Here is a 55619-nt window from a genome sequence, read left to right as displayed (position 1 = left end):
GAGGCAACAACCGAGCGACAGGCGCAGATCGATCAACTCCTGGCCGGCCGGATCGTCCTCCCCAAGACTTCCCTGCAAGATCCGGACAGCATCCGGCTGCTGCGGCGATATCCCGGGCCAGGGTCCTGACCTTCGACAGCCATGCCATGCTGAGGGCTTTCAGCCCTGCCGCATCAAGCCTGCACAACCCGGCCCCCATGCATTCCTGACGACGGACAGCGACTTTCTTGCAAGCGAATAGAATAGCTCATCACAGGTGGGATGCCAGGGTGCTGCATTGGACAGGCGCGCGGATCATGCAGGAAAAGCGTGTATGGCCACATACCTTCTCTGCCGATCGGATCGCGAAGTCCTGGAGCTCGGGGCAGTCCATATCCTGGGAACGATGCCTGGACTAAACAACCACTGCGATACAGTCGCCCGTGGCGGTCTTGTTTACGCCACGGATCTTCTGCATCAGCCCGCCGCAACCGCGGTGATCCAGGCATCGCAGTTGTGCAGCTTGTCCCGATCGCCCGTCTCGTTCATCGCACCGTTCACGATGAAGGCCAACACCTGCTGGTCAAGCCCACCATGGAAGCGGAGCGTGAGGTCGTGTTCTTCCTCGGCAGTGCCGAGGGCTTTCCCGGCAGTGCTGGCCACCACCAGATCGCCGATGCAGTCGGCGGGAAGGTCGAAGGCGGCGTGGGTCAGCACGCGGTCCATGCCCTCGATGCTTCGGAGGATTGAAAATCGCCACAACATCATGTATATGTTGATGCATATACATGAGAGGTGGGGAGGTGATCATGCCGCAACCGCAATCATATTCGAAGCCTCGTGAAGCCAAGCTCTTTCGCAACAACAAGAGTCAGGCCGTCCGCATCCCGACTGACTTCGAGATGCCGGGTGATCGGGTGAACATCTATCGTGATGGGGACCGGCTTATCATCGAGCCGGTGCGCCGCAAGAACCTGCTTGAAGTGTTGGCCGGACTAGACCCGCTCGGGCCAGAGGATCAGTTTCCTGACGTGGACGAGACGCTTCTCCCGGCCAAGGAAATCGACCTTTGACCATCTACATGCTTGACACCAATGTCGTCTCCGATCTGCTTCGGAATCCCGGCGGCAGCGCAGCAAAGCGCATTGCCGAGGTTGGCCCGGATGCGATCTGCGTGAGCATCATCACAGCTGCAGAGCTGCGATATGGGTGCGCCAGGAAAGGATCCGCGAAACTCTTGGCCCATGTCGAAGCGATACTGCAAAGTGTGCAAATTCTGGCGTTGGATACGCCTGCTGACAGAGAATATGGCGGCATACGCACTGAGCTCGAGGCCGCTGGGGAGCCCATTGGCCCGAACGATCTGTTGATCGCGGCTCATGCTTGCGCCGCCGGTGCAGTCCTCGTGACCGACAACACCGGCAAATTTTGCCGCGTTCGCGGCCTGAAGATCGAAAACTGGATCAGATAGTCCACAGGAGGCAACCATAGCCAATGGCAGCGCGATGTTCAGCGATCCTTCGCGACTTTTTCGAGGAAGTCTGCCATCACCCTTCTGATCACCTCGGGCCGGGTCGGCAGATCGTCGAGGGTCCTGCGATAATCGTCGATGGCGCGGATCATGTCGCGCTCCATTCTGATCATAACGGGCTCGGTGTCGGCGACCGGTCGGCCCATCTTTTTTTTCTCGGCCATGGAATATCCTCTGCAATACTGCTTGACTTGTTGATTACAGCATTACATAATTAACGGGCGGACGCAAGAGATCCTACCCTCTCGCGCCGCCCTGACCACAACGATCTCGTCTGAGGAGACCGACCATGGCTAATGCCAGTCCTACCACGCCCTTCGGGGCGCAGAAAGCCGTCTGCGCTTTCACCCACACCAGTGTTTCACGCCGCTTTTCCGAGCTTCTGGGCACGCTGGCGCATGCCATCGAAGCGGAGCGCGACATCCAGCACGGCTGGTCGCGCGACGCAGCGTTCGCGCACTGGCTGCGCGAGTCGGAGCTGCTGTGGCAGCGCGCTGCGGCCGAGGCCCGCGCCCTGGCCGACAGCCCGGCGCTGCGCGCCGCCGACCGGGTGCTGATCCGGGCCGCACGGATCCTGCACTTCGCCCTCGGCTGCGAGCATCCGGCGGAATATGACGCCGCGGTGGCGGATCTGGCCGGCTGCGGCGACAGCCCGACCTTGCGGGGCGATCATGCCGTCGCCTGGCGCCTGCGCGAGATGCTGCGCAGCGCGGAGGCGCGGCTGGCCGAGATCGGCAGCCTGGAGATGATCCCCAGCGCAGGCGATCCGGACGGGCTCAACGACTGGCCCGGCCTCGGCGGCTGATCCGGCGCGGATCTGCACCCCATCCTGCTCACATAGCCGCTGATCATGGCGCGTCCTGGCGCGCGCCATGCGGCTGCGGCTACGCCGCGTCAGAACGCCCACTCTCTTTCTATTCCCAGACCCCCATCACCCGGGAGGATACCTCATGCATAAAGCCCACCGCAAAAACACCAGGCTGAACCTGTCGCAACAGGACCTGCCCGCCGTCGACCTACCGATCCCCGAGGCCTGGCATGAGATCGCGCGCCAGAAAGGCATGGCCATCATCGCTCGGGTGCAGGATCGCTATCACCTGGCCCTGGCCTGCGGCACCTGCGGCCGGCCCAGCAAGCACAAGATCTACAGTCTGAAGGCGTGTCAGCCGCGCTGCCCGCATTGCCTCGAGACGCAATGGCGCGCCGCTGCCGAACAGGCCGGGCTGGAATACCTGCGCCGCGATCCCGAGGAGAATATGTATGCCTGGTATCGCGCGCCGTGCGGCCACGAGGTCCGGCGCCAGCCCGACCGCATGCGCCAGATCGGCGCCGGGCGGAACAGCTTCCGGTGCGAGACCTGCCATGCCGCGCGCGAAGCCGCCGAGGCAGAAGCTTGCGGCTGGACGCTGATCGGGTCCGATCCGGAAGGCGACGCCAACTACCGGCTGTATCAGCACGACTGCGGCCATCGGCAGCGCATCGCGCGTGGGAATCTGCAGACCGGCAGATTTTCCTGCGGCTGCTGCGGCGAATGCTGGTCGGCGGCGCCGAGCTGGCTCTACCTGCTGCGCTTGCACCTGCCGGGCCACGGCCCCGTGGTCAAGCTGGGATACAGTCGCAATCCACAGTCGCGCATGCGTCATCAGCTCGGCATGTCACCGGATCTCGGTTGCAGGATTCTGGATCAAATCCCAATGGCGACCGGCCATGACGCGATCTGCACCGAGAAGCGGCTGCACGGATTCTTGCGCCATCAACATCCGCAAACCGTAATCCCGGCAGAGCGGATCGCGCCGCATCTGAACGTCAAGAGCGAGATCTACGACGCCGCCCTGGAGCCGACCATCCGGACCGAACTGGAACGGATCGCCAGAACGCCGGCCTCATAGCCCGGGCCGGGGCTTCGCCCCAACCCGTCCTGCGCGCGATTACCAGCGCCCCGCATCCAATGCCCGCCGCCCCTGAACCGCAGACCTGGACTGCCACGCGCCCGAGCCGCCATGGAGCGCGCGCAAGGCGGAGCCCAATCCACCGATGACCAGCCATGCCCAGACCGAAGCAGGCCCGCCTCGTCCGGGACAGATGCCCCTTTTCCTGCAAGGAACCTCCCCATGCTTCAAAGTCTTTCTCTCCCCTCACAGAACTGTCCTTCCTGGATCCGCTACGCCCGGGATCTGCTCGCCCGCCAAAACGCGGTCCTGGTCGAGGAGGCCGCCTTCGCCTCGACCCTCCCGGCGCAGCAGGCGGCCCGGGTCGTGGATCCCGACTGGCCGGCGGACAGCAAGACGGGCGGCAAGGAGGATGACAATATCCCCGGCACCACGTCCGTCGCCGTCGCCCGCCGGCCGCTGCCGGCTGCGCAGCTGCTGCTGCTCATGCGCCTGGCGCGCACCTTCGGATCGGCCCCCGCCTTCGAGGCGCAGCTGACCGATCACCGGCTGACGCTGCTGCGCGGCTTCGCCATCCCGGACCTGCCGCATGTCGCCAGGACCATCGGCAAGCTCATGCTGCCGGAGGGCTGGGAGTATCTCTACCGCAGCGATATCGTGAGCTTTATGCCGCCGGCGGCCGTCGTGCTCCGGCCCGATGTCCACATGGACAAGATCGATGCCATCAGCATCGCCACATATGCCGAGCGCATCGCCGAGGCGATGGAGGCGGGTCTGCCGCTGGTCTTGCCGGTGCCGGATGAAGTGATCCTGCCCGAAGAGCTGCGCCCCGCCCTGCCCGAACCGATCCTGCTGGCGCCGCTGTCGCGCGAGATCCTGCGCGCGGCACTCGACGCATGGCATCCGGATGTCGGCGTCATGGCCGACGCATCGCTGGCGAATCGGCTGCCCGATGACGCGGCCATCGCCGGGCTGACCCCGCTGGCGCTGCGCCTCGCATTCGCGGCCCCGGGTGTCGAGGAGGCCCTCGCACGGCTGGCGCAACCGGCGCCCCAACCGGTCGCATCCGGTCCGCATCTCGACCGGATCGCCGGGGACAACCCGGCCCTGCCCGCCGCGCGCCGCATCGTCGCCGATCTCGAGGACTGGCAATCAGGCAAGATCGCATGGTCGGACCTGACCCGCTCGCTCTTGCTCTACGGCCCACCCGGCACCGGCAAGACCTGGCTCGCGCAGGCCATGGCCACCAGCGCCGGCATCACCCATGTCAGCGGCAGCTTTGCGCAGTGGCAAGCCGCCGGCCATCTCGGCAATATGCTCGATGCCATGCGCCGATGCTTCGCCCAGGCGTTCGCACAAGCCCCCGCGATCCTGACCATCGACGAGATCGACGCTGTCGGCGCGCGCGACGGCAGCGACAGCCACGCCCGCAGCTATCGCACCCAGGTCATCAACGCGTTCCTCGAGCAGATGGACATGATCAGCCGCAAGGAAGGCGTCATTGTCGTCGCCACCTGCAACCATCCCGGACGCATCGATCCGGCGATCCTGCGCGCCGGTCGTTTCGATCTCCATATCGAGCTTGGTCCGCCGGGTCCCGCGGCGCTGGCGCAGATCCTGGCCGGCAAGCTCGGCGCCGGCTTCGATCCCGAGGCCATCGCCGCACTGGCCCGCAGAGCCTCGGGCTGCACCCCGGCGCAGATCGACGCCGCCGTCCGCATGGCGCGCTCGATCTCTCGGGCCGAACGCCGGGATCTGCGGCTCGACGACGTCCGCGATGCCCTTGCCCTGCCGCCGCAGCAGGATGCGCTCGACTGGCGCATCGCTGTCCACGAAGCCGGCCACGCCGTGGTCTGTGCCGCACTCGACCTGGGCGAGATCACGCGCGTCACGCTGACGCCACGCGGCGGCGAGATCGCGCGCAACCTGCCGCATCACCAGATGCTGCTCGCGGATTACGAGGCCGAGATCGCCCACGCGCTGGCGGGGCGCTGCGCGGAACGCCTGATGCTGGGCCATGTCTCGGCCGGCGCCGGCGGCGGCGAAGAGTCTGATCTCGCCCTCGCCACGCGCATCGCCGTCGCCATCGAGACCGCCTATGGTCTCGGATCTGACGGCCCTCTCTGGACCGGAGAGACCGCCATCGGCCGCCTCGCCCCCGCGCTGCAACAGCGGGTCCGGGCACGGCTGCAGCATGCCGAGACACGGGCCACACGGATCCTCGGCGCACAGCGGGACCAGCTGGACGCCATCGCCCGCGATCTGCAACGCCGCCGGCATCTGAGCGGGGAAGACCTGCACCGGCACCTGTCCGGCCTGTATCCCGGCGCGCCCTGAACCTGGGTAACCCGCGCAGTGGGATGATCCGGGCCAGGGTGTTTTGTCTTTTCCAAGGCGCGGCTCGGGTGCCGCGCGTCTTCTTTTCTCTCGTGCAGGTTTCTGATTTTTTCTTTTTCCACCCGCTTCATATGCAACAGGGATTTTTTCTCTTTTTTCTTCCTTGCAGGGGCGATTTTCTGCTCTCCGGATATTTTTAATCCAGACAGATCTGATACGGTTATATTTTATCCTTCAGTCTTTTCCATTTAGGCGCCTTTGCCTTATTTTTTTAATTACTTTCAATGTGTTGATCTGGTTATCCACATATTCTGTCATTCATGCGGCCATAAACGCCTTCGGAGTTTCTATCGATGCCCTATAATACCCTCATGACCCGGATGGATACCGGATTGATGGATGAGATGACCCGCGGGAGCCTGGCTCTGCGCGGCATGGGAGAGATTTGCGTTTGGCACAGGCAGGGCAACAGGACGCAAGGCGCAAGGGACAGGCGGGGGCAGCAGCCCCGGCCCGGCCTGTGCCGGCATCCTGCCCTGACCCTGCCGACCGTGCCGCCTATCTCGATTTCATCCGCGCCCTTGCGCGCGCCGCGGCCCGCGCCGATCATGCCCGTGACCGGGAGGGCCGCCCGCACTGAGCGTCGCCACGAGGAGACCATGCCATGACCCAAGCCCTGCGCGCCGCGATCTATGCGCGGTTCTCCTCGGACCTGCAGCGCGATGCTTCGATCGAAGACCAGATCCGCGCCTGCCGCGACTATGCCGCCCGCCAGGGGCTGGAGGTCGTCGAGGTCTATTCCGACCGCGCCGTCTCCGGTGCCAGCATGATGCGCTCGGGCCTGCAAAAGCTGCTGCGCGACGCCCAGGCCGGACAATTCGACCTGGTGATCGCCGAGGCGCTGGACCGGCTCAGCCGCAGCCAGGCCGACATTGCCACCCTCTACCAGCGCATCACCTTCAACGGCCAACTGATCGAGACCATCAGCGAGGGCCAGGTCTCGGAATTGCATATCGGCCTCACCGGCACGATGAACGCGCTGTTCCTGAAGGAGCTCGGCAAGAAGACCCATCGCGGCCTCAAGGGCCGAGCCCTGGAGGGCAAATCCGCCGGCGGCCTGACCTATGGCTACAAACCCGTGGTGAAGTTCGCCGCGAACGGCGAGCCGATCCGCGGCGACCGCGAGATCGACCCGGCCCAGGCCAAGGTCGTGCGACGCATCTTTGCCGATTACGCCAAAGGCATCTCGCCGAAGAAGATCGCCGAGCAGCTGAACCTGGAGAAGATCCCCGGGCCGCAGGGCGGCGCCTGGGGCACCTCGACCATCCACGGCAACCGCGAGCGCGGCACCGGGATTCTCAACAACGAGCTTTATGTCGGCCGCCAGGTCTGGAATCGGCTCAAATACGTCAAGGATCCGTCGACCGGCAAGCGCGTCTCGCGGCTGAACCCGGAGGCGGATTGGGTGATCACCGAGGTCCCGGGGCTGCGGATTCTGGACGACACCCTCTGGCAAGCGGCCCGCCATCGCCAGGGTGCGATGAAGTCGAAGAACACGGATGTCCCGGTCTGGGACCGGCGCCGGCCGCGGTTCCTGTTCTCCGGGTTGATGAAGTGTGGCTGCTGCGGCTCGGGCTTCTCCAAGGTGTCGAAGGATGCCTTTGGCTGCTCGGCCGCGCGGCAGAAGGGTCCGGCGGTCTGCACCAGCATGACCGTCATCCGGCGCGAGGACCTGGAGGGCGCGGTGCTGAATGCGCTCGAACATCACCTGATGGATCCGGAGGTGGTGCAGATCTTCTGCCAGGAATATGCGGCGGAGCGCAACCGGCTGCAAGCCGAGGCCGGCGCCGGTCGCACGGCGCTCGAGAAGGAGCTGCGCCAGGTCACGGGCGATCACAAGAAGCTGGTCGATGCCATCATCGCCGGCGTCCCGGCCGAGCAGGTCAAGGACCGGATGATCGAGCTGGATGCCCGCCGCAAGGAGTTGGAGCGGCAGCTCTCGACCGCCCCCGCTGCGGATCCGCTGCGGTTTCATCCATCGATGGCGAAGACCTATCGGACCCGCGTCGGCCAGCTGATCCACGGCCTCTCCGATGCCGAGGGACAGGAAGAGGCCAAGGAAGCGCTGCGGGCCTTGGTGGAGAAGATCGTCCTGGTGCCGGTCGAGACCGAAGAGGGCGGCACGCGCCTGGCGATCGACCTGCATGGCGCCCTGGCGAGCCTACTGCGCCTGGCAACAGGGCAGCCGGTGCATGAGGTCATCGGAGCGGCAGCCCAAATGCAAAAAGCCCCGCGGGAAGCGGGGCTGGCAAACTCTATCAATGCGCAATCCGCCGCAGCGGATTCTCAAGCCATTGATATCATTGGAGAAACAGTGTTGGTTGCGGGGGCAGGCAACCAACGATACTTGCGATTGGTCGAACGTCAGATCCCCAAGCATGCAGCATAGTGTAACATACTGTTTTGTCAGCAACAACTGAACCCATTATCACCTGCACTGCCACATCCCCACGCAAACTGTCTTGCTACCCTGTCGGCTGATGCGCACCGCTGGCCTTCTCTCGGATGCCCGTCACCCAACCGTCGCACGACTTGCATCAGATCGTCCATGTCGATACAATCTACAAATGTCGACACATATTCCCGACATGTCGATGTCTTCGACTTGTCAAACCGTCATGTCGATCAGGAACCAGGTGATCGACATGACCTTCCGCCCGGACCGCCCGTTCAACGACCTCCCTGCCCTGCCGCCGGCACAGGATATCGAGACCAAAGCCGTGCTGAAAGCCTGCATCGAGGCACGGGCCGCTCTGGCGGCGTTGCGGGTTTCTGGCCAGATTATCCCCAACCAGGCGGTGCTGATCAACTCCATCCCGCTGCTCGAAGCCCAGGCGAGTTCCGAGATCGAGAACATCGTCACCACCACCGACCGGCTGTTCCGCTTTGCCAATGACACCGGCGGTCAGGCCGACCCGGCGACCAAGGAAGCATTGCGCTATCGCACCGCCCTGAACCGGGGCTTCGGGATGCTGCGGCAACGCCCGCTGTCAACCGCCATCGCGGTCGAGGTCTGCCGCACTATCAAGGGTGTCGAGCTCGACATCCGCAGCACGCCCGGTACCGCCTTGATGAACGATGCCACCGGGGCCGTGATCTATACCCCGCCGGAGGAAGAGGATCTGCTGCGCGCCAAGCTTGCCAACTGGGAACGCTATATCCACGAGGCCGAGGACATCGATCCGCTGATCCGCCTCGCGGTGATGCATTACCAGTTCGAGGCGATCCATCCCTTCGTCGATGGCAATGGCCGCACCGGGCGGGTGCTGAATTTGCTCTATCTGGTGGACAAGGGGCTGCTGGATATCCCCGTGCTCTATCTCAGCCGACACATCATCCAGAACAAGGCGCTCTATTACCGCTATCTGCTGGAGGTCACCACGCAGGACGCTTGGGAACAATGGCTGCTGTTCATGATGGAGGCGGTCAGGGCGACGGCGCACTGGACCACGGCAAGGATCCACGCGATCCGCGACCTGCTGGAGCAGACCGCCGCGCGAATGCGCCAGAACCTGCCCAAGGTCTATTCCCGCGAACTGGCCGAGCTGATCTTCGTGAACCCCTATTGCCGGATCGGTGATCTGGTCGAGGCCGGCGTCGCCAAACGCCAGACTGCGGCGGTCTATCTCAAGGCGCTGGTTGCCGAAGGGCTGCTGGAGGAGGTGAAGGTCGGGCGCGAGAATCTCTATATCAACCCTGCCCTTCTGGGGCTGTTGTCGGAACGAGGTCAGAATGCCTGACAACGTGAACCTGTCCTCTCCAAGTGGTTCGCACCCATCTGCCCGATGAGCGCGTGTATCTGATTGCCTTCATTCGAAATCTCCTCGCGCATCAAGCCGAGAAAATTCTGCTTTTCAGCCCCTTACTTTCGGGGGATTACGCATTGTCATTGTGGCACCTTGTCGGTGTAAAGAATTTGTCAGGTCTCTCAGGTTTTCTTCCGGATTGATTGTGTTTCCGGATCGTATTCAATCTGGTGAAGGGTGCCGTCCTTGATTGCCTGGACCGCCCTGCTCACGTGCTCCGGCAAAACGTAGAACCATTCCCGCGGATAGACCTTTCGGCCGAAACGGTCCGTGATCCACAGGTCTCGCGGACGGGCAGCATCAAAGAATCGGTGCAGGAGTCCCTCCACTTTTCGCCAGGACAGATTGACGAGATCATAGGTGGCGACGACCTCGACCGGAGCCAGCAAGAAGGTCGGATCATTGCGCGCATCGGCAATCCGGCGGCGCACCTCTTGTGTCGTCACTCCAATTTTCAGGAGTATATTCCGCACTTCAACGATTTGTGGTTCGTTCGACTTGCTCCGAAGCACGTAAACGGTCCCAGTCAGATCGATCCGGTCTGCCTCCCAATCGGGATCCAACGCCCCCATGCCGTGCCTGTGGATTGCGCGGGAGGTAGGATCGTCTGCGAGCGCCTTTCGGAAGGACGACAAGAGCGGATCGCTCTCCGTGCCGTTTGAGAAGATGATGCGGAGCCTGTGATCGCGTTTTCCTGCGCGAGCGGTCATTTCCGCCTTCTCGGCGACATAGGTCAGCAAGCCCTTTCGAATGAAGAGGGAACCTTCGTCGACTCTGACCTCCTCATTCGGATTGATCGGGCGCACCTCACGGTCGCCGGCCTCCAGCGCGGCCTGGGTTCCCTCGAACATCGCGCGGAAGCGGTCAAAATCGTGACAGGGGTAGAACTCGGCCCGGTGATCCGGAACCAGCCGTTCCTCCGCCGGGGTCACGTTTCGGATCACGGTCAATGCCTCTGAAACGTCGAGTTCCTCGTCGTCAAAGATGTCATCAAGAGAAGCAGGCACTTCGTCGTTATCCACATCGTCGCGCCAGTTGTGTTCCGCCGCTAACGGTTCGGGTATCAGCTCAAATTGTCCGCCAGACAAAAGGCCATTGCGATCGACATCCAGCAGATCGGGTGCATCCCCTTTGGCAACCAGCCGGCTCCAGATCATGCCAAGACGCATCTCGTCATGATCTGCCGCCGCCGCATCCGGGACACGGCCATGCCGTTCAAAGAATGCGTTCACCTCCGTGACCAACTGGGCATCCCGCTCCCGCTCAGGTGATCGGGTAGCGCGGGGCCGCAGGGTTACGTTCAGAAGGCCCAGTTCGTCCTCTTCCTCAAGGACTTCGTCGATCGACCTGTATCGGGGCACCCGTCACGACCCCCCTTGAGCAGCGCGCATCCGCTCCGCCTTTTTCGTGCGGATGTAGGCATGGGCCTCTGCAAGGCGACGTTCCAGATCGTCCGGCGAGTTGGGGTTTGGGGGGCGCCCTTCCTGGGCAGTGAACCGCTTGATCCGGGGCCAGAGGACCAGCGCCTCCTCTTCGGTCATCTGGACGCGCTGAGCGACCATGGCGCTCTGAATTTGCTGGAGCAGCGGGGTGTCCAACGCCTTGGATGCGATATCGAACCCTTCCCGGAACGGGTTAATGGAGTCGATAAGGTCGATGTCCAGTTCGCGCACGTTGATGAACTTCTTCACCATCCGGATCAGGTTCAGCGCGTCCGGCGACCGCTCTTCGTCCGCGCCGCTATCCTCGACGGGCTGCTGCTCGCCACTTTCCATCTCTTCCTGAGCCAGTCGGCGCGCGATTGCGGCGATGTTCATGCGGGCGGCCAGGTCTTGCCGGATGGCTTCGGTTTCATCGGGGGTAAGGTCTTCATACGTCTTCTCGATGATATTGGTCAGCACCAATTGGGTCGCGACCTCCGGGGCCACGTCATCCGCGACCGTGCGCCGGTCCATCTGCTGGCATGCCTGCGCCACCAGTTCGTGCATGTCATTCTCGACGATCGCCCGCGCGCGGTCCGTCGGCGGGGCCATCAAGCCACCGATCCCGATATGAACCCGGCCCTCGCCGTCCACCTCGACCGGAGGTCGGGTATCGCCATCTTCGCGCCTGTAGAACCGGAAGTTCGGTTGCAGGACCTGCTCCATCAGGAGCGCCCCCGAGATCGCCTTCAGCATGTCATTGACCGCGTCCGTGACCACCCCGGTCTCGACACCGGGTTCCGCCACCAGATTGGTGAACTGGGCATGGCGCTTGCCGGGGGCGTCGCGGGTCGCACGGCCGATGATCTGGATGATCTCTGTCAGCGAGGAACGATAGCCGATGGTCAGCGCATGCTCGCACCAGACCCAATCGAACCCCTCTTTCGCCATCCCGAGGGCGATGATCAGGTCCACCTTGGCCCGGTCCGTATCATCGTCGCGCTTGCCGTCCGGCCCGACAATCTCGCGCGTCAGCGAGGCCTTCACCAGATCGCGCTCCGGCCCGTCGTCCACCAGGTCCGCCACCTTCAGAACGCGCCCATCGGGGAGCCGGACCAGATCGAATCCGGTCTGCTCTTCCCGGCCGATCACCTCGCCGATGCAACTCAGGATCGCCCCCACCTCGGACTGCTTGACATCATAGGCCTCGGCCGAGCCGCGATGCGGGATATGGATGATGGTCTTCAGGTCCGGGTTCAGCACCTCGGGGATCGCGCTGATATACTGGTCCCGGTAGAAACTGTAGGAAATTCCAAGGCTTTTCAGGAACCGGTACCCGTCCAGCTGCTCGTAATAGCTGTAGGTGATCGACCGGAACCGCGCTTCATCCTCGGGCCGCAGGACCGGGATGCTGTCGCCCCGGAAATAGGATCCGGTCATCGCCATCACATGCGCCTGACCCCGGTTCAGGATGCGGCGCAGGATTTCACCCAGCCGGTTGTCATCCCCGGCGCTGACATGGTGGAATTCGTCGATGGCGACCAGGCAATCGTCGAAGGCCGCCGTCCCCTCGTCCTCGGCGATCTCATCGAAGGCGAAACGGAAGGTGGCATGGGTGCAGACCAGCACCCGGTCCCCGGATGCCATGAAGTCGCGCACCGCGCGCACCTTGCCGCTGGTCGCGCCTTCCTCGGCACCGCTCAGGCAGAGGTTCCAGCGCGGGTCCACCTGCCAGTCCGCAAAGAACCCGTGCGACGTGAGGTCGGTTGACCGGAACGAGGCGCCGATCGAGGTTTCCGGGACGCAGACGATGACCTTGCCCACCCCCTGGTTTTCCAGCTTGTCCAGTGCCACAAACATCAGCGCGCGGGATTTCCCGGCGGCGGGCGGCGCCTTCAGCAGGATGAACTGGGCCGCGCGGGCGTCATAGACCCGGGCCTGCATGGGGCGCATGCCCATCGGGTTCGGCTCCTGCGTCTTGCCGGTCTGGCCATAGGTGACGCGAACGAAATCGGACATCAGGCGGTCCCCTTCTTCAGCTTCTTCGCCCGCGCGGCATAGAGCTTGAACAGGTGCTCCAGCCGCTCGGTGTCATTGCGGAACGGGCGGCCGATATACATGCTTTCCAGCAGGTCATCGTTCGCCTTGTGGGCGGCGCGCAGATCGTCGGGCATCTTGTCGGGATCATAAAGCTGGGCAATGGTCGCCGGGTAATGGCCATAGCGACAGCGCAGGATGGCCATGGCCGAGGCGGTCAGGGCGGCCAGTTGATCGCCGGTGAATTTCGGGACCGGGAAGGTGTTCCAGCCGAGGGTGTTGGAATAGTTAGGACGCTTCTGCAGCTTGCCGCAGACTGTAAGAACCCAGAGCCGGTGAAGGGTCGAGGAAAGGATCAACAGGCACCACTCGGGCGCGTCGTAAAGGACGAAGTTGCGATTGGTGCAGGCATCGCTGGTGCCAACGATGATAGGTGTCAGATAGAGCCTATTTTCGGAAGATACCGCAGGCAGGTAAATCGCAGAAATCTTCTGCGCGCGGTGCTCTCGAAATTGATGCGCTCGTTGCGCTGCCTTTCGGGCACCGGCATCCGTGCTCTTCTGTCGTGTCCCGCGCACATTTTCGATACGGCGGGAGATTTCGGGAACACTTAGGGCCAAGGGCAAATCAGCGTCATCAATATGAAGACAATACCGCATGCGGTCATAAATAAGTTCATCCGAACCGTAGACCCGCTTGATCAAGTGCCCGATTTCGGGATGGGAGCTTCGAAGGTCACTCGCCTCTTCGGGTGACAGAATCAGTTGGCCTCCATCAATCGGCTTGCTTCCGTACTCCATGCTCGGAAGCCCAAAGAGCGACGTACTCGATTTTTCGACGATAACGTCAATGTTCGGGATGAGATAGGGTGAGATCACCGAGCATTTTTCTTCGAACCCGTCATGGAAAAAGCGTTTGGGTGCATCGGTTTTCCGCGAAAATCCGAGAATTACGGCATCAACTGTGGCATTTCCGGACGCATTGTTTGACCACTGAAAGGTTGAATGCGCGAAGCAAAGCTCAACACCTTGTTCGAGCAAGGTGGGCCAAAGGAAAGGTACTGATTGTCCTTGTGTGATAGAATTCGTCGTCACCAGTGCGCAATTTGCTCCGTTTTCGGCTACGTAATCGACTGCCTTCATCAACCAACCCGACACATAGTCGAGAGTACCGAATGTGCTCATCCGCGCGGCAAAGATATCCCGCATTTCTGATTTCTGGACCTCCGATTGCTCGTTGGACCAGATCCAGGGCGGATTCCCCGCGATGAACACCTCGCCGCCATCCTCCGGCGGCGGGCAGACCGTTTCCCAGTCAACCCGCAGCGCGTTGTCGCAGATGATGTTCGCTGCGTCCCTCAGCGGCAGGTCGGCGGGCTTGCGGCCAAACGCCTCCTTGAACAGGGCGTTGGCCTGATACTCGGCGATGAACAGCGCCAACTTGGCCGTTTCCACGGCAAAATCGGTCAGTTCAATGCCATAGAAGTTCCGGATCGGCACCACCGACCACATTTCGGTCTGGGCACCGCCGGTCAGTTCGGCAAGCCGCGTCAGAATCCTGATCTCGCGCTCGCGCAGGGACCGATAGGCGACGACAAGAAAATTCCCCGAGCCACAGGCCGGGTCGAACACCCGGATTTTCCCGATCCGCTCCAGCACCTGCCGCAAGGCCCGCTCGCGCCCCCAAGCCTTTTCGATTTCGGCATCAAGATCATCAAGGAACAGCGGCCCCAGCACCTTCATGATGTTCGGGACACTGGTATAGTGCATCCCCAGTTCCGACCGCAATTTGGCGTTCGCCACCGACTGGATCATCGAGCCGAAGATGTCCGGGTTGATCCCGGTCCAGGTCTCGCCACAGACATCCTTGAGATACCGGGTGGCGGTCACGTCGAACACCGGCGCGTCGATGCGGCCGGCAAAGAGGCCGCCGTTGACGTATTCGAACTCGCGCGTCCAGGCGGGCAGCCCGCCTCTGTCCGGCTTGGGCGTGTTCATCGCGGTGAAAGCGTTGATCAACACCTCACGCATCCCTTCACCCCGGTCGCCGGCATGGGTGAAGATCAGGCGGCTGAACTGATTTTCGGGGAAGATACCGACATCTTCGGCAAACATGCAGAAGATCAGCCGGGTCATCAGCTGGTTCATGTCATGCTGACGCGCCTTTTCTGCCCAGTCCGGGTTCTTGCGGATCAGCGCGTCGTAAAGCTTGGCCAGCTTGCCCGCGACCTTGACGTCAACCGGGTTCTCCTCGGCCGCGCGGTAGCGTTCCTTCCCGGCGGCGGGCAGGAAAAAGCCGAAGCGGTCGCCAAGTTCCGAAAAGGCGCAATAAAGGGTGTCGCCGGACTTTGGATGCTCGGCGGCGATTTCTTGTCCGTCTGTGGCGATCAGAATAGCGGGCCGGTGCTTCGCGTTTCGCTTGCTGGCCCGCAAGGCATCCAGACACGCCGCGCTCATGCCGGGCAGTGCCGGGGAAAAATGGAACTTCTGGTTCAGAAGCACCCCATCGGGAATGTCGGACTTGTTGTAGGTGCCGCCCTTGAGCTTCGCGATCGTCGCGGGTGCGTTGTCGGTCGCCAAGGCGAACTCGAAGGGAAATTCCGCAGCATCGAAGGGCTTGCTCGCAAGATTGGCCAAGGCCTCGTAAATTTCAGTGGGGTTCATGCGTAGACCTTTGGCAGGGAATTCTGGCTGATCAGTACAATTTGCTGGTCCTGCGGCCGCCGCGCCGCCGGGTCCGTGTCGAGGCCGAGACGCTTGAGCGCATAGAACAGCAGCGCCTTGCGCACAGGAATCTGCGCGCGCTCGTTCTCCATCCCATAATCCATCTCGATCGCACGACGTTGCGTTGGAGAAAGATCAGGATGCGGCCCGATTTCCAGGATGACCTCCGTGTGCCAATCGACATCACTCTGAGGATCGGCCGTGACCGGCCCGTGCTTGCCTGTTTCGACAATCCGGGAGAGCAGGAAATCCTTGAACACCTGGTCATTCTGACAGAACGCACGGGCGTGCCAGCGAAACCCGTCGAAGGCCAGTGAGTGCGGCTCGATCCAGCGCGCGCTTGGCTCGGGGCGCGACATCGACTGGTAGGTTACCTCAAGAGCCGATGGCTCATGAATGGCGGTCAACACCTCGCGCAGGGTTTCGGACGCAATCCCCCGCGCGGGTGTCGGCGTGGTTCCATAGCCTGGAAACAGACAGATCCAGCTCTGCTCGCGCGAGACCAGGCCCTGATCGAGGGCACGCAGCTGAGCGAGATAGTCCTCGGCGGAAGGCTTTATGAAATGCGGCTTGAAGCTCCGACCCCGGACATAGGCACGCTGGCTCTTGTCATAGACGAGGTTTCGCTTCCACCGCTCTGCATAGCCCGTCAGGTCGAGGGATGCCTGCTGGAGTGAGATGCCGAAAGTTTCCATCAGGTCCGAGCGATTGATCCGGCCATGCCAGAACACCCGGAATTCGATGAACTCGTTACGCCGCTCCGCACCCCAGTTCAGCTGTTTGATCTGTCTGCGGGGCACACCGAGCCTTTCCTTCACCTGTTGCGAGTATAGAACCATAAATTAGTCCCTCGCAATAAAATGATTCTGGTAGCTGAACAGCCTCTGATCGTTAGCTTTCCGGCAGACCAAACCGTTGCAGGAATATCTCGATCTCGGCGACAAGTCCCAGATCGAGCCCTTCATCGGCCCGCATCTCGTCCAGAGCAGCGTGTGCGCGAACCGTGGTCATCCATTCAGTCTCCCGGTCCTCCGGTGCAGACCAGCGCCCCCGCAACCATGCCTCGTATTGCCCGCGCTCTTCGGTCGAGAGCAGATCGGGCGCGTGAAACGCGACGAGGCGGCGGCCGAGCTGGCGCAGGCGGGGGTCTGCAAGACTGGACACGATCTCCTGCCGTCGACGCCAGTCCGCAGGCTGGAACTTGGCAAGGAGAGTCTTGTCCGCATGGCCGTAGAAGCCGTCATAGATCTGCTTTTCTACCGGAGGCAGCGGTGCCGCAGGATCTTTGGGGAAGCGGGCGGCCAGCGCCTGCGCGACCCGCGCCCGGAAGTCAGGAGCAGTAGCGATCACATGTGCCCGCTGCACCTGGATAGCGCTGGGCGTCGAGACCGAAAGTAAAGCGGGTGACTTATTGATCGAGAAGGCCCGGATGACCTTGGGTATGGCATCGACGGCAGCAAAGAGCGTTGCGTCATCGACCGCAAGGAGATCTGCCGGATCAGTGGCATCAAGATCGAAGAAGGCCGCCTGATTGGCGTTGCTGGCCGACATCCCACAGAAGCAGCCGACGGTCGCGTGCGGCGGGCCGCCGCCAAAACGCTCCACCAGCGCCATGGGCTGGTAGGTTTCAAGGCTGGCTTGAACATGCGCCTTGTCCCGGTTGGCCAGCAATTCTGCCCAGAGCGCCGGGGCACGGTCGGCGATGCGGCGGGCGATGTGTATGGTCGCCTCGACATCGCCGAGCGCATCATGCGCATCGTGTGCAGCAAAGCCGTTCAGCGGCGCTATGCGGTCCAAATTGAAGCGTAACCTGCCGTCCACCTCGACCGGCCACTCAAACAGGTCAGGCTGACGATACCAGAAGGCATAGAGCGCGGTCAGCACATCGAAGCGCGTGTTGCCGTTGAACTGGGTGGCGAAGATGTCGGGCTGCAGGTTCTGATAAAAGGCCTGGCGCAGCATTTCCTCATCGAAGCGGACGCTGTTGAAACCGGTCCAGATCGCGGGAGACCAGCGCTTGATCAGCGCGCCGATTTGCTGCGCAAGCTCGAAGAACGTCGGCAAAGCCGGGTCTAGGAGCTGCGCCGGGCGCACCCCGGTAACTGCAAGCGCCCAAGGCGACGGAATGACATGCGGCGCGATGCGGCAACGCAAATTGACGCGCTCGATCTCCGCGAGCGCATCATCCGTCAAAATGGCAGCGAATTGCAGGGGCTGATCGAATGCAGGGGAAGTGCCGGTCGTCTCCAGGTTGTGTCGCGAATGTGGTGGAAATTGCCGAGCAGCGGGCTCCGGGCATGTAACGATGGCTCCAGTCAGGCCGCGAGGTCAAGGGACATCGGCTCGAGCGGCTGAGAAAGAGTTTCCCAGCCGTCAACCTTCCGCATCTGGATCTGCCCTGACGCCAAGAGCGCCCAGAGCAGCATCGGCACGGTCTCGGCGCAGGGCAGCACGGTCTGGGTCTTGATGCGGCGGCGGAACTCCTCGTTCAGACGCTCAATGGCGTTGGTGGTCCGTGCGGATTTCCATTGCGACGGATCGAGGCGGGTGAAGCTGAAGAGGCGATCGCCGGCCTCCTCGAGGCTATCGGCAACGGCCCGGCACTTGAGCTTCCACTTGCGGAGGAAGGCCTTGCGGCGCGTCTCGATCTCGGCGGCGCTGTCGGCGTAGATCATGTCGCGGTAGTCTTCGCTCAGCTCGTCATGCAGGCGCTTTGGGGCGTGGCCGAGCAGGTTGCGGTGCTTGTGAACCGTGCAGCGCTGGATGGGCAGGTCCCCGCCCCAGAGTGCCACAAGCGCGGCTTCAAGGCCGGGGGCGCCGTCAACGATCACGAACTCGGGCCGCCTCAGGCCCCGCGCGTCCAGATCGGCGAGGAATTGGCTCCAGGCAGCCGTGCTTTCGCCGCCCATGTTCCTGATTGAGAGGAGCACCTTTTGTCCGTCGCGCCGCACGCCGATCGCCGCCAGCACCGAGATGTTGGTGGCCTTGCGGTCCAGCCGGGTCTTTATGACGGTGCCGTCGAGGATGAGCCGCACGATATCCTCCTCGGCCAGGTCGCGGGTGGACCACGCGTCCCAATCGACCTTCACCTTGCGCCAGGCCCGGCTGACCACGTCCTTGCTCACCGCCCCCTCGAACAGTCCGAACAGCGCCCGCTTGACCCGGCGCGTGTTGGTGCCGGCCAGGTAGACCGCCGCGATCAGGGCCTCGGCCTTCTTTGTCAGCCGCCTGTAGCGGGGCAGTGCCTTCGAGCGCCATTCGGTGATCTTGCCGGCTTCGTTCTCGATCCGGGAACGAGGAACCCGCACCGTCTCAGTGCCGAATGTGCCGGTCAGCTGCCGATCGCGATGCCCGTGGCGGTAGCCCTTGGCCCGCTCGTTGCCGCGGCCGTAACGAAGCCGTCCAAGAAAGTCGGCCAGTTCCTCTTCGAACATGGCCTCAATGGTGGCCCGGACATTCGCCCGCAGGCGGTCCTCGATCGGATCATACCCGCCTGCGTCGGGCAGTAGCGAAAAGGACGAGCTGTCGGTATTCTGCTTCATGGCGTGATCTCCCTGGCGGTTGCAGCCGCCGGCTGGGTGGGTGTCAGTTCACCCGGAGATTACGCCGCCATCCAATTTCTACCACTTCCGAGACACGACCCGTCTCCAGATCGTAGAAGGCAAAGGTCATGGGGCACCATAACTTGTGGTCACCGTCGCGTCAGCATCGATGTTCCGGTCTGGACCTGTGGCCAACGACGACGGGTCGGACCTGTTCTGGGCCAATAAGTGCCGCTCTCAGTGCTCGCGTCGGTGACAATCCCACGGCCGGCGAATAGGCTGCGAAAAATATAAGGGCGCGATTCAGAAAGTGGGGATACGTGTCGGAAGGACCGATCGAGACAGCATTGGCGGAACTGTCGCGGCTGCAGGACGATGATAGTGCGCGCGGCGAGGTTCTCGACCGCGCAAGTTTTTCGATGCTGCATCGGCCAGCATTGGGTGGCCGTCTGGTCGCGAAGCTCTGCGCCACGAAGGAGAGTGCCCCGGAGCTGGAGCCACTCACCGAATTGCTGGCATCGGCACTGGATGCCGCACGTATCGCTAGGGAGAACCGAAAGAAGCGAGGTGATACCTTTCTAGAGGCCGTGGCAGATGCGGTCGAACTGGCTTCTGGCCAGGGGCGCCTGAGCCCCTTCCACCGCCTGCTCCTTGCAAGCGCATGGACCACGAACGGACTGCCCGCACCCACATCTCTGGAGGTTTCTGCCGCCGATATGATGCTCGCAGCGCCTAGTCCTGCCCCGCAGGATCGTGTCGCGGCGGAGGCGGCGCTGGAAGATCTGTTCCGCAGTCTGATCGAGCAGACCGAAGGCGATGCGCTCGCGCTGCATGCAGCGCTGACCGAGACGTTCCCAGCAATGCCGTCGGCAATGCGTCAGCATGTCATTGCATGGTCGGTTGGACGATCGGAGCCGATCCACGCGAAGCTGGCATGTTTCTGGCTGCTCGATCCGTCAGCGCAGATCCGCGCTGCGGCGGCGCACGCCTTGGGCGAACGCGCCGCGACAGGCACGCTCTCGCAGGAGATAGCGGGCAAGATGGTGATCCTGCGCAGCTGGATGCCTCAGGACGAGGCCCGCGCCTCGGTGGACAAGGCATTGAAACTCGCCATGCGGTCGGGTCTGGCGACCGGCGCGTCAGCCAAGCCGTGGACTATCCATTCGGTCATGGCCACACTGCCCGATGGCGGCGGCGCGCAAAGCCTCATGATCGCGCTGCAGTCGGGCGGCAGCCGCAAGACCGCGATGCTGCTCTTCAAGCAGGGCCACGGGGTCAAGGACGCCTACACCGTGCCCTGCAAATCGGCGAACGAACAGAAGGCGCTGTTAAGCCGCATCAGCCAGGAGACCGGCGCGGTCAAGGTGCCCCTCTCCTGGCTCGAAGGCAGCCTCGCCATGGCGCTGGCCGATGGCCTTGCAGCAGGGTTGCCCCCGGCCGCGGGCCTCATCGAGGTGGCGGAACTTTGCGGCCTCGATAAGCTGCGGCCGGAAGCGGTCACGACCGAGGCCCTGATCGCGGCGCTGCCCGTCGCGGAACGCATACGCGGTCTCTCGGCTCCGGCGCAAGGCAAGCTGATCAATGCCAGCGAGGGCTGGTGGGATCGCCATGAGATCGTCCAGAGTTGGTTCGAGGAAAGTGATCATGCGCATGAGGTGCTCGAGGGCCGCCACAACCCGCGCGCGCTGGACGCGGCGCTCTGGCGATGGCTCGAGACCCGGCGCGACTTCTGGGCGCGGCTTGTCGCGCGGGCGGCAGATGTGCTGGCCGCAAGCGACCACCCGGACGCCGCCAGCTTCACGGCCACGGCAATGGCGCTCCTCGAAGGACGCGATCTGAAGAAGATCCCGGTCATGGCCGATGTCCACGACCAGACAATCGAGGCGTGGGTGTTCGACGATCCGGACGTGGATCAGGACGCCACGCTTGAGGAATGGGTGGAAGAGGCGGAGGCAGATGCGCCAAAGCCGGAGCGGAAGGGCGAACTGGCGCGCCTCGTGAAAGGCTCGGCGATCACGGCGGACTGGATCGACGGGTTCCTGATGTCGGCCACCATCGCGCCGAAGGTGATCGCGCCGAACAGGTGGCTACCCGAGATCCTCGGCAGCGCCATTGGCAACCTCACGTCGGATAGTATCCAGCGCTTCGCCGATCTGATCCTGATGCGCGCGAACGCCTGCTTGGACCAAGCGAAAGAGGCTGCGGAGTTTTCAGCGGCGATGTCCGCGCGAAGCCAGATGGCCATGCGGGACTGGGCGGCCGGGTTCAGTTATGCCTGTGGGCATTTCCGATCATCCTGGCCCGCAAAGTCGACCGGCCCGGATGATCGGGCGATGATGCAGCGCGTTGCCGATGCGATGGCCACGGGCTTCAGCGCTGCCGAGGTGAAGGCGCTCAGCCAGTGGATAGCCGCACGCCATAATCGAAACTGCGGTTCCTGAAGCCCGCGACTTCCGCCGAATTTCGTTCGGTGGGGGGAACGCAGGAGTTCTTGTGCCACGCATCCTGCGGAACTGAGGCTTCCCGTCGGCGCTGAAAGTGGTGCTGTATGAGAGGAATCGCAACGGAGGCACACATTTGGAAAGCGACGATGTCCCCTCAGGCGTTCGGTTGTAATGCTGACGAGGTTTTCCCCATCGCTCGAGCCATGCTCAACAGGCGCCTGCAGGCCGGATTATCGTTTCTATCCGACCAGACCATGCTGAAGGGCAGCACTTCATCCGCCAGTTGCCGGAAGGCGATCCCCGGAAACTGCCCAACGGTGGTGGCTTCGCTTGTCAGCGTTAGCCCCCGACCGACAGCTACCAGCGACAGGATATTGTCGCGGCCCACATGCTGGGATTGAATGTCAGGGTGATGACCGAGACCGGCAAGGTGAGCAATCAGATAGTCGTGGATCTCCTGGCCCGGTGCGACATCGCTCACGATGAAGCGTTCACCTGTCAGATCAGGCCATTCGAGTTCGGCTTTGGCGGCCAAGGGATGGCCAGCAGGCAGCACCACGAAGACCCGTTCGCACCAGAGATGCTCCGTTTCGCAGCCATCCCAGGGTGCCGTTCCGGTTATGAAAGCGATGTCCAGATCCAACTGCCGGACGGCAGCGACGTGCTCGGACGGATTTCCATCTATAAGATCGACCTGAACGGTCGGATGGCGCGTCCCGAACCGTCGCAGGAGGTTAAACAGAAATCCCGACGCCAGCGAAGAAAATATCCCGACCTTGAGCAGTCCCTGGTCAGCCCGACCGACCGCGGCAACCTTGGTCACGCCGATGTCGATCTGCCGAAGAGCATGCCGGGCGCTGCGCAGAAACTCCTGCCCGGCGACCGTCAGCCGCACCCCGCCCGAATGTCGTATGAATAGTGAGGCACCCAATTCATCCTCAAGGTCGCGGATCTGGCGGCTGACCGATGATTCATTGATGTCCAAGGCGATTGCAGCCTTGCGGAAGCTCCCGTGGTCGGCCGCAGCAAGGAAATGCCGCAACTGGCGCAACCGGATTGTGCTCTTACCAGCGCTGCCCTCGACAATACGCGCGAGGACGGAGCTACCAGATGGGGCGTCCCTGTTTCGGTGCATAGGCATGGCACATCATCCCGAACCGCAGTCGTCTTCTGGCCAGCGCTCGGTCGCGGCCTGCCAGCGAAGGCGATGGTGCGTGCCGTGATGGCCAGGTTCATACGCGACCATCTGCCGTCCTCCACACCTCAAACTTAATACCATTCAGTTCCCAGATGGTGCTGCTTGACATCGGCTCCGTCAACGAAAAAAATAAATCGTATTCAGTTTCAGCGGACAGTCGCAACAGGGATCTCGATGGCTCGCCCCCGAAAAGAGCAGGAACTTGATATTGCTCGCCGTGCGGTCGAGGAAACGATCCGTCTGCTGGCACAGCAAGGCGACTTCGATGTTCCACTGACCTCGGTGGCACAGGCCGTGGGCTGCACGGCGCCGGCCCTTTACGGCCATTTCCGCAACAAGAATGCTTTACTGCGCGCGGCGCGCGACGAAGGATTTGGACGCCTCTACAACGAGAAGTTCGCGGTTTTCGAACAGATGCGAGGCGATCCGTTCGGCTATTTGCGCGATGGCAGCTATGCCTATGCGCGCTTCGCCCTGGAGAACCCCACTCTGTACCGGCTGATGTTCTCACCGCCCCCGAAGCTTGGGGTGAGCGATGATCCGTGGTCAAGCGAAGCGGGTCGTCAGGTCCTGAGTCTGCTGCTGACAGGCCTGCGCTCATCTCAGGAGCATGGTTACTTGCCGGGTGCTGACCTGCAACGCTACGGCTTCATGTTCTGGTCAACGATCCATGGAGCGGTCAGTCTGAACATTCAGAACCGCCTGCTGGACCACGCGGCGAAGTGGGACTCGACGCAGAGCGTGATAGACGCGCTCATGGAGATGATCGCGGCAACCGGCCCGGCCAAACACCCGATCACGTCATGAGCGGATCTTTCGCGCCTTTGCAAAGCCACGATCCGTGGCGATGAACCGCTCCAACATCGGTACGATCAGCCTGACGGGATCGGCGGTGGGCTGGCCGGTCTCGCGGGCCAGTACCTCGGCATAGGCGACCAGATCGCGGTGAAGCGACGCGGGCAGTTCCACCGTCACCTTCACGGGCTTGTCGTCGGGGAGCGGGCCGAGTTTCAGCTTTGTCATGGTCAACCTCCTGCCGGCTCGAATACCAGATCGCGGGTGACGATGATCCTGACCGGGTAGCCAGGACGGATCGTCAGTGTCGGTACGACCTGCAACTGGCGCTGGACGATCTGCTGACCCGCCTGGTTGATGGTATCCTGCGCCCCGTCGCGTATGGCGCGGATCAGTCGATCCTCGTCGCTGCTGGCCAATTCCGCACCGACCGCAAGCAAGGTCGAGAGGCCAGCGGCCCGCATCAGATCCCACCAGTGGTAATCCACGCCATCCTCAAGCCCGGCGTAACCGGAAGCGTCCGCACCCGGCAGGCGCTCCAGGACGATGGAGCGGCCGCCGGGCAGGATCAGGCGATTCCAGACCAACAGGACGCGGCGCTGGCCGAAGGTCACACCGTCATCATATTGGCCGATGATGCGCGTTCCCTGCGGGATCAGCAACAAGCTGCCGGTCGGGCTGTCATAGACGTTCTCGGTCACTTGGGCCGTGATCTGGCCGGGCAGATCGGAACGGATGCCGGTGATAAGCGCCGCCGGGATCACCGCCCCGGCCTGAAGGATATAGGGCGATGCCGGTGGTGCGACGCGATCCGGGGCGACGGTTTGCCGGTCCACAGGCCCGTTGAGAAAAGCGGTATGGCGATCCTGCGCTGGAGCCTGACCACCGAGATCGAGACCCGCGAGGCCGGGCATGGTCGTTCCCGGCGTCGCTCCAGCCCGCGGGCCAGACTGGAAGAACACGCCGCTCAGACGAGCGGCTTCTTCCTCGGCGAGACGACGCTGCTCATCTGGATCAACGGCGGGCGCCGTGATGGTCGGTGGCGCGACCGGCTGCCCCCGATTCTGCGCCTCAAGTATCGGGCGACCGAGATCGCCCGGCAACGCCGGTCCCAGGACCGGGCCGGTATAGTCGCGCGGCAGGCCGGCAAGCCCATCTGCTGTGGGGCGGTTCTCGGTCGAATAGAGTTCGCCGCCGCCCGGCCCGGCATCGCGGGTCTGGAGAGCGTAGATCAGTGCCCCGCCAATGCCGAGAAGGGCAACGGCTCCGGCGCCTGCCAGCACCTTGCGGGACAGGCGGGTGACGCGGGGCGGCTCGGCGCGCAACCGCATGGGGGCTGCGGTGTCGGTATCGCTCATGAGGGTGATCCTCCCGTGGTCGCACCGGCTGGCTGGGCTGCGGCCCGCGTCTGCTCGACGCGGACGATCCTGACGACCTGCTGGCGGTCGCCGCTGCCGAGGCGAAGTTCCGCTGCGCCGAACAGGCGGTCCACGATCAGGACGTTCCGATGGATGCGGGAATTGACGATCTGCGGTTCGCCGTCCGATCCAAGGACGAACAGAGGCGGCATCTCTCCCTGCACGATGCCACGCGGGAAGACGACATAGACGCGCCTGCCGTCGTCGAAGACGGAAACCGGCCGCCATGGCGGGCTGCTGCCCTGCACCTGCAAGCCGTAACGATAGTTGCGCGCGGTCTCGGCCGGGATGACGGGGGCTGAGGGCGTGGTCACGCGGCTTCCCGGCGGTGGTGTCGGATACGCCCATGCCACGGCAGGCATATAGAGAGCTTCGCGGGCGCGGAGTTCGATCATGTAGATGCGCCGGTCGGTGGTGATGACGAGGTTGGTCGAAATGTCCGGTCGGGTCGGCTTCACCAGCACATGCACCCGGCGGGTCGGGCCGCTGCCGCTCTCCGTGTCACCGATGATCCAGCGGGTGGTGTCTCCGGCGGCAATCGGCCCCGCGCCGGTCAGGCTTTCGCCCGGCTCCAGCGCGATGGTGGTGATTTGCCCGACTGCGGCATAGACCTGATAGAGCGCGCCTTCCGACCAGGGATAAATCTGGATGGCATTATAGTAGCCTTCCCGGCGCGGCTCGACGCGGGCGGCGGCATTGGCGTTCTCGACGCGGGCCGTCGCCGTGCCGGCAGCCTCGCCGCCCCGCGCCACAGTCCAGGCGGGCGGGACGTGCAGCGGCCGGGGCGTTGTGTCGGCTGCGGCGGCCTGCACGGTCGGCACCGGCGGCACATCGGCGTCGTAGCTGAACTGCGGCGTCCGGTTGGTGGCGCAGCCGGCCAGCATGGTGGCGGAAAGCAGCAAAGCCGCGAAGGCGGGTTTGCGGAAAACCGGAAGCCCGGCTTTGCGGAAAGTCGTGGCGGTCATTGGCTCATCTCCCGCGACCAGTTGATCGCGTTGACATAGATTCCGAGGGGATTGGAGCGCAGCCGCTCGGCATTGCGCGGGGTCTGGATCACGACCGTCAGGATCGCGGTCCATCGCTCGGTGGTGGAGAGTTGGCCGTTCTCGTAGTGCCGCTCAGACCAGGCCACACGGAAACTGTCCGGCGACGCCCGGATGATGCTCGATACTTCGACGGCTACCTGCTGGCGGCCGACGCGCGTGAAGGGATCGTTGGAGCGGGCATAGTCGTTCAATGCGGCCGCGCCCCGGTCGGTGGTGAACTCGTAAGCCCTGAGCCAGTTCTGGCGGACGACGATGGCGTCGGCCGGGAGCGCGCGCACCTGTTCGATGAAACGGCCGAGGTGAAAGGCGATCTGCGGGTCGGTCGGCCGATAATCGGCTGCTGCCGGCGCGACGGCTTGCGCCTGGCCGAGATTGTCCACCTGAACGACCCATGGCACGATGCTCCCACGCGCCGATTGCCAGACAAGAGCGCCGGCGAAACCTGCCGCGAGGATCAAGGAGCCGAACGCCATGTAGCGCCAGTTCCTTGCCTGGACCCGGGCCGAGCCGATGCGGTCGTCCCAGACCTGCGCGGCGCGCTGATAGGGCGTTTCGGGTTCCGGCATCTTGCCGTAATGGGTCGTCGGTCGTTTGAAGATGTTCATGTGCGGTTACTTTCGGAAAGGCTGACGGAGGAGCCGCCACCATGGCTGTCGCCGGACCGGACGGCATGGGCGGCAGCGGTGACGCCATGGCTCATCGCCCGGCTGCGGCGCATGTTCTGCGCCCAGGCCGGCGGGCTATCTGCGGCTGAGGGCGTTGACGGATCAGGCGATGGGGCGCCGCCGATCGTGCCCATTGAGGAGCTGCCGCCGGACGCCGCGAACCCCGCTTTTGCGCCGTCGGAATAGCTGGATTTCATACTGTCGGCGGAGCGAGACGCGGCACGCTTGAGGGGCGAGATGGCTGCGGATGCTCCGGTGCGCGCCACGCCACCAAGGCCGGACGCGACACCGGCTGCACCGGACCCGCCCATGGAACTGAGCGTATAGGCCGACGAGGCCGCACCGGCGGCCGAGGCCCCGCCGCGGGCAAGTGCAGCACCGCCCGAAAGTGCGGCACCGCCACCACGCGCCGCAAGCATGGTCACGCCACCGCCCGCGACAGCAGCACCGCCGACCGCGAGGCCGGTTCCAACCGCCGCCCCTGCGCTGAGTTGCGGGCCGCCCGAGACGAGGCCGGTGGCGATACCGGGACCGAAGATACCGAGGCCGAGAAGAGAAAGGGCGGCCAGCACGATGGCCATGGCGTCGTCAATGGTCGGGGTCGCACCGCCGAAGCCTGCAGTGAATTGGCCGAAGAGCGTCGAGCCGATGCCGATGATGACGGTCAACACCAGCACCTTGATGCCGGATGAGACGACATTGCCCAGGACCCTTTCAGCCATGAAGGCGGTCTTGCCGAAGAGACCGAAGGGGATCAGCACGAAGCCTGCAAGCGTCGTCAGCTTGAACTCGATCAGGGTGACGAAGAGCTGGATCGCCAGGATGAAGAAGGCGAGGATCACCAGTGCCCAGGCGAAGAACAGGCAGAGGATCTGCACGAGGTTTTCAAAGACCGCGATCCAGCCCATGAGATCGGAAATGGATTCGAGCAGCGGGCGCCCGGCATCGAGGCCGATCTGGGCGACGCGGCCAGGGCGCAGGAGATCGGCGGCAGAAAACCCCGTGCCCGAGGCCATGAGGCCGAGGCCGGCGAAGCTCTCGAAGACGATGCGGGCGAGATTGTTCCAGTTGGCGATGATATAGGCGAAGACGCCGACGAAGATCGTCTTCTTCACCAGGCGCGCGATGATGTCGTCGTCGGCGCCCCAGGCCCAGAACAGGGCGGCGAGCGTCACGTCGATGACGATGAGCGTCGTGGCAATAAAGGCAACCTCACCGCCGAGCAGGCCAAAGCCCGAGTCGATGTAGCCGGTGAAGATGCCGAGAAAATTGTCGATGACCCCCGTCCCGCCCATGATTATCGCCCCTCATCCGGGCCAGGCGTCGACGGCGCGGGTGTCCGGCCGAGAAACCGGTCGCGGGTCTCGGCCCAGATGCCCAGGCAGGCGGCATCATTGGCTGCCGCCTCTCCCATCTCCTGACAGCGGCGCTGCCCTTCGCGCAGGGGATCGACCTGACGCGAAAGCGCAGGAGCGGAAGGTGCTGGCGCGGGGGCTTCCTCGCGGGTCATCTCGATGATCGCCGCGGTGATCGCGACGGCGACGAACACGATGGCGGCAATCCGGACCAGCACCTTCCCTTCCATGATCTGCCCTCCCCGGCTCAGTTGAACATCTGCGCGTTGCCGGGCTGGTAGCCCGAACCCGGGTTGAGGAACCGCTCGCGCTGGATGCGGCCCTGCTCGGCGGCGGTCGCGCGTTCGGCCTCCGTGAGGGCCTCGGCCCGGCCATTGGCCGAGATGACCGCGATCAGGTCGGAAAGCTGCTGCGACTGGAGGGCGAGAAGCTGGTTGCCGGCCTGAGTGGCCTGAAGCGCGCCGGTCGCGCCCTGGCTTTCGCCGACGAGCGCGGACATCTCAGCCCGGTTAGTGTCGATGTTACCGACGACACCGGCCTGCACCCGCATGGCGTCCTGAAGACCCCCAACGGTATTCTCCCAGCGGGACCGGGCATCGGCGATGAGCTGCTGGTCGGTGGTTGCGAGAGAGAGATTGCCGTAATCCTGCTGGAACATCTGGTCGATGTTCTGCACGTCGAAGGCGATATTCTGGGCCTGTCCGAGAAGCTGCTGGGTGCGCTGGACGTTCTGCTGAAGCGCCTGAAGCGAACTGTAGGGCAGGCTCGCAAGGTTGCGGGCCTGGTTGATCAGCATCTGCGCCTCGTTCTGGAGCGAGGTGATCTGGTTGTTGATCTGCTCCAGCGTGCGGGCGGCGGTCAGCAGGTTCTCGGCATGGTTGGTCGGGTCGTAGACGATCCTGCCGAACCCGCCAAAGAAGGCGTGGGCCGGCGTCGTGAACACCGGGGCCAGCGCCAGCGGTGCGGCAAGCGCCAGGGCAAGCGCCGAAGTGCTGACCATTCGGGTGAACCGGGGAATTGCGCGCGTCATGGTGTAATCTCCTCTTCATCCAGGATGAGTTCGATTTCGCCGACGTCAGCGACTGTCGGCGGCGGGATTTCGTTTTCGGTTACGAGATTGGTGAGGTCAGGGATGAGATCGGCGGCCCATTCGACGCCGCGTGCGTGAAGCCAGGCGGAGAGGAACCCGTCGCGGCCATGTTCGGCAAGGATCTCGTTTATCAGCGTCTGATCGGATTTGGCCGATGCGGCGCAGAGCGCCAATCCGACTTCCGACAAGCCAAGGTCGAACAAGCGGTTGCCGCGCCGCGACTGGCAGTAGTAGTCCCGCTTGGGCGTGGCCCGCGCGAGGATTTCGATCTGCCTGTCGTTGAGGCCGAAGCGGCGATAGATCGCCGTGATCTGCGGCTCGATGGCGCGCTCGTTCGGCAAGAGGAGCCGCGTCGGGCAGCTTTCGATGATCGCCGGCGCGATGGCGGAATTATCAATGTCGGACAGCGACTGCGTGGCGAAGATGACACTGGCGTTCTTCTTGCGCAGGGTCTTGAGCCACTCCCTGAGCTGGTCTGCAAACCCTTCGTCATCGAGCGCCAGCCAGCCCTCGTCGATAATCAGCAGCGTGGGCCGCCCGTCCAACCTGTCACCGATGCGATGGAACAGGTAGGACAGAACCGCCGGCGCTGCGCCGGTGCCGACCAGACCCTCGATCTCGAACGCCTGCACGTCGGCAGAGCCAAGATGCTCGGTCTCGGCATCGAGAAGGCGTCCATAGGGACCACCGACACAATAAGAGCGCAGCGCCTGTTTCAGGTCATTGGATTGCAGCAGCACGGCGAGGCCGGTGATGGTGCGCTCTCCGACCGGAGCGGACGCCAGCGAGGTCAGCGCCGTCCAGAGATGCTCCTTCACCTCGGGCGTGATCTGGATATTCTCGCGCATCAGGATTGCCACGATCCAATCGGCAGCCCAGGCCCGATCGGCAGTCTCGTGGATGCGGGCCAGCGGTTGCAGCGAAACAGACGTTTCGGAAGCGTCGGTCAGTTCGCCGCCGAGATCATGCCAATCACCCTGCATAGCGAGTGCGGAGGCACGGATGGAGCCGCCGAAATCGAAGGCGAAGACCTGTGAGCGCGCGTAGCGGCGGAACTGTAAGGCCATCAGCGCCAGCAGCACCGACTTGCCGGCGCCGGTCGGTCCGACGACGAGTGTATGGCCCACGTCGCCGACATGAAGGGACAGCCGGAACGGGGTCGATCCTTCGGTCCTGCCGTAAAGCAGCGGGGGTGCGCCAAAGTGATCGTCCCGTTCCGGCCCCGCCCACACGGCGGACGAAGGGACCATGTGGGCAAGGTTGAGCGTCGAGACCGGGGGCTGGCGGACATTGGCATAGGCATGTCCAGGCAGGCTGCCGAGCCAGGCGTCGACGGCATTGACCGTCTCGACCATGACGCTGAAATCGCGGGACTGGATGATCTTCTCGACCAGCCGCAGCTTTTCGTCGGCGCGGCGGGCGTCCTCGCCCCAGACGGTGACGGTCGCCGTGACATAGGCCATGCCGGCCATGTCGGCGCCGAGTTCCTGCAACGCCATATCCGCGTCGGCGGCCTTGTTCGCGGCATCGGTGTCCACGAGCGCGGATTGCTCGTTGGTCATCACCTCCTTGATGATCGCCGCGATGCTCTTGCGCTTGGCGAACCATTGCCGGCGGATTTTGGTCAGCAGCCGGGTCGCGTCGGTCTTGTCCATGAGGATGGCGCGGGTGGACCATCGGTAGGGAAAGGCCAGCCGGTTCATCTCGTCGAGGAGGCCGGGGGTGGTCGTGCCGGGAAAGCCGGTGATCGTCAGCACCCGGAGATGCGACAAGCCCAGGCGCGGCTCCAGCCCGCCGGTCAGCGGCTGATCGGCCAGCAGAGCGTCGAGATACATCGGCACTTCCGGCACGCGGACGCGATGCCGATTGGTCGAGATGGTGGAATGGAGGTAGGTCAGCGTGCCGGCGTCATCGAGCCAGCTACATTCCGGCATGAAGCCGTCGAGCAGCGCCAGCACGCGGTCGGTGCGGTCGATGAAGCCGCGCACCAGCTCCCACGGGTTCACGCCCGAGGTCTCGCGGCCCTCGTAAAGCCAGGACTCCGATCGTGCGGCATCTTCGGCGGGCGGGAGCCAGAGGAAGGTCAGGAAGTAACCGGAGACGAAATGGCTGCCCTCTTCCTCGAAATCGGCCTTGCGCTCGGCATCGACCAATGCCGAGGCGGGATCGGGGAAGCGGTCCGCAGGATAGGTTGCGGCCTCCGAACGCTGTGCTTCCACGAAAATGGCCCAGCCAGAGCCGAGACGGCGGAAGGCGTTGTTCAGCCGTCCCGCGACCGCAACCAGTTCGGCCGCGACGGCGGAATCCAGATCGGGGCCACGAAACTTCGCCGTCCGCTGAAACGAGCCATCCTTGTTGAGGACAACTCCCTCCCCGACCAGCGCCACCCAGGGCAGATAATCGGCCAGGCGGGAAGCGGTGCGGCGGTATTCTGCGAGATTCATCATGGATCAAACCTCACACCGAGAGATGGCCGGGGATGCGCAGATGGCGGCGCGCGACCTCGACGAAGAGCGGATCGCGCTTGGCGGCCCAGACGGCGGCGATGTGACCGACCGCCCAGATCAGGATGCCGGCGAGCCAGAGCTGGAGGCCGAGGCCGACTGCCCCGGCCAGCGTGCCGTTCAGGATCGCGACGGATCGCGGCGCCCCACCGAGCAGGATCGGCTCGGTCAGGGCGCGGTGGACCGGGACAGCGAAGCCCGGCACCGCGTCGAGCGCCTCGAAACTCACGGCCATCAGACCAGCGCTCCGCCGCCGAAGCTGAAGAACGAGAGGAAGAAGGAGCTGGCGGCGAAGGCGATGGAGATGCCGAAGACGATCTGGATCAGTCGCCTGAAGCCGCCGCCGGTGTCGCCGAAAGCCAACGTCAGGCCTGTGACGATGATGATAATCACCGCCACGATTTTCGCCACCGGCCCTTCGACGGATTCGAGGATGGATTGCAACGGCGCTTCCCAGGGCATCGAAGAGCCGGAGGCAAAGGCCGGGGATGTCATCAGGCTCACCCAGGCGAAGGCGGCGGCGGTTGCGATATGGTGACGGATGCGGAAGGCGCGACGGATCATGCAGGTTCTCCAGTGTTGCGAGTGGTGCCGGGTTCTGAAAAGGCGGGGAAAATCCGGTAGTCGCCGTCGGGACCGAGACCATCGACGCGGGCGAGTTCGACAAGCCGCCGTGCGGAACCGCGACCGGCAAGGACGGCCACGAGGTCGATGGTTTCGGCGATCATGGCGCGCGGGACGGTGACGACGGCTTCCTGGATCAATTGTTCGAGGCGGCGAAGCGCGCCGATGCCGGAACCGGCATGGATGGTGCCGATCCCTCCGGGGTGCCCGGTGCCCCAGGCTTTGAGGAGATCGAGCGCCTCGGCGCCACGCACCTCACCGATCGGAATACGGTCGGGACGCAGCCGCAGCGAGGAACGGACCAGATCGGACAGAGTGGCAACGCCATCCTTGGTCCGCATGGCGACAAGGTTGGGTGCCGCGCATTGCAGCTCGCGGGTGTCCTCGATGATGACGACGCGATCCTGCGTCTTGGCCACCTCGGCCAGCAGCGCATTGGTCAGCGTGGTCTTGCCGGTGGACGTGCCACCGGCGACGAGGATGTTCGCACGCGACTGGACGGCGGCGCGGAGCGTTTCCGCTTGACCGGCGGACATGATGCCGGCCGCCACGTAGTCGTCGAGTGTGAAGACCGTGACGGCGGGCTTGCGGATGGCGAAGGCGGGTGCGGCGACGACCGGCGGCAGCAGGCCCTCGAAGCGCTCGCCGGTCTCCGGCAGTTCGGCCGAGACGCGGGGGCTGCGGGCATGCACTTCCACACCGACATGGTGGGCGACCAGCCGCACGATGCGCTCACCATCGGCAGCCGACAGTATCTCGCCCGTATCGGCCAGTCCCTCGGACAGCCGGTCCACCCAGATCCGGCCATCGGGGTTCAGCATGACCTCGACGACCGACGGGTCTTGCAGCAGGGCTGAGATGGCAGGCCCGAGCGCCGTTCGGAGCATGCGCGCGCCGCGGTCCACCGTTGCCTGATTGTGGTTGATGCCTGCCATCTCGTCCCCGTTCCACCGGGGAGGCGAGAGTTCCCCGGATGGGGATGACTAAAAGAGACCCCAAAGCGGCCGTTTCAACAAGTTTCGACCGTCGTAGTAGTGTGGCGTGCAAATACAGGAGAATGGCGGTGATGCTACTCAGGGCCAAGGCGGCGCGGCGCGGGGGAGTCGCTCAACACAAGCCGGCTGATTCGATGAACATTGCGACCTTGCGGACCAAGTTGCCGTTCGCTGCTGAGGCGCGGTAATCGGCTGCACTGCAGCAAGCTCGACCAGCAGGGGCGAAAAGGCGGGCTTTCGCTGCTTCTGCGCCGGAGGCGTGGTGCAATGACGGGGGCGGACATTCGTGGGTTCGTCATCAGTGTCCAGCAGGCCAACCACTTGGTGCTGGACTGATCAGAGCTTCATTGCGCTGGTTGATCGGGCAACACGAAACCCATCTCGCGTAGAAAACGTGACGGTTGCTTGTTCCATCCCCGATAGTTGTCTGCATAGGAGAGGCAGAGCCACTCTCGCGCACGCGTGATAGCCACGAAGCAGTTGCGCCGCTCCTCTTCCATTTCAGCGCTGTTCTCGCCCGCCTTCAGGCTTTGAAAGCTCGGCAAGATGTCCTCCGCCAGTCCGACCACATAAACATGATCGAACTCCTTCCCCTTGGCGCCGTGGATCGTCATAAGGGTCACGGTATTGCTGCCGACTGGGGCTTCCTTTGAGCGGATGGCCAGTTCCTGGAGAAACTGTTCAAGTGGCGCATCGCGGCCGATGGTTTTGCCGATACTTCTCACAAGATCGGACCAAGCCGCCCGGTCTTCTGCAATGTCACTGGCTTCATCGTCCTGCGCCGGGATCATGGCGAGGACTGCGTCAACAAACTGCCTGAACCGCGCGGGCTCCTTTGCGAAGGTTGCAGCTACATCGACGAGAGCGTTGCCATTGACATCATCACCCAGTCCGGCTTTGACCGCTACCGCCCATTCATCGAGCAGGGAGCGTTCCGTCAATTCGGTGGCGGTGATGATGAGATCGACACGGGCGTCAGTGCCAAACCAACGATTGAAAGCGCCGGTCAGGGTTTCCAGCGCACGCCGATCAAGCGGGCGCAGCGCTTGGCGAAGTACGGCAGTGAGCCACAGGAACTGAGGTGATCGGAAATCATCGCGGCGCTGAGAAATGACCGCACTGACCTGCTTCTGCGTCAGCGCGGATTGAAGCTTTTCTAGCATGTAGCGCGTACGGGCCAGTACCGCGACTTCACCCCATCGAGCGCGGTCGATTTTGGCGATGCCTTCCGCAATCGACGCGGCTTCCACCTCGTCGGTGGAATAGCGTAGGACGCGGATGTGCTGTTCATCGCGATATTTCAGCGAGGTCTTGCCCGCCTCCAGCGGCTGCTTGGCGGCCGTGCGTTGCAGATTATGGACCACAAGATGGTTCGCGGCGGCAACAATTGCGGGCGGACAACGGTAGTTTGTGGGAAGCTGCAGTTCCTGCGGGGAAAAGTCGGCTCGGAACCGCTGGATCTGTTGGTAGCTCGCGCCGTTCCACTGGTAGATGATCTGGTCATCGTCGGCGACGGCGAAGACATTCCTGAAATCCTTGCCGGCGAGCGCGCGGATTAGTCGGTACTGCCCATCGGTAGTGTCCTGAAACTCGTCGAACATCCAGTAGGCATAGGTCTTGCGATAGCGTCCGGCGATGCCGGGGAAGTCTGTGACAAGGCGATAGGCCTGGGCGATGAGCGAACCAAAATCTAGGGCATTGGCTTGGGTGAGCGCCGCCTCGTATGCGGTGTATACCTGCTCCACCCGTGCGCCATCGGACGGATCACGAAAGTATCGGGCCGAGCCTGTCGGTTGGATAAGCTGCGACTTAAGCTTGTCAATGGTAGACAGAAGCCGAACGTCGTTTTGGCTCAGGCCCGCCTGTTTGATCGCGTCGCGCAAAATTTCCTGGCGATCGACGTCGAGCGAGTAGATTGCAAAATCAGGGTTGATGCCAATGTGGGAGCCGTGCTGCTGCAGCATCTGCATGCAGAAGGAGTGAAAGGTCCCGATCAGAGCGCGCCGTTCCTGTTCAGGTACCAATGCAGTGACGCGCGCGGACATTTCGTCAGCCGCCTTGTTGGTGAAGGTCAGAGCCAGCACGCGGAACGAACGATCGGGCGTATCGGCAAGCAGCTTGGCCACCCGCGTCGTCAGGACGCGGGTCTTGCCGGAGCCGGGGCCGGCGAGAACGAACATCGGGCCATCGCGCCAAGCGACAGCGATACTTTGTGCTTCGGTCAGTTCTGACAATGCCACGTTGAGGGCGGTATCGGTCATGTTAGGCCTCTCAATGCCAAGATTGCATTGCGGAATGATGCAGGCATGCGCTGCGCCAGCGCCGGGTTCTCGGCGCACTGTTTTGCGAGGACGGCTGCGTAGCCGCTCTTGTCGTTCTCGAGTGCCGCAATCAATGTCGCATCGTCAAAATCCGCTGCTCCTACGTTTCCAAAAGAGACAAGAATTGCTTTCAGTTCGTTTTGCAGTCCATCTGCTATGAGCTGCTGTTCGAGATAACCGGCCGGCAACGAGAAGGTGCGGCGAGCCATTTCCTCGGCGGAAAACTTTCGTGCGGTGATCCTGGCGATGTAGCCGAGCCCGGCGGCATCTCCATCGACGACGGCAAGCCAAGGATAACCGAGCGCTCTTGCAAGTACCGCAAATATCTACCGTGTGCCTTCGGTCAACAACCTTGCGGATTATACCGAGCTGCCGTTCATGCTTGGCGCGGCGAAGGTCGGTAGCGAGCCCTTTTTGACGAATGCTGCCGAGCGACTGGACGGCCGCTTCGGCGGACCCGCAGCTTAGCGAGGTGTTCTCCGTTCGGGTCTAGACATACTCCGTAATGCGTTTCAACAAGGCGACACCGGCACCTGATAGAACGCCGCAAGAAGACGTAAGCTCTTGACGACGCCCGGTGTCGAGCGGGTGGGGTCCTGTTATGTGACCGTAAACTGCCCCATCATGCCCGCATCCTCGTGTTCGAGGATGTGGCAGTGATACATGAATGGTGTCTCTTCCGAAGCCAGCTTGTCGAACCTCAGCAGGATTCCGGTCGGACCCTGCACACGGACAACATCTTTCCAACCGATCTGCGCCGAGTCGACCGGCCGTCCGTTCTGACTCACGCCTCACGATAATTGTCACACGCCTCAACACCCTTTGCGACCACGTCGAGAAGTGCGTCCACATCGTTCAGAAGGACCGTGATGCGCGGGTTGCTGATACGGTAACGGATGAAGCGCCCTTCGCGGTCGCTGGCGACAAGCCCGCAGTCCAGCAGGCACCTCAGATGGTTGGAGACGTTGGGTTGCGATAGTTCGGTCCGCTCGACGATCTCGTGAACGGCCAATGGCTCGTTGCAAAGTGCACCGAGGATGGCCAGGCGGCTCGGGTCCGCGAAGCCGCGGAACAGCTTCGCCCGTCGCTCGATGGTTGCGCTCTTGCGGTCATCGACCAATTGCGCCATATCACTCCTCGCTGATATGTTGTTCTTCGATTCATCCTAGCAGGAATAGCGCGACCATGGCCAACACCGAAAATGCCGGATCGACGGCAGATGTCCCGCCCGTCCGTTACCGGGTTTCCGGTATGGATTGCGCCAAGGATGCCGCGCAGATCGAGCGGGCGGCACAGGCAGCCGGGGTCGCGCCCGGCGATGTGAAAGTGTCGGCCGCGACGCACATCATGACACTGACTGCACCCGAAGTGCGCCTGCCGGACATCGAAAAGGCAGTCGCGGTGACAGGCTATGGCTTCGACCGGATCGAGGGCGATGAAGACATTCCGCCGAATCCCGCCCATCAGGACCCGGCCTACCGCCGTGCCCTCTGGATCGTCGTGATCCTGAACGTGGGATACGGGGTCCTCGAAATGATCGGCGGTTTCATTTCCGGATCGCAGGCCGTGAAGGCCGATGCGCTCGATTTCATCGGCGACGGCGCGATCACCTTCCTTGGCCTGCTGGCCATCGGCTGGAGCCTCGCCTGGCGGGCACGGTCGGCCTTGATCCAAGGCATCTTCCTCGGCCTGCTCGGCCTTGGCGTCCTCGGCACGACCATCGTGCGAGTCTTCGAACGGACGACGCCGGATGCAGGTCTAATGGGCCTGCTTGGCATGATCGCCCTTGTCGTCAACGTCATCTCCGTTCTGCCGCTGCTGCGGTTCCGCAAGGGCGACGCGAACATGCGGGCCGTCTGGCTATTCTCGCGCAACGACGCCATCGGCAATGCGGCGGTTGTCGTTGCCGCCGGTCTCGTGGCGTGGCTGGGCAGCGCCTGGCCGGACCTCATCGTCGCCTTCGGCATCGCCGGACTGTTCCTGCACTCGTCTTGGGCAATCATCCGCGATGCGCGGGCCGATCTGAAGGCAGCGGCATGAACAGCCGCGTTCTGGGCGGGCTCTGCGCGATCGCGGCGTTCGGCCTCGATCAGGGTACCAAGGCGCTTGCGCTGAACACACCGGCGCTTGAGCGCGGCGTCGAGGTTCTACCCTTTCTCAATCTCGTGCGGGTTCTGAACGATGGAGTCAGCTTCGGTATGCTGGGCGGGATCGTGCCTTGGTGGGGTCTCATCGCGCTTGCTGGCGTGATCGTGGCATGGCTGCTGATCTGGTTGTGGCGCGCGCCGGACAGGCTGACGGCTGCCGCTCTCGGTCTGATCATCGGCGGCGCGCTCGGCAATGTCCTCGACCGGCTGCGTTATCAGGCCGTCCCGGATTTTCTGGATTTCCATTACGGAACATACCACTGGCCGTCCTTCAATCTTGCGGATGTGGCGATTTTCTGCGGTGCGGCCCTGCTGTTCTGGGACAGCTTCCGCTCGGCGCAGAACAAGCCCGAACGTAACCACCGAGAAGAAAACGTTACGGGGAAATAATCGATGTCCAGCATTCCATCCGCAAAGGGCATCGACAGCACGCTTGCCCTGCTGCGCAACCCATATGAGTTCATTCCGGACACATGCCGCGATCTTGAGGGCGACCTGTTCGAGACCCGCATCCTCTTTCAAAAGACGATCTGCATGACTGGTGCCGCAGCTGCGGAGGTCTTCTATTCCGAGGATGGGCTCGTGCGCGCAGGCTCGATGCCGAAGCGTATCCAGAGAACCCTGCTCGGCGAAAAGGGCATCCAGGGGCTCGATGGCGAGGCCCACCGTCATCGGAAGCGGATGTTTATGTCACTCATGGCGTCGGAGCGGATCGAAGCTCTCGAAAACACGACGCGGGACCTGTTGGACCGCTACGCACGGGACTGGCAAGCGGCGGAGAAGGTCGTTCTCTACGACGAAGTGCGCGAAATCCTCACCAGAGCTGCTGCGCCTGGTCGGGCGTGCCGCTTCCCGAAGCGGAGGTCGAGACGCGGACGGCGCAGATGACGGCGCTCTTCCAAGACGCCGGGGCGGTCGGCTGGAAGCACTGGGGTGCGCGTCTGGCGCGGCATCGCGCAGAGCGTTGGACAGCCGGGATTATTGAACGGCTGCGCGACGGAAGCCTTCAGACAGGACAGGAAAGCGCCGCCCATGTCGTCGCGACGTGGCGCGATCTGAATGGGGAGCTGCTCCAAGGTTGCCGCCGTGGAGCTTCTGAACGTAGTACGCCCGATCGTCGCCGTCTCTGCGTTCATCGCCCAGGCGGCGCATGCCCTGCATCGGCATCCCGAGTGGCGGCAAAAGCTGAAGGACGACGAGGGACAGCTCGAACCTTTCGTGCAAGAGGTCCGCCGTCTGTATCCGTTCTTTCCCGCGGTCGCGGCACGGGTGAAGAGTGATTTCGAGTGGCGCGGATATCGCTTTTCCAAAGGGTACAGGGTTCTGCTCGACCTCTACGGCACAAATACCGACGCTCGCTCGTGGGACGCGCCGCAAGAGTTCCGGCCCGAGCGGTTTCACGATCGGGAGGTCACCCCCTACGACTTCATTCCGCAGGGCGGTGGTGATCACCACAGGAACCACCGTTGTCCGGGCGAGTGGATCGCGATCAGCCAGATGAAGGCGTTTTGCAGTTTCTTCGTGAACGCCATCGACTACGAAGTGCCAGATCAGGATCTGGATCTGGAAACCGAAGAACTGCCGCCCATGCCTAAATCCCGGTTCATCATGCGCAACGTCAGGCGTCGGCAGTAGCGTCGGCCTCCTCCGGCTCGACCGACCGCGCATCCTTGGTGGCCTCAAACGCTTCCCACGCAACGTAGGGCACGATCAGAAGCGCCGCGACCGGGTCGGCCCACCACCAGCCCATCCATTGCGTCAGACCGATCCCGGCCAACACCACGATTGTCTGATACTGGCAGATCATGGTGTCCTTGGCATCGTACTTCAGGGCGGGCGCATCGAGCCGTTTGCCATAGCGATACTTGCCCCAGGCGAGGAACGGGTTGACCACGAGCGAAGCACCCAGAATCGCGATACCCCACCAGTTGAAGCCCGGCGCCTTCTGCGAAATGAAGGCGGAGACCGCCTCGTAGAGGATCGCCGCGACGACGATCCAGAAGGCACAGGCAACCACGTAGAGCGCGACCTTCTTGCGGTGCAGGACCGTGCGCTTGCCGGCACCGTCCTTCTCCCCCTTCAAGCGCCAGATCAGCGTCGCGGCTGAGGTGGCTTCGACCGTGCTGTCGAGACCCCAGCTTACCAGTGCCGCGCTGCCGGTCAGAAGTCCCACGGTGACGGATACGACGACCTCGATGATGTTGTAGACGAGGCTGGCGATCTCGACGCGGATGCCGCGCGTCAGATTGGCCTGCCGGTTATCTTTCTGACTACTCATAAGGGGTCGTTTGCGGGAGAGTGTGGAATCCTACGCTAAGCTGACTGCGGCCGTTCGCGCGGGGTGCAGCGAATGACCGGTTTGAGCCCAATTGACCGCGTTGATGTCGGGTGAGTTCGCCGTTTCAGCATGTGCTTGCCCGTCGCGATCGGCCCTGACCTGCCGTTCAGTCCCTTGCCGATCGCCGCGGTGCAGCTTCACTAGACCGGCCATTCGTCCATCGCGCAGCATCATCGGAGGATGAAGGTCGGCAGGGCGGAGATGGTGTTGAAAAACTCCGCTTGAGCGACGTCACTGGTGCTGATTCAATTCTCCTGAAGCATGGGAGAACTGGCGATGATGGGGCCGAGGCAGGTTTCGCAGGGCGCGCTGTTCTACGAGTTCACGATAGAAGACCATGTCCCGGCGGACCATCTGCTCAGGGGCATTGACCGCTTCGTTGATCTCGGAGACATGCGCCGTCATCTCGCCCCATTCTACAGCACGACTGGCCGCCCCTCGGTCGATCCGGAGCTGATGATACGGATGCTCATCGTGGGCTATGCCTTTGGCATTCGGTCGGAACGGCGTCTCTGTGAGGAAGTCCATCTCAACCTGGCATATCGATGGTTTTGCCGGCTCGATCTGACCGACGCGGTGCCCGACCACTCGACCTTCTCGAAGAACCGGCATGGCCGGTTCCGAGAGAGCGATCTGTTCCGGCGGCTCTTCGAGGCAGTGCTGGCGCGGTGCATCGTCGAGGGGCTCGTGGGCGGTGAGAGCTTTGGGGCGGACGCTTCGCTGATCAAGGCGGATGCCAGCCGCTACACCAAGGCCGAATACTCGCAATGGTCAGCGGAAGATGACGCCAGGAGAGTGTCAGATCTTCTGTGTATGAGCGATCCGGTCCATGCTTCTTCGAAAGGAAGCATGCATGACGATTTCCAAGGAACTGCTGGACGAACTGCTGAAGGGCGTGGAGCGCCCTGAGGACCTGCTCGGCGAGGCCGGGCTGATGAAAGGTTACCGCCGAATTGCCGATATTGGCGTTGATCTTGACCAGGAAATTGCGACCGATGATCATCGGCTCGGCTTCGGGATGGTTGATATTGGCCGGGATTACCGCCCGTCCGCGCGCCACCTCGTCGCGCACGAATTCGGGGGTGACGAAATCAGGGATGGCGGCGCCGAGGTTTTCGCCGTCGCGCACCATCATTTCTCGAATCGCGGTGCGGCCTAAATTCTCGCGGATCGCGACAAACTCCATTTCAGGTGTGACAATGCCCGCGCGGGCATAGGCAAGCTGGGTGACCGCTTTCCCGTTCCGCGCCCGCAAGGGGCGGTGGCGGATGGGAAACTCGGGTGTTAGCCGGTCGCCTGAGGCAAAACCGTTGTCCTCGGGCTTCACATGCCGCCCCTCGTAGGACTCCACGTCCCCACGCCTCATCGTCCAACCTTCCCTCAGGCGCGGAAGGCCGCGTTCGATCGCGATTTCGGCGGCCGGATCGGTATAGGGACCCGAGGAGTCATAGACCGTCACCGGCGGCTCGCCCGCGCTTGGATGCAAGGCGATCTCGCGCATGGGCACACGGATGTCGGGGTGCAGCACGCCCGGCCTGAACACCTTGACAGAGGCGGGCAGTGGTCCGGTGGTGACCGTCAAGGTTTCTTTAGATGTCATGTCGAGGCTCCTCGCGTCGCAGCATTGGAGACCCAGCACCGACGGGAAGGAATAGAATGCCCCACTGGTCGCATGCGACCGGCAAGGCATCCGCACCGTCCCTACGCCAGCATGAACTGGATCAGGTTCGTAGGGTCACTGCGCTGCCTTGCGGCCCAGCAGTATCTCAGCCCCTTGTCGGGACACCCCTGGTGAGGACGTAAGGATGCGCAGCGGTGCCTCTATTGTCAATCGTCCTGACCAAGCCGACGCTTTGATAATCCAAACAGTTAAAGTTCCCGGTGTCGTGCCATCCTGAAACCTGCAACAGCCCCTATGAGGGTTGGCCACTTGGTATCGTACATGTCAACAATACCGCGTCGTGGCGGGTGGAGGGACTGACTGCTTCGCCCGCTAACCAGCCGTCGCTTTACGGCTGGTCAAATCACACGACGCTAGTGTTTTACGTTGACAGGTCGAACCGTTGTCAAGGAACGATCGCTTGCGCGGCCCGAACCTTCCCACAGGATCTTGCTCACTGTCCTTCGCGCCATGATGCGCGTCCAGCTCGCGCGACCTGATGCACGGGTGCCGTGCTTGGATAGCTGCGGGCCATGAAGATCGAGGGCAAGCCGCGCGTGCGGCGCGGCTCCGGTTGATCCGAAGGTCAGGCCGGGGGATCGACGCGGCCGAGGGCCGCGCTCACCCCCGCCCTGCGGTTTATCCTTTTCGTTTTTCCGCCCAACAGACCTGCCCGAGCCGGTCAATCGGCAAGCGCCGCGCCCGTGGCGCGTCGGCTCCTGCGGGGGCCGTGTCCTCGCTGCGCTGCGGGCCGCACCACCCCCCGCCTCCGCCCGATTGACAGTCTCTGTAGATTCGCAAGATGATTTGCCGCGCCACGGTGCATGAACTTCGAAAAGCACCGACAACGTGTCAGGCATTCTTGCTTCATCTGCCACGCAATCTTGCCGCTACAAGGTCGCGGCCGCTGTTCGGCTGCGGTTCATACATCTCTTTCGAGGCCCCATGTCTGTCTTTCAGTTAGCTGCTTCGGCTGGTCGTGCAGCCTGCTGACATAGAACAGGCACCGTCTTGGCATTGAGGAGGATGCTAAGCGTCTCGGCTTCCGGGGAACCGTCCTCCATCTTTACAGGATGGACGGCCAAAATTGGCTTCTCCAAATCTACGCCCTTGATAGAAACTTCACAAAGTTGACCCGAAGCCAGTTCATCGAGAACCGTGCTTTTCATCACCAACGATACGCCTAGTCCCGCTCTGACCGCACGCTTCACCCCTTCAGTGCTTCCGGTTGTGTGGCTGATCGATAGCTGATCTGCTTTTTGACCGAAGGCACGGCGGAGAATAGTGCCCGTCCCGGTTCCACGCTCGCCTCCGATCAGCGACTCCGTGAAAAGTTCAGACGAGTATATCGAACCCTTGCTTGCCCACCGGTGATCCGGGGAAACAATCAAAATGAGCTTCTCGGTGCGCCACAGGCTGGCCTCGTATCCATTCCGGCCGTCCCACCACTCCATGAAAGCAAGATCAACTTCCTTTCTCTGGAGTTTTTCTAAGATCTCCAGGTTGGAGGCGATTACCAAGTTGGCAGAGCGCCCTTTGGCACCATGCAGGCGCTTCAGATGCTCCGGCATGAGGTAGATACCGATGTTGCTGCTCGCACCCAGTTGAATTTGTTCCATGTGCAAGCGGTCAAAGGCACGTGCAGAAACCGTCAGCAGGCTCTTGGCAAATGGCAAGAATATGGCTCCGTGCCGCGTCGGAACACAGCGATCGTTCCCTCTATCTACCAGTTGCACCCCTAGGATATCCTCAAGGCGCCTGACGCTGTTCGAAACCGTAGGCTGCGAGATTTGCAGCCGTCGCGATGCCGCACGAAAATTTCCCGTCTCGATGACTTCAACGAAGGCAGCGACATGAGACAGATGATACATGCAGGATACCTTGTTAGAGAACAGACGCGGGCTCATTGATAGCGGCTCGCGGTCTGCGGCCTTCAAGAAGATCAATGATGTTGTCAGCCGCCTCATGCTCGATCGCAAGGCGAGTCTTGGTAACCGCCGAGCCGATATGGGGTGTCAGCAAGGTGTCCGTGCGACGCTGCACCAAGCCAGGATGGACAGCTTCAGGTCGATCCGGCCGCGCCCAGTCCTCCATCTCGTAGACATCTGCGGCGTAACCCGCCAGATGTCCCGCCTCCAGCGCAGCCACCACGGCCCCTTCGTCCACAACGCTCCCACGTGATGGATTGATCAGAAGCGTCCCCTTCCGCATCTTCGCAACTTCCAGTGCGCCGAGCAGATGCTGCGTGTCGTTGGCGAGCGGAAGGGCACACACTACGAAATCCGAAGTGGAAAGAAGCCGTTCGAAATCCGTGAACGTAACCTTGAGCCTTTCTTCATCATCAGAACCGAGCTCGCGCCTGTCCCAATAGCTCGCTTGCGTTCCAAAGCCCGTGAGCCGTTCAGCAATGGACTTGCCGATCGCTCCCATGCCTAAGATGCCAACCGCTGCGCCCTTCAGGCCCACGCCGTAGAAACGCGGTCTCCACCCCTTGTAGCCAATTCTGACAGCTTCATCCCCCGGCAGGATGTGCCGCCCCAAGCCAATCATCAAGCCGATGGTCAGTTCTGCGGTCGGATCAGTCAGAAGATCGGACACGATGGAGACATGGACCCCTCGTGCCGTGCAGGCAGCAACATCAAAGTTGTCGAAACCCTTCAACGCGCAAGCTACAAGCCGCAGGCTAGGAGCGTGGCTCAGAACCGTAGCGTCGATCCGATCCGGCATGAAAGCCATCATCGCAGTCGCATCACTGAGTTCTGCCAAAAGCCTGTCATGCGCCCAAGTATCGTCCGACTCGTTGACGCTGACGCGGGCATAAGGCGCCAGCTTGGTCAGGATCTCGTCATGGACTTTGTGCGTGATAACGATCTTGGGCAACATGTCGCGCTCCCTGTTGTTGTTTTATTGAAGTTGGCGGCGAAGAAGAGCGCCGACCTGATCGACCACGGTGACCATCAGAAGAACGACCAGCATGATGGCAAGAACCTCCTGATAATTCATAATCCGAAGAGAGGTCATCAGCTCAAAGCCGATGCCGCCGGCTCCGACCGTGCCAAGGATGGTGGAGGCGCGGAAGTTATACTCCCAACGGTAGATCGTGACATCGGCCAGTTGAGGCAGGACTTGCGGCAGGATTGCGCGCGTGACGATCTGGAAGGGTGAAGCACCGGCGGCCCGCGCCGCCTCGATTGGCGCATTGTCACAATGCTCGATGGCTTCTGCAAAGAACTTTCCGACCATGCCAACGGAGTGAAGGCCTAGAGCAAGAACGCCGGGCAGAGCCCCGAAGCCTACCGCTGCAACGAAAACGATACCCATGATCAACTCAGGGATCGAGCGCAGGCCGTTCAGCAGGCCGCGGGCGATCATGTAGATAACGCGGTTTGGCGCTGTTTTTCGCGAAGCGCAAAAGCCAACGGGAAGCGAAATCAGAACCGCGATTGCCGTCCCGGCGATGCTCATGGCAAGAGTATCAACCAAGGGGCCGATCCACTCCATCCCACGGCTGAAATCGGGCGGAACCATTTCACTTCCCAACTGCCAAAGCGAAGGAAGGCCGGAACCAAGCCGCTCCAGATCAAGCAAGCCGGAGTGGTAGCTGCTGACAATGATGACGCCAGCGATGATCACCGCGATCACGGCAGCGCGCTTCCAAGCTCTACTTTGGCGCTGAAGGATGCTGTCGAAACTTTGGGAAAGCGCTGTCATTGACGTGCTCCTGAAAAGTGAGGCGCAGACTTCGCCTGCGCCCGCAATGAATGGCGGTTGATATGTCTTATTTGCTGAGGTCGAGGTTCAGCATCTTACCGAGATCCCGCACGACATCGTAAGCCTTGTCGTTGATCGGCGCGAAACCATCTGCCTTGAACGTCGCCAGCACTTCCTCATCGTTCAGGTTGATGAACGCGTCGGTGATGGCTTGCTTCAGGTTCGGATCGAGGTCAGAGCGCATCGTCCAAGGATACTGCGGAAACGGATCGGACTCTTCGAGCGCAACAACTTTCGCGGGGTCGATCGTGCCGCGAGCAACCATAGCGTTGAAGATGGGCAGCGAAAGACCACCAACCTGGGCATTGCCGTTTTGCACCGCCAGCGCCACGGCATCATGGGAGCCGACGTAGTTCTCACTGTAATCCGTCTCTGCTTCTAGACCCGCTTTAAGCAGCATGGATTTCGGGATCAGGTGGCTGGAAGTAGATGCCACGTCACCCCATGCCACATCGTGGCCGGCAGCATCCGCAATAGTCTCAATGCCGGCTTCAGCGTTGCCGATGACAACGGCGCGGTAAGTTGTCTCGCCGTCTTTCATCAGTGCCGCAAAGGGTTCGATCTCGGCCTTCGTCTTGGCCAACGTGTAGGAAAGCGGACCGAAATATGCGATTTCAAGCCGACCGAACCGCATCGCCTCGATCATCGAGGAGTAGTCGGTGGTCACGATCAGCTCGATGTCGCGGTCAAGAGTTTCTTCAAGATACTCTTCCAGCGGACGATTGTTTTTGATCACTGTGGCGGCGTTCTCGTCGGGCAACAGCGCCACGCGCAGAGTTTCTGGATTTGCCTCCGCATGCACTGCGGAGCCGCAGCCGAGAGCAGCGAGAACGACAACGGGGAGCAACTTCTTCATAGGGCGGCCTCCATGGCAGCAACAGGTTGTGGTTGGGAGTGGGATGAATGGTGATGCGCTTGCTGCGAACTCCGGCCTGAAGCTTCGCTGCGGTAGATCGAGGCGCACATCTGATCTGTCAGTTCATCAACGGACGCATCTGCGACTACAGAGCCATCACGCATGGCGATGACCCGATCACCAAAGCGCCTCGCCAAGTCGATCTGGTGCAGGCTGATGACAGCCGTTATGCCATCCGTCGTGCAAATGTGGCGGAGTTGCGAAAGGACTTCGACGGCTGTTTCCGGATCGAGGCTGGCCACAGGTTCGTCAGCCAGTATCAATCGGGGCTGCTGAACCAGAGCACGGGCGATGCCGACACGTTGCTGTTGGCCGCCCGACAACTGGTCAGCCCTCACCAAGGCTTTGTCGAGCAAGCCAACCCGAGCAAGACATTCCAGCCCAAGTTGCCGGTCAGAACGCGGAAGAGGAAAGAGGGTTCGAAAGGATGAGTGATAGCCCAAGCGACCGGTCATCACATTATCAAGCGCGCTCAAGCGCCCGATGAGCTGGTGCTGCTGGAAAATCATCCCGGTGCGCCTGCGGTGCACTCGGAGCGCCCGCTCTCCGTCCAGAGATCCAACGCCATCAGCGATAATCGAACCGGACGTAGGAGCAACTAAGCCGTTAAGGGTGCGGATGAGTGTGGATTTACCCGCGCCAGAGCGGCCCAAAAGGACGACAAACTGCCCCTGCGCGAGCTTCAGCGAGGTCGGTTTTAGAGCTTGTGTGCCATTCCCATAGGTCACGGCAACCCTGTTCAAAGCCAACATGATGATGCATCTTTCTAATCGTTCTGCGGTCGCGATAGGATGGGTCGATCACTAGGCGCGCAATATGACGACTACTTTTCAGGTGGATGACATAATCATGATCATGCACATCGATGCTTATGCTGCACTCTACCTAAAATCCTTGGAAGCGGACGCGGTGATCGCGGTTATGGCCGCGATCGCTGATCGGAAGGACAGCCGCGCCTCCGCTCCGCTCTGGCACGTCCGACACCTTTCCGTTTGCTAGGTCCGCCTGCCATCCGGCCGGCGCTCTGAACACGGGCTCTGGTGCCGCTGCGCGTCAGCCTCCACGGAGAAATCCGGTTCCTCCCGCGCCAGGGCGCGGGCCCCTCCCAATTTCACCGCTCCGGCCCCGTGTGTCAGATCACCGTCCGGCCGCAGGTCGGGCTGCGCCCACCCTGCTTTGCCCTTCGGATGACATGAGGTCATCCAAAGTGAAAAGCACGGATGGCTTCGCCACTCGGCGGATCAGAAGTAACCGTCCGGCGTGACCGCTATCCGTTCCAGCGCCACGGCATCAGGTCATCGACCTTGGTGATCTTGTAGTCGGGAATGCGGGCGAGAGTGTCAGCGAGCCAGGCGTGGGGATCGACGGCGTTGAGCTTGGCCGTTTCGATCAGGGTGTAGGCGATGGCAGCGGCGTTGCCGCCCGCCTCGGAGCCGACGAAGAGGTAGTTCTTCCGCCCGAGGGCGATGGCGCGCATGCCGCGTTCGGCGGTGTTGTTGTCCAACTCCAGGATGCCGTGGTCGAGGTAGGGGCGCAGGCGGTCCATTCGGGTCAGGGCATAGCGGATGGCGGCCGCGAGCGGGGATTTGCCCGAGATTTCCGTCAGTCTCATGGCCAGCCATCGCTGCAGATCGTCGAAGACCGGGGCGGCGTGAGCTTTGCGGAGTTCCGTGCGGCGGTCTGGCGGCGACCCTCGGGCTTCTTTCTCGACGGCGTAGAGCTGTGCGATCCGGCCGATGGCCTCTCCGGCGATCGGGGAGCCCTGCGACCGATGGATATCGACGAACTTTCGCCGGACATGGGCCATGCAGGCGACCTCGCGGATGGTGCCGGAGCGGTAGAGATCCTCGAACCCGGCATAACCGTCGGCGTGCATCCAGCCGCGGAAGCGGGCGAGGTGGTCCTTGGGATGCTGGCCCTTGCGGTCACCGGAGAAGCGATACCATGCCGCCGGTGGGGCCTGCCCGCCCCAAGGGCGTTCGTCGCGCGCATAGGTCCAGAGCCGGGCGGTCTGGGTCTTGCCGGTGCCGGGCGCCAGCATGCTGATCGGCGTGTCGTCGGCGAAGATCGCCTCGGCTGAGAAGACATGGCGCCCGATGGCGTCGGCCAGCGGCTCCAACAGGGCCGTGCTCTTGCCCACCCAGTCGGCCAGGGTGGACCGGTCCAGGTCGAGACCTTCGCGCTCGAAGATCTGGCTCTGGCGGTAGAGCGGAAGGTGGTCGGCATACTTGCTCACCAAGACATGGGCGAGGAGGCCCGGCCCCGGGCGACCGCGCTCGATCGGGCGCGAGGGCAGTGGGGACTGCACGAAGCGTTCACAGCACGAGCAGGTCAGCCGAGGGCGGACAAGCCGGTTCACGATGAACCGCCCGGGAACGTATTCCAGCTCTTCCGTCACATCTTCCCCGATCCGGCGCAGGCGCCCGCCGCAATCGGCACAGGCATCTGTGCTCGGTGTCAGCTCCACCTCCATTCGCGGGATGTGGTCCGGGATCGGACGACGCTTGGGTTTGTCCTTCTCCTCGATGTCCGGCAGCTTCATCCGCGCGGTCATCGCGGCGGCGGCGATCTCGCTGGTCTCAAGGGCCAGCTGCAACTGTTCCGCCGTCTCGGACGACGCACCAAACCGGTGCGCCCGGTGCCCGGCCAGCTGATGCCGGAGCTTCTCGATCAGGATCGCCTGGGCCTTCACCTCGGCCAGAAGCCGCGCGGTGAAGCTGCGCAGCTCCTCGGGGTCTTCCGGCAATGTCAGGGCCTGGGTGAGCATGCGGAAAGTTTATCCCACTGTATTACTTGTGGGAATCACTGATTGCAGGCGCCGTGGACTATCCCGCCGCCAGAGGCCGCCACGTCCGTTCCGGTGCCCGCCAGTCGATGCCTTCCAGCAGCATCGACAGTTGCGCAGGCGACAAAGCCACCTTGCCCTCCTTGGCCGAGGGCCAGACGAACCGACCCTTCTCCAGCCGCTTCATGAACATGCACGCGCCTTGGCCATCCCACCAGATCACCTTCACCAGATCGCCCCGACGGCCACGGAAGACGAACAGATGCCCGGCGAACGGGTCCTGCTTCAGCACCGCCTCGGCCTGCGCCGCCAGTGCCGTGAACCCCTTGCGCATGTCGGTGGCGCCCGCCGCCAGCCAGACCCGCGTGTTCGCCGGAACCGGGATCACGCCGTCACGCCCCGGATCAGCCGCGCCAGAGCCTCGGGATCATAGCTCCCGCTGATGCGCATCCGGTGCCCGCCCGCCAATTCGATCTCGATGTGGTTGTGGGCGGCAGGTGTTGCCCGGGCAGACCTGGTCTCCGCGACAATCTCCACAGGCAGAAAGCGCGCCTCCTCTGACGGGGGAAGAGCCGAGGCGGGGTCCGGCGCGTAACGGCGATCGCGCAGCCACTTGAAGATCAAGTTCGCATTCACCGCGTAGCGCCGCGCCACCTGGGCGACCGATACCCCCGGCGCCGCCGTCTGGAAGCAGATCGACCGCTTCTCCTCATCCGTCCAAAGCCGCTTCGTCCGACGCGCCACGTCATCACCACAGTGTCCACTATCAATGGTGGACACTATCCCGCACTCTCACACCGCGGCAGAGCGGTTAGACCGGACGGTTACCAACCTCGTCATCGCCGCCATCACGTTCTGGAACACGATCTACATGGATAAAGCCGCCGGCCATCTCGCGAAGTCCAGCCCCTTATACGATCCAGCCCTCCTGCCGCATACATCGCCGCTCGGATGGGAGCACATCATCCTGTCCGGCGACTTCGACTGGCATTCCGGAGCCGCTGAGCGCAAAATTGCACGACCGTTAAACATCAGGCCAAACCGAGACGAAAGCTCGCGATCGAGTTCGCTAATTGTTCTCACTTAGCGTGGTTCTACGAAGAAACCTTCCGACGGGGCCTGATCATCTGCAAACGCACCTCTCGGACTTCATGGCAGGATACAACTTCGCGCGCCGGCTCAAGACCCTCAACGGGCTCACACCCTACGAATACATCTGCAAGATCTGGACATCAGAGCCGGACAGATTCATCTTGAACCCGATCCACCAGATGCCGGGACTGAACACCTAGCATCCGATGGACGAGTTATCGGGGGTCACAGCAATTCAAACATGGACTCTTTGCACCGGTTACTAAATACACTCGGCACTGTCGAGGTCGAACGCGTCGCATGACATCACAGTAGGAAGAGAAAATCATGCCTCGAGCACGAGTTGCGCGCCAGCTCCGATAGGAAGCCGGATCGATTGATCAGCATCTGGCGCATGCGCGTGTCCGGTGGAAATCACTAGTCGCCCCTTGCTACGTGCGGTGCGCAATATAGCCTCAACCCGCGCCTGACGGTCCGGATCAAGGCCTGTGCAAGGCTCGTCCAGCAGCAGGATCGGCGCGTCGGAAAACAGGACGCGCAACAGGCAGAAACGCCGCAATTCCCCACCTGAGAGTTCCAGCGCGCAGCGAGTCAGAAGGGCGTGCGACAAATCCAGCGCTGCAAGCCCTTCGTCCAGACGCCAGTCGGTCGCCGCGAACCAGTCGCCGACGCGGACGTTTGGCGGGACATGCGGGGTCTGCGGCAAATAGGCCATCAGCTTCGGCCGCGTCCAGGCCAGATGTGCCGGCGACAGCGCCCGCAGGTCCAGATCCCATCCCGGAACTCTGACCTCCAGCCGACCATCGGCAATGCCCCTGCTACCCCAGATCCGCGACAGCAGGGTGGATTTCCCTGCCCCCGACGGCCCCCAGATATGGATAAGCTGTCCGGCCACGGCACTCAGCGCAATCGGACCGCTTTGGAAACACAACGTCACGGCGGGCGGCCGCATCATATCATCGCCCCCACCAGTGCCTCGGAGACGGGATGGGCGGGTTCGGTCAGCAGGCGGTCTGTGACGGCTTCGGCGACGATGCGGCCTGCGTCCATAACCAGCACCCGGTTGGCGATCAACCGCGCGATCTGCAGGTCATGGGTAACGAGGATCATGGCCGTGCCGCCCTCCTGCCGCACGCGCATCAACGTGTCGAGGAACAGCGCCTGCGCGATGCTGTCGAGGCCCGAGGTCGGCTCGTCCAGAAACAAGATCTCTGGGTCGTGGACCATGGCTGCCGCGATCTGCACACGCTGTCGCATCCCGCCCGAGAAATTCTGAACCGGCTCGCTCAGCCGCCCGACGGGCAGGCCGAGGCGCTGCGCCAGGTCCTGCGCGCGGTGCAAGGCGTCAGCGGCGTGGTTCAGGCCGAGGTCGAATAGGCGGCGGGCGATATTGGCGCTGGCGCTCAGGGTCAGGTCCAGCGTTTCCGCCGCATCCTGCGTGACATAGCCAGTCGCCGCGCGTCGTAGCCGGGCGACAGCGGAGTCATCCCCCGCGAGCAGGTCTTGCCCTTTCAACCGGAAGGCGGTGCCGGAGGCAGGCTCGGCGCGACCGGCGAGGATGTTGAGCAGGCTGGTCTTTCCCGAACCCGAACAGCCCGCAATCGCCAGCACCTCCGACGGGTAGAGTTGCAGATCGCAATCCTCCAGCACCATGCGTCCACCGGCACGGAAGCTGGCCCCGGCGATCTCCAAGACGGGCGGGGGAAGTTCAAACATCGGCGCGGATCCGGCAGCTCTCGGAATCCGAACAGACCCATTTCGGAGCCGCGTCGGTGCCGATATTGTCGAGGTAATGCACGTCGGTGCTGCAGATTGCGCAGGCGCCCGGGGGGCGCGGCGGCACGCAGGGCAGGTCACGGAAAGCCAGGCTTTCGACGCGGGTATGAGCGGGCAGCGCATAAAGCCTGCGTTCGCGCGCGGCGCCAAAAATCTGGATCGCTGCCATGTTGTTCATCCGCAGGTTGTCCATCGCGGGAATGGGCGAGGGCGACATCAGCGCGCCGCCGTCGACGGTCACCGGGTGGTCATAGCCGAGGCTCGTCTCGCCGTGATGCAGCCAGACCTCGAACAGCGTGGTCAGGACGACACCGTAGTCGTGCTGGGCGTGGCGGCGGCGCGCCTCGGCGGCATCATCCGTGAAGCCGCGCAACGGGTCCGGGCGCGGCACTTGGTAGACGAGGATCTGTCCGTCATGCAAAGCAGCTTCGGGGACGCGCTGACGGGTCTGGATGATCGTCGCCTCGGCGGAGCTGGTGGTGGCGGAAACCTTGGCGGTTCTTTCGAAGAAACCCCGAATGTTCAAAGCATTGACCGTATCGTCCGAGCCGTGGTCGACGACTTTCAGGCGGTCCGCGGGTTCCAGAAGCGCCGCAGTGATTGCCATCCCGCCCACGCCCCAGCCATAGGCGATAGGCAGCTCCGGCGCACTGAACGGCACCTGACGGCCGGGCAGGCACAGCGCCTTCAGGACCTTGCGGCGGATTTCGCGCTTCGACGGCTGGTCGAGATAGGCGTAGTTCACGGCTGCTCCTTCGCGCGAAGCAGCCGTGCCATATCGGCTGCAAAGTCGGAATAGTGCGGCAGTTTCAGATGGCTGACATAGCCCGAGGCCGCGACGCCATCGGCATGCATCAGCAGATCGGGGGGCGCCTTGTCCGCCCCCGCTTGCAGATCGACGACGGCCATGGCGACGGCCTTGCGTTCGGCTCGGCCGAAGGTGATGCCGAAGCCTTCGCGCAATTGCGGATCAGCGCCGGAGTCGGGCAAAACGGCGATGCAGGCGGTCAGCTCGATCTCTCCGATCGAGACGGTCAGGCCCAGATCCTCCAGCGTGACCATGACCTCGGCCCGGCCGGCGGCAAGGTCCGCGACATAGGGATGCGCCGCGCCCGCCTTGCGCAGGCTTTCATAGGCAAGGCCGGTCAGATAGCCCTCTTCCCCCCGGGCAAGATGCGCAAGGCGTTCGGGGGCCGTGGGCGCGGGCGACGGCGGTATGCGGGTGATATCCACCGGTTTTTCGATGCAGGGCGTGACATCGGGCGGCGGGTCATTGAGCGGCGGGTCATTGAGCGGCGGCACCGGTGCGGCCGTCGGTAGGGGGGGACGCGCGCGCGGTCCCTCAAGCGAAAAATCCAGCAGGCGGTGGGTATAGTCGAAAGTCGCGCCCAGCACCTGACCCCCGGGTAGTTCCTTGTGGGTGGCCGAGATGTGGCGGTCGCGCAATCGGGACAGATCGACCGGCGCGGCGGCACCGAAATCGGGCAGTTGGGCGCGATGGGCGCGCAGCAGAAAGACTGCTTCGCCGACGTCGCCCTGCGCCTGTTTGAACGCCAGCGCGGCAAGGCGGCGGTCGTAAAGCCCGCCCTCGGTCATGATACGGTCCAGCGCCAGCCCCATCTGGGCGATGATCTGGTCAAGCGTGATGCCGGGATGGGCCTCATCCTCGATCCGGGCGTGGTCCATGGCGATGCGCGATGCGGCGATGGCCTTTGAGCTACCCTTGACGGGGACATACATCAGAGCATCTCCAGCATCAGGTGACGGGGAAGCGCGGCGACCACTTGACCGGCGCAGAGCAGCAGGTCAATGCCGCGCGGATAATCGGCCCGCAGCCCGATATGGTCGCGGATGACGCCGCGCGACAGGCCGGTGACGAACAGATCGCGCATGGCGGGGATGCCGGCCCCGCTGGCGCGCAGATGCAGGGCGCCTTGCGTGTCGGACAGCGCGGTGACGGGCACGACCACGGTGGCGCCATCTTCCGGCCTGTCGCGGGTGCCGGCGGGGATCGCGGACAGATCGGCCAGACCCGGCCCGGCAAAGACCCATTCCGCCTGATCCGAGATCACCGCCCCTGAGGCCCGCACGAGGGCCAGCAAGGCCGGATCGCGGATGGCGACGGTGGTGCCGGGATCCAGCAGGCCGGTGATCACCGCCCCGACCGCATTGCTTTCCAGCCGGTGCAATCGTGCGGGATGGCCGAAGGCTTGCAGCAGCACCCGGAACGCGCGCGTCTGGCGGTGCAGCTGTGCCGCCTGCATGTGATCGCCGTTCAGCGGGATGCGCATTCGTCCGTCGATGTCCGGGTGGTGTAAAAGCGAACGGCAGTGGCCGCGGCGATCTGCGCCCGTTCGGCCCGCTCTGCGGAAAGCGCGGCGCGGATCGGGTCCAGGATGTCCGGGCGCAATTCGGGCGCGGATTGCAGCAAAGCGTCCAGACAGGCCGCCATTTCGGCCTTTTTCAGGTCCGAGCCAAGCTGGACCGCATAGCCTTGCAGCCCGTTCCATTCGACCACGCAGCGGGTGCAGGTGGCCTGTCCGAACTGAAAACCGGTCGCAGCCGCGTCGGTGGTCAGGCGGATCATGCCGGTTTCCGGCCTCGCCAGCAGGCGGGGCACATGCGCCCCGCCATGGCGGGCCCAAAGCCCGGCCAGATGCGCGGTATCGGCACGGGCCAGAAGGCCCAGCCAGTCCGCGCGATCCTGATCCGCCGTGACGGTCACAACCGGCTGACCTTGGCGTCGTAGACGGTCTCGGCCGGAAGCGGCAGCAGACGCTCGGTCATTTCCTTCTTCCACTGAACGAGATCCGCTTCCTCTTCCTCGGTCCGGTTCTGCTTGCGGGCAAGCGTGATGAATTCGGGGCGGACATGGCCGGGACGGATCGTCACCTCGACCGCCGTGCCGCGATATTCAAAGCGGAAGTAGTAGCGGCCGCCCGGGGATTCCTCGACCCCCTCGGCCAGCGACTTGTCCACGATATAGCGGCCCTCGGTCAGCCCGCGGGTGACGAATTCGATGGCGTCGCGCCCGCCCGGGCCACCGAAGGCGGTGACGCAACGGATCTCGCGGCGTTCGGGCAGGCGGCCATCGTCCAGCAGGGGCCAGGCGCGCTGCATGACCTTCAGGCCATGGGCCACGCCGCCCGGATAGCCATGGCCGTGATAGTTCAGCAATTCGTCGAAGCCGACGTTGAATTCATGGCCATTTTCCAGCCAGGCGATACGATCATTGCTCATGGAATACTCCTGCATGAGGTTGGGAAGGGTTGTAGAAAGCGCAGTTCCGCAGCCCGAAGACCGGGCAGACGGTGTTTTGGCAGTGTTCGCCGGCCCGCACCGTGATCCGGCGCA

General features: G+C 63.0%; 56 protein-coding genes, 4 pseudogenes and 1 riboswitch (2 of these 61 cut by a window edge). Of the genes and pseudogenes, 18 read left to right on the top strand and 42 right to left on the bottom strand.

Going from position 1 to position 55619, the window contains the following annotated elements:
- On the top strand, positions 1-129 hold the 3' portion of the coding sequence (locus NBE95_RS14160) for a hypothetical protein (RefSeq protein ID WP_289894911.1). Its footprint begins 42 nt before the window's first position; the window shows 129 of its 171 coding nt (coding positions 43-171); its start codon lies off the left edge, out of view; it ends in the stop codon at positions 127-129.
- 327 nt (positions 130-456) lie between these two features.
- Here NBE95_RS14160 and NBE95_RS14155 read toward each other — a convergent pair whose 3' ends face one another.
- On the bottom strand, positions 457-705 hold the full coding sequence (locus NBE95_RS14155) for a hypothetical protein (RefSeq protein ID WP_289894910.1): 249 nt from the start codon (positions 703-705) through the stop codon (positions 457-459).
- An 83-nt stretch (positions 706-788) separates the two neighbouring features.
- Between NBE95_RS14155 and NBE95_RS14150 the strand changes: the two genes are divergently transcribed.
- Positions 789-1052 carry an AbrB/MazE/SpoVT family DNA-binding domain-containing protein gene (locus NBE95_RS14150; protein ID WP_289894909.1) on the top strand — a complete coding sequence of 88 codons (264 nt, stop codon included), beginning with the start codon at positions 789-791 and terminating at the stop codon, positions 1050-1052.
- On the top strand, positions 1049-1450 hold the full coding sequence (locus NBE95_RS14145) for a type II toxin-antitoxin system VapC family toxin (RefSeq protein ID WP_289894908.1): 402 nt from the start codon (positions 1049-1051) through the stop codon (positions 1448-1450). The genes NBE95_RS14150 and NBE95_RS14145 overlap by 4 nt, the downstream gene beginning before the upstream one ends.
- A 38-nt stretch (positions 1451-1488) precedes the next feature.
- Here NBE95_RS14145 and NBE95_RS14140 read toward each other — a convergent pair whose 3' ends face one another.
- Positions 1489-1674, bottom strand: a complete 186-nt coding sequence (locus NBE95_RS14140; RefSeq protein WP_289894907.1) for a hypothetical protein — start codon at positions 1672-1674, stop codon at positions 1489-1491.
- Between the two features lie 125 nt (positions 1675-1799).
- On the opposite strand from NBE95_RS14140, the gene NBE95_RS14135 reads away from it, so the two are divergent.
- The 5 genes from NBE95_RS14135 to fic all read left to right on the top strand — a co-directional run bounded on the left by NBE95_RS14135 (position 1800) and on the right by fic (position 9536).
- Complete coding sequence (locus tag NBE95_RS14135) at positions 1800-2315, top strand: hypothetical protein (RefSeq protein ID WP_289894906.1); 516 nt, start codon at positions 1800-1802, stop codon at positions 2313-2315.
- Positions 2316-2382: 67 nt separating this feature from the next.
- Positions 2383-3399 (top strand): GIY-YIG nuclease family protein, encoded by a 1017-nt coding sequence (locus NBE95_RS14130; protein WP_289894905.1) that lies wholly within the window; start codon positions 2383-2385, stop codon positions 3397-3399.
- Between the two features lie 222 nt (positions 3400-3621).
- Entirely contained in the window at positions 3622-5736 is a 2115-nt protein-coding gene (locus tag NBE95_RS14125) for an AAA family ATPase (protein ID WP_289894904.1), read from the top strand.
- Positions 5737-6400: 664 nt separating this feature from the next.
- Complete coding sequence (locus tag NBE95_RS14120; RefSeq protein ID WP_289894903.1) at positions 6401-8185, top strand: recombinase family protein; 1785 nt, start codon at positions 6401-6403, stop codon at positions 8183-8185.
- A gap of 229 nt (positions 8186-8414) precedes the next feature.
- Entirely contained in the window at positions 8415-9536 is a 1122-nt protein-coding gene (gene fic, locus NBE95_RS14115) for a protein adenylyltransferase Fic (protein ID WP_289894902.1), read from the top strand.
- 188 nt (positions 9537-9724) lie between these two features.
- Here the strand turns inward: fic and NBE95_RS14110 are convergent, their stop codons facing one another.
- From NBE95_RS14110 to NBE95_RS14085, 6 genes are all read right to left on the bottom strand, one after another.
- Complete coding sequence (locus tag NBE95_RS14110; protein WP_289894901.1) at positions 9725-10846, bottom strand: GIY-YIG nuclease family protein; 1122 nt, start codon at positions 10844-10846, stop codon at positions 9725-9727.
- A gap of 120 nt (positions 10847-10966) precedes the next feature.
- Positions 10967-13042 (bottom strand): DEAD/DEAH box helicase, encoded by a 2076-nt coding sequence (locus NBE95_RS14105; RefSeq protein WP_289894900.1) that lies wholly within the window; start codon positions 13040-13042, stop codon positions 10967-10969.
- On the bottom strand, positions 13042-15723 hold the full coding sequence (locus NBE95_RS14100) for a DNA methyltransferase (protein ID WP_289894899.1): 2682 nt from the start codon (positions 15721-15723) through the stop codon (positions 13042-13044). Before NBE95_RS14100 ends, NBE95_RS14105 begins: the two co-directional genes overlap by 1 nt.
- Positions 15720-16478, bottom strand: a complete 759-nt coding sequence (locus NBE95_RS14095; RefSeq protein ID WP_143794972.1) for a WYL domain-containing protein — start codon at positions 16476-16478, stop codon at positions 15720-15722. Before NBE95_RS14095 ends, NBE95_RS14100 begins: the two co-directional genes overlap by 4 nt.
- Positions 16479-16674: 196 nt before the next feature.
- Positions 16675-17976 (bottom strand): exodeoxyribonuclease I, encoded by a 1302-nt coding sequence (locus NBE95_RS14090; RefSeq protein ID WP_354670358.1) that lies wholly within the window; start codon positions 17974-17976, stop codon positions 16675-16677.
- A gap of 122 nt (positions 17977-18098) precedes the next feature.
- Positions 18099-19325 carry an IS256 family transposase gene (locus NBE95_RS14085; protein WP_289894898.1) on the bottom strand — a complete coding sequence of 409 codons (1227 nt, stop codon included), beginning with the start codon at positions 19323-19325 and terminating at the stop codon, positions 18099-18101.
- 320 nt (positions 19326-19645) lie between these two features.
- Between NBE95_RS14085 and NBE95_RS14080 the strand changes: the two genes are divergently transcribed.
- Positions 19646-21766 (top strand): UPF0149 family protein, encoded by a 2121-nt coding sequence (locus NBE95_RS14080; protein WP_143794963.1) that lies wholly within the window; start codon positions 19646-19648, stop codon positions 21764-21766.
- Positions 21767-21923: 157 nt separating this feature from the next.
- Here NBE95_RS14080 and NBE95_RS14075 read toward each other — a convergent pair whose 3' ends face one another.
- A complete protein-coding gene (locus tag NBE95_RS14075) occupies positions 21924-22811 on the bottom strand; it encodes a LysR family transcriptional regulator (protein WP_289894897.1) in 888 nt (295 codons plus the stop codon).
- Positions 22812-23141: 330 nt separating this feature from the next.
- On the opposite strand from NBE95_RS14075, the gene NBE95_RS14070 reads away from it, so the two are divergent.
- Positions 23142-23774 carry a TetR/AcrR family transcriptional regulator gene (locus tag NBE95_RS14070; RefSeq protein WP_143794965.1) on the top strand — a complete coding sequence of 211 codons (633 nt, stop codon included), beginning with the start codon at positions 23142-23144 and terminating at the stop codon, positions 23772-23774.
- Here NBE95_RS14070 and NBE95_RS14065 read toward each other — a convergent pair.
- The 15 genes from NBE95_RS14065 to NBE95_RS13995 form a co-directional block, all read right to left on the bottom strand.
- A complete protein-coding gene (locus tag NBE95_RS14065; RefSeq protein ID WP_035746465.1) occupies positions 23769-23990 on the bottom strand; it encodes a DUF2274 domain-containing protein in 222 nt (73 codons plus the stop codon). The genes NBE95_RS14070 and NBE95_RS14065 overlap by 6 nt on opposite strands.
- A 2-nt stretch (positions 23991-23992) precedes the next feature.
- Positions 23993-25120, bottom strand: coding sequence for a TrbI/VirB10 family protein (locus NBE95_RS14060; protein WP_143794966.1), 1128 nt, complete (start codon positions 25118-25120; stop codon positions 23993-23995).
- Positions 25117-26145 carry a P-type conjugative transfer protein TrbG gene (gene trbG / locus NBE95_RS14055; protein WP_035746463.1) on the bottom strand — a complete coding sequence of 343 codons (1029 nt, stop codon included), beginning with the start codon at positions 26143-26145 and terminating at the stop codon, positions 25117-25119. Before trbG ends, NBE95_RS14060 begins: the two co-directional genes overlap by 4 nt.
- Positions 26142-26831 carry a conjugal transfer protein TrbF gene (trbF, locus tag NBE95_RS14050; RefSeq protein ID WP_035746461.1) on the bottom strand — a complete coding sequence of 230 codons (690 nt, stop codon included), beginning with the start codon at positions 26829-26831 and terminating at the stop codon, positions 26142-26144. The genes trbG and trbF overlap by 4 nt, the downstream gene beginning before the upstream one ends.
- The gene (trbL, locus tag NBE95_RS14045; protein ID WP_143794967.1) at positions 26828-28186 is read right to left on the bottom strand and encodes a P-type conjugative transfer protein TrbL; all 1359 of its coding nucleotides are present in this window, start codon (positions 28184-28186) and stop codon (positions 26828-26830) included. Before trbL ends, trbF begins: the two co-directional genes overlap by 4 nt.
- Positions 28187-28188: 2 nt before the next feature.
- Entirely contained in the window at positions 28189-28476 is a 288-nt protein-coding gene (gene trbK-alt / locus NBE95_RS14040; protein WP_143794968.1) for a putative entry exclusion protein TrbK-alt, read from the bottom strand.
- A gap of 17 nt (positions 28477-28493) precedes the next feature.
- The gene (trbJ, locus tag NBE95_RS14035) at positions 28494-29276 is read right to left on the bottom strand and encodes a P-type conjugative transfer protein TrbJ (protein ID WP_143794969.1); all 783 of its coding nucleotides are present in this window, start codon (positions 29274-29276) and stop codon (positions 28494-28496) included.
- A complete protein-coding gene (gene trbE, locus NBE95_RS14030) occupies positions 29273-31783 on the bottom strand; it encodes a conjugal transfer protein TrbE (RefSeq protein WP_143794970.1) in 2511 nt (836 codons plus the stop codon). The genes trbJ and trbE overlap by 4 nt, the downstream gene beginning before the upstream one ends.
- Positions 31784-31793: 10 nt before the next feature.
- On the bottom strand, positions 31794-32075 hold the full coding sequence (locus NBE95_RS14025; RefSeq protein WP_035746452.1) for a VirB3 family type IV secretion system protein: 282 nt from the start codon (positions 32073-32075) through the stop codon (positions 31794-31796).
- Positions 32075-32404, bottom strand: a complete 330-nt coding sequence (locus NBE95_RS14020; protein WP_035746450.1) for a TrbC/VirB2 family protein — start codon at positions 32402-32404, stop codon at positions 32075-32077. Before NBE95_RS14020 ends, NBE95_RS14025 begins: the two co-directional genes overlap by 1 nt.
- A complete protein-coding gene (gene trbB / locus NBE95_RS14015) occupies positions 32401-33399 on the bottom strand; it encodes a P-type conjugative transfer ATPase TrbB (RefSeq protein ID WP_035746447.1) in 999 nt (332 codons plus the stop codon). The genes NBE95_RS14020 and trbB overlap by 4 nt, the downstream gene beginning before the upstream one ends.
- A 404-nt stretch (positions 33400-33803) precedes the next feature.
- Positions 33804-35720 (bottom strand): ATP-dependent helicase, encoded by a 1917-nt coding sequence (locus NBE95_RS14010; protein WP_035746445.1) that lies wholly within the window; start codon positions 35718-35720, stop codon positions 33804-33806.
- A complete protein-coding gene (locus tag NBE95_RS14005; protein WP_035746443.1) occupies positions 35717-35989 on the bottom strand; it encodes a hypothetical protein in 273 nt (90 codons plus the stop codon). Before NBE95_RS14005 ends, NBE95_RS14010 begins: the two co-directional genes overlap by 4 nt.
- 390 nt (positions 35990-36379) lie before the next feature.
- On the bottom strand, positions 36380-36508 hold the full coding sequence (locus NBE95_RS14000) for a multicopper oxidase domain-containing protein (RefSeq protein ID WP_164194636.1): 129 nt from the start codon (positions 36506-36508) through the stop codon (positions 36380-36382).
- Between the two features lie 56 nt (positions 36509-36564).
- On the bottom strand, positions 36565-36909 hold the full coding sequence (locus tag NBE95_RS13995; protein ID WP_035746440.1) for a metalloregulator ArsR/SmtB family transcription factor: 345 nt from the start codon (positions 36907-36909) through the stop codon (positions 36565-36567).
- Between the two features lie 56 nt (positions 36910-36965).
- Between NBE95_RS13995 and NBE95_RS13990 the strand changes: the two genes are divergently transcribed.
- The 4 genes from NBE95_RS13990 (at position 36966) to NBE95_RS13975 (ending at position 39562) form a co-directional block, all read left to right on the top strand.
- Positions 36966-37820, top strand: a complete 855-nt coding sequence (locus NBE95_RS13990) for a cation transporter (protein WP_036708216.1) — start codon at positions 36966-36968, stop codon at positions 37818-37820.
- Positions 37817-38317, top strand: a complete 501-nt coding sequence (lspA, locus tag NBE95_RS13985) for a signal peptidase II (RefSeq protein ID WP_009807499.1) — start codon at positions 37817-37819, stop codon at positions 38315-38317. The genes NBE95_RS13990 and lspA overlap by 4 nt, the downstream gene beginning before the upstream one ends.
- Before the next feature lie 3 nt (positions 38318-38320).
- The gene (locus tag NBE95_RS13980) at positions 38321-38815 is read left to right on the top strand and encodes a hypothetical protein (RefSeq protein WP_289894896.1); all 495 of its coding nucleotides are present in this window, start codon (positions 38321-38323) and stop codon (positions 38813-38815) included.
- Between the two features lie 198 nt (positions 38816-39013).
- Complete coding sequence (locus tag NBE95_RS13975) at positions 39014-39562, top strand: cytochrome P450 (RefSeq protein WP_289894895.1); 549 nt, start codon at positions 39014-39016, stop codon at positions 39560-39562.
- On the opposite strand, the gene NBE95_RS13970 is transcribed toward NBE95_RS13975, so the two are convergent.
- Complete coding sequence (locus NBE95_RS13970; RefSeq protein WP_082379096.1) at positions 39546-40205, bottom strand: cation transporter; 660 nt, start codon at positions 40203-40205, stop codon at positions 39546-39548. The genes NBE95_RS13975 and NBE95_RS13970 overlap by 17 nt on opposite strands.
- 336 nt (positions 40206-40541) lie before the next feature.
- On the opposite strand from NBE95_RS13970, the pseudogene NBE95_RS13965 reads away from it, so the two are divergent.
- Positions 40542-41009: pseudogene (locus NBE95_RS13965) on the top strand (transposase); the annotation flags it as partial.
- Between the two features lie 196 nt (positions 41010-41205).
- Here NBE95_RS13965 and NBE95_RS13960 read toward each other — a convergent pair.
- From NBE95_RS13960 to phnC, 6 genes and pseudogenes are all read right to left on the bottom strand, one after another.
- A pseudogene (locus NBE95_RS13960) lies at positions 41206-41865 on the bottom strand (phosphomethylpyrimidine synthase ThiC); the annotation flags it as partial.
- Positions 41866-41945: 80 nt separating this feature from the next.
- A riboswitch (TPP riboswitch) is annotated at positions 41946-42065 on the bottom strand.
- Positions 42066-42881: 816 nt separating this feature from the next.
- Positions 42882-43832: a LysR family transcriptional regulator gene (locus NBE95_RS13955; protein WP_289894894.1), complete on the bottom strand. Its 951-nt coding sequence runs from the start codon at positions 43830-43832 to the stop codon at positions 42882-42884.
- Positions 43810-44808 (bottom strand): phosphonate dehydrogenase, encoded by a 999-nt coding sequence (locus tag NBE95_RS13950; RefSeq protein ID WP_043133108.1) that lies wholly within the window; start codon positions 44806-44808, stop codon positions 43810-43812. The genes NBE95_RS13955 and NBE95_RS13950 overlap by 23 nt, the downstream gene beginning before the upstream one ends.
- 21 nt (positions 44809-44829) lie before the next feature.
- Entirely contained in the window at positions 44830-45636 is an 807-nt protein-coding gene (phnE, locus tag NBE95_RS13945; protein WP_036744163.1) for a phosphonate ABC transporter, permease protein PhnE, read from the bottom strand.
- Between the two features lie 67 nt (positions 45637-45703).
- Complete coding sequence (gene phnD, locus NBE95_RS13940) at positions 45704-46552, bottom strand: phosphate/phosphite/phosphonate ABC transporter substrate-binding protein (protein ID WP_043133111.1); 849 nt, start codon at positions 46550-46552, stop codon at positions 45704-45706.
- On the bottom strand, positions 46549-47364 hold the full coding sequence (gene phnC / locus NBE95_RS13935; RefSeq protein WP_081969499.1) for a phosphonate ABC transporter ATP-binding protein: 816 nt from the start codon (positions 47362-47364) through the stop codon (positions 46549-46551). The genes phnD and phnC overlap by 4 nt, the downstream gene beginning before the upstream one ends.
- A 97-nt stretch (positions 47365-47461) precedes the next feature.
- Between phnC and NBE95_RS13930 the strand changes: the two genes are divergently transcribed.
- Positions 47462-47611 (top strand): hypothetical protein, encoded by a 150-nt coding sequence (locus NBE95_RS13930; RefSeq protein ID WP_156113563.1) that lies wholly within the window; start codon positions 47462-47464, stop codon positions 47609-47611.
- 268 nt (positions 47612-47879) lie between these two features.
- Here NBE95_RS13930 and NBE95_RS13925 read toward each other — a convergent pair whose 3' ends face one another.
- Genes NBE95_RS13925 through NBE95_RS13915 form a run of 3 tightly spaced genes read right to left on the bottom strand, consistent with a single transcriptional unit; the run spans position 47880 to position 50177 of the window.
- Positions 47880-49379 (bottom strand): IS66 family transposase, encoded by a 1500-nt coding sequence (locus tag NBE95_RS13925; RefSeq protein WP_035746780.1) that lies wholly within the window; start codon positions 49377-49379, stop codon positions 47880-47882.
- 58 nt (positions 49380-49437) lie between these two features.
- Positions 49438-49785: an IS66 family insertion sequence element accessory protein TnpB gene (gene tnpB / locus NBE95_RS13920; protein WP_035746778.1), complete on the bottom strand. Its 348-nt coding sequence runs from the start codon at positions 49783-49785 to the stop codon at positions 49438-49440.
- Entirely contained in the window at positions 49782-50177 is a 396-nt protein-coding gene (locus tag NBE95_RS13915; RefSeq protein WP_080620470.1) for a transposase, read from the bottom strand. Before NBE95_RS13915 ends, tnpB begins: the two co-directional genes overlap by 4 nt.
- Before the next feature lie 49 nt (positions 50178-50226).
- On the opposite strand from NBE95_RS13915, the pseudogene NBE95_RS13910 reads away from it, so the two are divergent.
- Positions 50227-50484, top strand: a pseudogene (locus tag NBE95_RS13910) (Tn3 family transposase); the annotation flags it as partial.
- A gap of 34 nt (positions 50485-50518) precedes the next feature.
- A pseudogene (locus NBE95_RS13905) lies at positions 50519-50689 on the top strand (IS481 family transposase); the annotation flags it as partial.
- A gap of 125 nt (positions 50690-50814) precedes the next feature.
- Here the strand turns inward: NBE95_RS13905 and NBE95_RS13900 are convergent.
- The 8 genes in view from NBE95_RS13900 to NBE95_RS13865 are tightly spaced (each overlapping or abutting the next) and all read right to left on the bottom strand, a layout consistent with a single transcriptional unit that may run on beyond the window.
- On the bottom strand, positions 50815-51444 hold the full coding sequence (locus NBE95_RS13900; protein ID WP_289894893.1) for an ABC transporter ATP-binding protein: 630 nt from the start codon (positions 51442-51444) through the stop codon (positions 50815-50817).
- Positions 51441-52205 carry an ATP-binding cassette domain-containing protein gene (locus NBE95_RS13895; protein ID WP_289894892.1) on the bottom strand — a complete coding sequence of 255 codons (765 nt, stop codon included), beginning with the start codon at positions 52203-52205 and terminating at the stop codon, positions 51441-51443. The genes NBE95_RS13900 and NBE95_RS13895 overlap by 4 nt, the downstream gene beginning before the upstream one ends.
- A complete protein-coding gene (locus NBE95_RS13890) occupies positions 52198-53010 on the bottom strand; it encodes an alpha-D-ribose 1-methylphosphonate 5-phosphate C-P-lyase PhnJ (protein WP_289894891.1) in 813 nt (270 codons plus the stop codon). The genes NBE95_RS13895 and NBE95_RS13890 overlap by 8 nt, the downstream gene beginning before the upstream one ends.
- A complete protein-coding gene (locus NBE95_RS13885; protein ID WP_289894890.1) occupies positions 53007-54005 on the bottom strand; it encodes a carbon-phosphorus lyase complex subunit PhnI in 999 nt (332 codons plus the stop codon). The genes NBE95_RS13890 and NBE95_RS13885 overlap by 4 nt, the downstream gene beginning before the upstream one ends.
- Positions 54005-54556: a phosphonate C-P lyase system protein PhnH gene (locus NBE95_RS13880; RefSeq protein ID WP_289894888.1), complete on the bottom strand. Its 552-nt coding sequence runs from the start codon at positions 54554-54556 to the stop codon at positions 54005-54007. The genes NBE95_RS13885 and NBE95_RS13880 overlap by 1 nt, the downstream gene beginning before the upstream one ends.
- Positions 54541-54990 (bottom strand): phosphonate C-P lyase system protein PhnG, encoded by a 450-nt coding sequence (locus tag NBE95_RS13875; RefSeq protein WP_289894887.1) that lies wholly within the window; start codon positions 54988-54990, stop codon positions 54541-54543. The genes NBE95_RS13880 and NBE95_RS13875 overlap by 16 nt, the downstream gene beginning before the upstream one ends.
- Positions 54987-55505, bottom strand: a complete 519-nt coding sequence (locus NBE95_RS13870; protein WP_289894886.1) for a hypothetical protein — start codon at positions 55503-55505, stop codon at positions 54987-54989. The genes NBE95_RS13875 and NBE95_RS13870 overlap by 4 nt, the downstream gene beginning before the upstream one ends.
- Positions 55495-55619: the end of an ABC transporter ATP-binding protein gene (locus NBE95_RS13865; RefSeq protein WP_289894885.1), read on the bottom strand. 685 nt of this gene lie beyond the right edge of the window; the window shows 125 of its 810 coding nt (coding positions 686-810); its start codon lies beyond the right edge, outside the window; its stop codon occupies positions 55495-55497. The genes NBE95_RS13870 and NBE95_RS13865 overlap by 11 nt, the downstream gene beginning before the upstream one ends.

Source organism: Paracoccus sp. TOH (assembly GCF_030388245.1).
In the GTDB taxonomy this organism is placed as follows: domain Bacteria; phylum Pseudomonadota; class Alphaproteobacteria; order Rhodobacterales; family Rhodobacteraceae; genus Paracoccus; species Paracoccus simplex.
Note: the sequence above shows the minus strand (reverse complement) of the source record. Positions and strands in the feature narration are given on the sequence as shown.

Coding starts and splice junctions, on each gene's coding strand:
- NBE95_RS14155 (WP_289894910.1), bottom strand. CDS start 705: ATGGACCGCGTGCTGACCCACGCCGCCTTCGACCTTCCCGCCGACTGC.
- NBE95_RS14150 (WP_289894909.1), top strand. CDS start 789: ATGCCGCAACCGCAATCATATTCGAAGCCTCGTGAAGCCAAGCTCTTT.
- NBE95_RS14140 (WP_289894907.1), bottom strand. CDS start 1,674: ATGGCCGAGAAAAAAAAGATGGGCCGACCGGTCGCCGACACCGAGCCC.
- NBE95_RS14135 (WP_289894906.1), top strand. CDS start 1,800: ATGGCTAATGCCAGTCCTACCACGCCCTTCGGGGCGCAGAAAGCCGTC.
- NBE95_RS14130 (WP_289894905.1), top strand. CDS start 2,383: ATGCGGCTGCGGCTACGCCGCGTCAGAACGCCCACTCTCTTTCTATTC.
- NBE95_RS14125 (WP_289894904.1), top strand. CDS start 3,622: ATGCTTCAAAGTCTTTCTCTCCCCTCACAGAACTGTCCTTCCTGGATC.
- NBE95_RS14120 (WP_289894903.1), top strand. CDS start 6,401: ATGACCCAAGCCCTGCGCGCCGCGATCTATGCGCGGTTCTCCTCGGAC.
- fic (WP_289894902.1), top strand. CDS start 8,415: ATGTCGATCAGGAACCAGGTGATCGACATGACCTTCCGCCCGGACCGC.
- NBE95_RS14105 (WP_289894900.1), bottom strand. CDS start 13,042: ATGTCCGATTTCGTTCGCGTCACCTATGGCCAGACCGGCAAGACGCAG.
- NBE95_RS14100 (WP_289894899.1), bottom strand. CDS start 15,723: ATGAACCCCACTGAAATTTACGAGGCCTTGGCCAATCTTGCGAGCAAG.
- NBE95_RS14095 (WP_143794972.1), bottom strand. CDS start 16,478: ATGGAAACTTTCGGCATCTCACTCCAGCAGGCATCCCTCGACCTGACG.
- NBE95_RS14085 (WP_289894898.1), bottom strand. CDS start 19,325: ATGAAGCAGAATACCGACAGCTCGTCCTTTTCGCTACTGCCCGACGCA.
- NBE95_RS14070 (WP_143794965.1), top strand. CDS start 23,142: ATGGCTCGCCCCCGAAAAGAGCAGGAACTTGATATTGCTCGCCGTGCG.
- NBE95_RS14065 (WP_035746465.1), bottom strand. CDS start 23,990: ATGACAAAGCTGAAACTCGGCCCGCTCCCCGACGACAAGCCCGTGAAG.
- NBE95_RS14060 (WP_143794966.1), bottom strand. CDS start 25,120: ATGAGCGATACCGACACCGCAGCCCCCATGCGGTTGCGCGCCGAGCCG.
- trbG (WP_035746463.1), bottom strand. CDS start 26,145: ATGACCGCCACGACTTTCCGCAAAGCCGGGCTTCCGGTTTTCCGCAAA.
- trbF (WP_035746461.1), bottom strand. CDS start 26,831: ATGAACATCTTCAAACGACCGACGACCCATTACGGCAAGATGCCGGAA.
- trbL (WP_143794967.1), bottom strand. CDS start 28,186: ATGGGCGGGACGGGGGTCATCGACAATTTTCTCGGCATCTTCACCGGC.
- trbK-alt (WP_143794968.1), bottom strand. CDS start 28,476: ATGGAAGGGAAGGTGCTGGTCCGGATTGCCGCCATCGTGTTCGTCGCC.
- trbJ (WP_143794969.1), bottom strand. CDS start 29,276: ATGACGCGCGCAATTCCCCGGTTCACCCGAATGGTCAGCACTTCGGCG.
- trbE (WP_143794970.1), bottom strand. CDS start 31,783: ATGATGAATCTCGCAGAATACCGCCGCACCGCTTCCCGCCTGGCCGAT.
- NBE95_RS14025 (WP_035746452.1), bottom strand. CDS start 32,075: ATGGCCGTGAGTTTCGAGGCGCTCGACGCGGTGCCGGGCTTCGCTGTC.
- NBE95_RS14020 (WP_035746450.1), bottom strand. CDS start 32,404: ATGATCCGTCGCGCCTTCCGCATCCGTCACCATATCGCAACCGCCGCC.
- trbB (WP_035746447.1), bottom strand. CDS start 33,399: ATGGCAGGCATCAACCACAATCAGGCAACGGTGGACCGCGGCGCGCGC.
- NBE95_RS14010 (WP_035746445.1), bottom strand. CDS start 35,720: ATGACCGATACCGCCCTCAACGTGGCATTGTCAGAACTGACCGAAGCA.
- NBE95_RS14005 (WP_035746443.1), bottom strand. CDS start 35,989: ATGGCTCGCCGCACCTTCTCGTTGCCGGCCGGTTATCTCGAACAGCAG.
- NBE95_RS13995 (WP_035746440.1), bottom strand. CDS start 36,909: ATGGCGCAATTGGTCGATGACCGCAAGAGCGCAACCATCGAGCGACGG.
- NBE95_RS13990 (WP_036708216.1), top strand. CDS start 36,966: ATGGCCAACACCGAAAATGCCGGATCGACGGCAGATGTCCCGCCCGTC.
- lspA (WP_009807499.1), top strand. CDS start 37,817: ATGAACAGCCGCGTTCTGGGCGGGCTCTGCGCGATCGCGGCGTTCGGC.
- NBE95_RS13980 (WP_289894896.1), top strand. CDS start 38,321: ATGTCCAGCATTCCATCCGCAAAGGGCATCGACAGCACGCTTGCCCTG.
- NBE95_RS13970 (WP_082379096.1), bottom strand. CDS start 40,205: ATGAGTAGTCAGAAAGATAACCGGCAGGCCAATCTGACGCGCGGCATC.
- NBE95_RS13955 (WP_289894894.1), bottom strand. CDS start 43,832: ATGAGCCCGCGTCTGTTCTCTAACAAGGTATCCTGCATGTATCATCTG.
- NBE95_RS13950 (WP_043133108.1), bottom strand. CDS start 44,808: ATGTTGCCCAAGATCGTTATCACGCACAAAGTCCATGACGAGATCCTG.
- phnE (WP_036744163.1), bottom strand. CDS start 45,636: ATGACAGCGCTTTCCCAAAGTTTCGACAGCATCCTTCAGCGCCAAAGT.
- phnD (WP_043133111.1), bottom strand. CDS start 46,552: ATGAAGAAGTTGCTCCCCGTTGTCGTTCTCGCTGCTCTCGGCTGCGGC.
- phnC (WP_081969499.1), bottom strand. CDS start 47,364: ATGTTGGCTTTGAACAGGGTTGCCGTGACCTATGGGAATGGCACACAA.
- NBE95_RS13930 (WP_156113563.1), top strand. CDS start 47,462: ATGATCATGCACATCGATGCTTATGCTGCACTCTACCTAAAATCCTTG.
- NBE95_RS13925 (WP_035746780.1), bottom strand. CDS start 49,379: ATGCTCACCCAGGCCCTGACATTGCCGGAAGACCCCGAGGAGCTGCGC.
- NBE95_RS13900 (WP_289894893.1), bottom strand. CDS start 51,444: ATGATGCGGCCGCCCGCCGTGACGTTGTGTTTCCAAAGCGGTCCGATT.
- NBE95_RS13895 (WP_289894892.1), bottom strand. CDS start 52,205: ATGTTTGAACTTCCCCCGCCCGTCTTGGAGATCGCCGGGGCCAGCTTC.
- NBE95_RS13885 (WP_289894890.1), bottom strand. CDS start 54,005: ATGTATGTCCCCGTCAAGGGTAGCTCAAAGGCCATCGCCGCATCGCGC.
- NBE95_RS13880 (WP_289894888.1), bottom strand. CDS start 54,556: ATGCGCATCCCGCTGAACGGCGATCACATGCAGGCGGCACAGCTGCAC.
- NBE95_RS13870 (WP_289894886.1), bottom strand. CDS start 55,505: ATGAGCAATGATCGTATCGCCTGGCTGGAAAATGGCCATGAATTCAAC.